Source organism: Micromonospora sp. MP36 (assembly GCF_008119785.1).
Classification (GTDB): Bacteria; Actinomycetota; Actinomycetes; order Mycobacteriales; family Micromonosporaceae; genus Micromonospora.
Genome location: NZ_VSFA01000054.1, coordinates 1 through 47,488, shown reverse-complemented (window position 1 = coordinate 47,488; position 47,488 = coordinate 1). Strand labels below are relative to the sequence as shown.

Annotated in this window: 39 protein-coding genes, 3 tRNA genes and 1 pseudogene; 27 read left to right on the top strand and 16 right to left on the bottom strand. The window is 71.8% G+C overall.

The features are described 5' to 3' along the window. Window positions 1–592 precede the first annotated feature (592 nt). The 3 genes from FXF52_RS27100 to FXF52_RS27090 all read right to left on the bottom strand — a co-directional run bounded on the left by FXF52_RS27100 (window position 593) and on the right by FXF52_RS27090 (window position 2,132). Window positions 593–856 carry an SCO4848 family membrane protein gene (locus tag FXF52_RS27100; RefSeq protein WP_148801161.1) on the bottom strand — a complete coding sequence of 88 codons (264 nt, stop codon included), beginning with the start codon at window positions 854–856 and terminating at the stop codon, window positions 593–595. Between the two features lie 161 nt (window positions 857–1,017). Continuing rightward, window positions 1,018–1,578: an alpha-ketoglutarate-dependent dioxygenase AlkB gene (locus FXF52_RS27095; RefSeq protein WP_148801163.1), complete on the bottom strand. Its 561-nt coding sequence runs from the start codon at window positions 1,576–1,578 to the stop codon at window positions 1,018–1,020. 83 nt (window positions 1,579–1,661) lie between these two features. Continuing rightward, entirely contained in the window at window positions 1,662–2,132 is a 471-nt protein-coding gene (locus tag FXF52_RS27090) for a hypothetical protein (protein WP_148801160.1), read from the bottom strand. A gap of 280 nt (window positions 2,133–2,412) precedes the next feature. Here FXF52_RS27090 and FXF52_RS27085 point away from each other — a divergent pair, with 280 nt between their 5' ends. The 6 genes from FXF52_RS27085 (at window position 2,413) to FXF52_RS27065 (ending at window position 12,640) form a co-directional block, all read left to right on the top strand. Continuing rightward, window positions 2,413–2,853, top strand: coding sequence for a PRC-barrel domain-containing protein (locus FXF52_RS27085; RefSeq protein WP_148801159.1), 441 nt, complete (start codon window positions 2,413–2,415; stop codon window positions 2,851–2,853). A gap of 14 nt (window positions 2,854–2,867) precedes the next feature. Then, the gene (locus tag FXF52_RS41850; RefSeq protein WP_187413721.1) at window positions 2,868–3,035 is read left to right on the top strand and encodes a hypothetical protein; all 168 of its coding nucleotides are present in this window, start codon (window positions 2,868–2,870) and stop codon (window positions 3,033–3,035) included. A gap of 90 nt (window positions 3,036–3,125) precedes the next feature. Further along, a complete protein-coding gene (gene trpS / locus FXF52_RS27080; protein ID WP_148801158.1) occupies window positions 3,126–4,184 on the top strand; it encodes a tryptophan--tRNA ligase in 1,059 nt (352 codons plus the stop codon). 284 nt (window positions 4,185–4,468) lie between these two features. Continuing rightward, window positions 4,469–6,187, top strand: coding sequence for an arginine--tRNA ligase (argS, locus tag FXF52_RS27075; protein ID WP_148801157.1), 1,719 nt, complete (start codon window positions 4,469–4,471; stop codon window positions 6,185–6,187). Between the two features lie 116 nt (window positions 6,188–6,303). Continuing rightward, the gene (locus FXF52_RS27070) at window positions 6,304–9,393 is read left to right on the top strand and encodes an FG-GAP-like repeat-containing protein (RefSeq protein WP_148801156.1); all 3,090 of its coding nucleotides are present in this window, start codon (window positions 6,304–6,306) and stop codon (window positions 9,391–9,393) included. Window positions 9,394–9,538: 145 nt separating this feature from the next. Continuing rightward, window positions 9,539–12,640 carry a VCBS repeat-containing protein gene (locus tag FXF52_RS27065; protein WP_148801155.1) on the top strand — a complete coding sequence of 1,034 codons (3,102 nt, stop codon included), beginning with the start codon at window positions 9,539–9,541 and terminating at the stop codon, window positions 12,638–12,640. A gap of 66 nt (window positions 12,641–12,706) precedes the next feature. On the opposite strand, the gene FXF52_RS27060 is transcribed toward FXF52_RS27065, so the two are convergent. Further along, the gene (locus FXF52_RS27060; RefSeq protein ID WP_148801154.1) at window positions 12,707–13,603 is read right to left on the bottom strand and encodes a phosphotransferase enzyme family protein; all 897 of its coding nucleotides are present in this window, start codon (window positions 13,601–13,603) and stop codon (window positions 12,707–12,709) included. A gap of 140 nt (window positions 13,604–13,743) precedes the next feature. Beyond that, window positions 13,744–14,223, bottom strand: a complete 480-nt coding sequence (locus tag FXF52_RS27055) for a hypothetical protein (RefSeq protein ID WP_148801153.1) — start codon at window positions 14,221–14,223, stop codon at window positions 13,744–13,746. A gap of 288 nt (window positions 14,224–14,511) precedes the next feature. Here FXF52_RS27055 and FXF52_RS27050 point away from each other — a divergent pair, with 288 nt between their 5' ends. After that, window positions 14,512–16,062, top strand: a complete 1,551-nt coding sequence (locus FXF52_RS27050; RefSeq protein WP_148801152.1) for an XRE family transcriptional regulator — start codon at window positions 14,512–14,514, stop codon at window positions 16,060–16,062. Between the two features lie 121 nt (window positions 16,063–16,183). On the opposite strand, the gene FXF52_RS27045 is transcribed toward FXF52_RS27050, so the two are convergent. Further along, window positions 16,184–16,870, bottom strand: a complete 687-nt coding sequence (locus tag FXF52_RS27045) for a C39 family peptidase (RefSeq protein ID WP_148801151.1) — start codon at window positions 16,868–16,870, stop codon at window positions 16,184–16,186. Between the two features lie 366 nt (window positions 16,871–17,236). Here FXF52_RS27045 and FXF52_RS27040 point away from each other — a divergent pair, with 366 nt between their 5' ends. Continuing rightward, the gene (locus FXF52_RS27040) at window positions 17,237–17,950 is read left to right on the top strand and encodes a C40 family peptidase (protein WP_187413719.1); all 714 of its coding nucleotides are present in this window, start codon (window positions 17,237–17,239) and stop codon (window positions 17,948–17,950) included. Next, the gene (locus FXF52_RS41845; RefSeq protein WP_187413718.1) at window positions 17,947–18,825 is read left to right on the top strand and encodes a hypothetical protein; all 879 of its coding nucleotides are present in this window, start codon (window positions 17,947–17,949) and stop codon (window positions 18,823–18,825) included. The genes FXF52_RS27040 and FXF52_RS41845 overlap by 4 nt, the downstream gene beginning before the upstream one ends. Before the next feature lie 220 nt (window positions 18,826–19,045). On the opposite strand, the gene FXF52_RS27030 is transcribed toward FXF52_RS41845, so the two are convergent. After that, on the bottom strand, window positions 19,046–21,499 hold the full coding sequence (locus tag FXF52_RS27030) for a metallophosphoesterase (RefSeq protein ID WP_187413717.1): 2,454 nt from the start codon (window positions 21,497–21,499) through the stop codon (window positions 19,046–19,048). Between the two features lie 242 nt (window positions 21,500–21,741). Between FXF52_RS27030 and FXF52_RS27025 the strand changes: the two genes are divergently transcribed. The 10 genes from FXF52_RS27025 (at window position 21,742) to FXF52_RS26980 (ending at window position 32,688) form a co-directional block, all read left to right on the top strand. Further along, window positions 21,742–22,503 carry an ABC transporter ATP-binding protein gene (locus FXF52_RS27025; RefSeq protein ID WP_148801148.1) on the top strand — a complete coding sequence of 254 codons (762 nt, stop codon included), beginning with the start codon at window positions 21,742–21,744 and terminating at the stop codon, window positions 22,501–22,503. Further along, a complete protein-coding gene (locus FXF52_RS27020; protein WP_148801147.1) occupies window positions 22,500–25,010 on the top strand; it encodes an ABC transporter permease in 2,511 nt (836 codons plus the stop codon). Before FXF52_RS27025 ends, FXF52_RS27020 begins: the two co-directional genes overlap by 4 nt. Window positions 25,011–25,107: 97 nt before the next feature. Then, entirely contained in the window at window positions 25,108–26,340 is a 1,233-nt protein-coding gene (locus FXF52_RS27015; protein WP_148801146.1) for a sensor histidine kinase, read from the top strand. After that, entirely contained in the window at window positions 26,328–26,972 is a 645-nt protein-coding gene (locus tag FXF52_RS27010; RefSeq protein ID WP_148801145.1) for a response regulator transcription factor, read from the top strand. Before FXF52_RS27015 ends, FXF52_RS27010 begins: the two co-directional genes overlap by 13 nt. Before the next feature lie 162 nt (window positions 26,973–27,134). Then, on the top strand, window positions 27,135–27,779 hold the full coding sequence (locus FXF52_RS27005; protein WP_148801144.1) for a class I SAM-dependent methyltransferase: 645 nt from the start codon (window positions 27,135–27,137) through the stop codon (window positions 27,777–27,779). 462 nt (window positions 27,780–28,241) lie between these two features. Continuing rightward, window positions 28,242–28,502: a hypothetical protein gene (locus tag FXF52_RS27000; protein WP_148801143.1), complete on the top strand. Its 261-nt coding sequence runs from the start codon at window positions 28,242–28,244 to the stop codon at window positions 28,500–28,502. 417 nt (window positions 28,503–28,919) lie between these two features. Then, window positions 28,920–29,243 (top strand): hypothetical protein, encoded by a 324-nt coding sequence (locus FXF52_RS26995; RefSeq protein WP_148801142.1) that lies wholly within the window; start codon window positions 28,920–28,922, stop codon window positions 29,241–29,243. A 633-nt stretch (window positions 29,244–29,876) separates the two neighbouring features. Next, on the top strand, window positions 29,877–31,265 hold the full coding sequence (locus tag FXF52_RS26990) for a replication initiator (RefSeq protein WP_370518027.1): 1,389 nt from the start codon (window positions 29,877–29,879) through the stop codon (window positions 31,263–31,265). After that, a complete protein-coding gene (locus FXF52_RS26985) occupies window positions 31,262–31,504 on the top strand; it encodes a helix-turn-helix domain-containing protein (protein WP_222870699.1) in 243 nt (80 codons plus the stop codon). The genes FXF52_RS26990 and FXF52_RS26985 overlap by 4 nt, the downstream gene beginning before the upstream one ends. Then, a complete protein-coding gene (locus FXF52_RS26980) occupies window positions 31,504–32,688 on the top strand; it encodes a site-specific integrase (protein WP_148801140.1) in 1,185 nt (394 codons plus the stop codon). The genes FXF52_RS26985 and FXF52_RS26980 overlap by 1 nt, the downstream gene beginning before the upstream one ends. 70 nt (window positions 32,689–32,758) lie before the next feature. Here FXF52_RS26980 and FXF52_RS26975 read toward each other — a convergent pair. Next, window positions 32,759–32,834: transfer RNA gene (locus FXF52_RS26975), tRNA-Arg, on the bottom strand. Between the two features lie 36 nt (window positions 32,835–32,870). After that, a tRNA-Ser gene (locus tag FXF52_RS26970) sits at window positions 32,871–32,961 on the bottom strand. A gap of 133 nt (window positions 32,962–33,094) precedes the next feature. Here FXF52_RS26970 and FXF52_RS43300 point away from each other — a divergent pair. Continuing rightward, complete coding sequence (locus FXF52_RS43300; protein ID WP_255472393.1) at window positions 33,095–34,957, top strand: hypothetical protein; 1,863 nt, start codon at window positions 33,095–33,097, stop codon at window positions 34,955–34,957. Window positions 34,958–35,087: 130 nt separating this feature from the next. On the opposite strand, the gene FXF52_RS26960 is transcribed toward FXF52_RS43300, so the two are convergent. Further along, window positions 35,088–35,861: a CPBP family intramembrane glutamic endopeptidase gene (locus FXF52_RS26960; RefSeq protein WP_148801139.1), complete on the bottom strand. Its 774-nt coding sequence runs from the start codon at window positions 35,859–35,861 to the stop codon at window positions 35,088–35,090. A gap of 204 nt (window positions 35,862–36,065) precedes the next feature. Between FXF52_RS26960 and FXF52_RS26955 the strand changes: the two genes are divergently transcribed. Beyond that, window positions 36,066–37,187: a globin domain-containing protein gene (locus tag FXF52_RS26955; protein ID WP_148801138.1), complete on the top strand. Its 1,122-nt coding sequence runs from the start codon at window positions 36,066–36,068 to the stop codon at window positions 37,185–37,187. Window positions 37,188–37,308: 121 nt separating this feature from the next. Here FXF52_RS26955 and FXF52_RS26950 read toward each other — a convergent pair whose 3' ends face one another. Next, on the bottom strand, window positions 37,309–38,832 hold the full coding sequence (locus FXF52_RS26950) for a peptide deformylase (protein ID WP_148801137.1): 1,524 nt from the start codon (window positions 38,830–38,832) through the stop codon (window positions 37,309–37,311). 329 nt (window positions 38,833–39,161) lie between these two features. Between FXF52_RS26950 and FXF52_RS26945 the strand changes: the two genes are divergently transcribed. Beyond that, window positions 39,162–39,944: a ferric iron reductase gene (locus FXF52_RS26945; protein ID WP_148801162.1), complete on the top strand. Its 783-nt coding sequence runs from the start codon at window positions 39,162–39,164 to the stop codon at window positions 39,942–39,944. A gap of 36 nt (window positions 39,945–39,980) precedes the next feature. Here FXF52_RS26945 and FXF52_RS26940 read toward each other — a convergent pair whose 3' ends face one another. After that, window positions 39,981–41,792, bottom strand: coding sequence for a hypothetical protein (locus tag FXF52_RS26940; RefSeq protein ID WP_148801136.1), 1,812 nt, complete (start codon window positions 41,790–41,792; stop codon window positions 39,981–39,983). Window positions 41,793–42,001: 209 nt separating this feature from the next. On the opposite strand from FXF52_RS26940, the gene FXF52_RS26935 reads away from it, so the two are divergent. Beyond that, a complete protein-coding gene (locus tag FXF52_RS26935) occupies window positions 42,002–42,712 on the top strand; it encodes a class I SAM-dependent methyltransferase (RefSeq protein WP_148801135.1) in 711 nt (236 codons plus the stop codon). A gap of 67 nt (window positions 42,713–42,779) precedes the next feature. On the opposite strand, the gene FXF52_RS26930 is transcribed toward FXF52_RS26935, so the two are convergent. After that, complete coding sequence (locus FXF52_RS26930) at window positions 42,780–43,313, bottom strand: YbhB/YbcL family Raf kinase inhibitor-like protein (protein ID WP_148801134.1); 534 nt, start codon at window positions 43,311–43,313, stop codon at window positions 42,780–42,782. Between the two features lie 93 nt (window positions 43,314–43,406). Next, window positions 43,407–43,493: transfer RNA gene (locus FXF52_RS26925), tRNA-Ser, on the bottom strand. A 97-nt stretch (window positions 43,494–43,590) separates the two neighbouring features. Between FXF52_RS26925 and FXF52_RS26920 the strand changes: the two genes are divergently transcribed. After that, a complete protein-coding gene (locus FXF52_RS26920) occupies window positions 43,591–44,130 on the top strand; it encodes an AAA family ATPase (protein WP_255472389.1) in 540 nt (179 codons plus the stop codon). Window positions 44,131–44,140: 10 nt separating this feature from the next. After that, window positions 44,141–45,115, top strand: coding sequence for an NAD(P)H-quinone oxidoreductase (locus tag FXF52_RS26915; RefSeq protein ID WP_148801132.1), 975 nt, complete (start codon window positions 44,141–44,143; stop codon window positions 45,113–45,115). A 4-nt stretch (window positions 45,116–45,119) separates the two neighbouring features. On the opposite strand, the gene soxR is transcribed toward FXF52_RS26915, so the two are convergent. Further along, window positions 45,120–45,581, bottom strand: coding sequence for a redox-sensitive transcriptional activator SoxR (gene soxR, locus FXF52_RS26910; RefSeq protein WP_148801131.1), 462 nt, complete (start codon window positions 45,579–45,581; stop codon window positions 45,120–45,122). Between the two features lie 46 nt (window positions 45,582–45,627). On the opposite strand from soxR, the gene FXF52_RS26905 reads away from it, so the two are divergent. Next, a complete protein-coding gene (locus tag FXF52_RS26905) occupies window positions 45,628–46,320 on the top strand; it encodes a transketolase (RefSeq protein WP_148801130.1) in 693 nt (230 codons plus the stop codon). Window positions 46,321–46,322: 2 nt separating this feature from the next. After that, window positions 46,323–47,210, top strand: coding sequence for a transketolase family protein (locus FXF52_RS26900; RefSeq protein ID WP_148801129.1), 888 nt, complete (start codon window positions 46,323–46,325; stop codon window positions 47,208–47,210). 100 nt (window positions 47,211–47,310) lie between these two features. On the opposite strand, the pseudogene FXF52_RS26895 reads toward FXF52_RS26900, so the two are convergent. Then, window positions 47,311–47,488: pseudogene (locus tag FXF52_RS26895) on the bottom strand (glycosyltransferase family 2 protein); the annotation flags it as partial.

The following is a 47,488-nucleotide window of genomic DNA, read 5'->3' as shown; positions in this document are numbered from 1 at the left end:
GCGCCGGGCACTTTTACTACGTTACCTCACCGTCTCTGCCGTGTCAAACCGTGTGTCCCGGTCTGTCGTGCTTCATACGGTTGGCGCCGCTGAGCTCGCGCAGCAGCGTACCGCTGCGCTTGATCATCGGATTTGGCAGGCCGGCCGCCGCGGTGCCCGCGAGCTCGTCCGTTTCCCTGCCGGTCGACAACCTTACCCGGTCGGTTCCGCTCCGCCAAATCCGCCCTGCGGCGTTCTCGGCGAGCCCCGCCCGGCCAGGTCCCGAAGGAGTCAACCGTCGCAACCTGATCGTCAGTGCCGCGCTCCGGCCTCCAGGACTTTCGCCCTGTTTCGTCCGTTCCGCGCTGGCAGAGAGAAAGTTACGCGTCTGCGGGTTTGATCGTCAAATCCGGGGACGGCGTCCCGCGTCACATCATCATCGAGCGGCTATCTTCCCTGTTCACTGACCATCTGGACGACGCCGCAGGCTGATCCCGGGCAGAAACAGGTCGCCGGCAGCGACATTCCGCGGTGCGTCGGCCCGCAGCATCGACCTGCCGCCGACGCCTGCGCCCGCATCTCGCCAGGGCCGTGGCCCCGCGATCGGGACCGTTCAGACGGCGGGACCGCTGCTGCGGCGGCGAGCCGCGAGCCAGCCCCGGATGCCGAGCACCCCCACGGTGGTGCCGATCGCCAACGAGGCCGCGATCAGCAGCGCATGCACCCAGAGGAAGCTCGTGGGGGCGCCCTCGCCGACCGCGCCGGCGGACCAGGCGCGTGGGTCGTTCCAGATGGCGACCGCGAACCTCGGCCAGATCACCCAGGTCCACACCCCGACCCCGAGCAGGAACAGCGACCAGCCACGCGACAGCACCATGGCAGGCCAGTATGCCAGCGGCGCCAGGCCGGCGATCCGATCCGCCGCCCCCTGACCGAGGGAAAAGGGGACACGGCGGCAAGGGCAAGAACACGGGGAGCAGATGGCAGTGCGACCGCGACAAGCGGGCCGGCGCCGACGACGAGGGTGGTGACGCCAGATCAGCGACGGGCGGCCCGGAGCGTACGGAAGGTCAGGGAGTAGCGCAGGGCTGGTACCGGCGGGATGCTGTGCTGCCAGGCGGACCGGGCCGCCCCGGTCAGGACGTACCCGGACCGGGGCGCCAGCTCCAGCTCGTACACCCGGCGGGTCTCCCCGCTGCCGCGTTGGAACCGCAACAGACACGCGGAGCCCAGCGACAGGCCGACCACGGTCGGCCCGAACGCCGGCGCGTCGCGGTGCCAGCCGATGACGGAGTCCGGCGGGTAACGGGTGATCAGCGTCTGGGCCAGGTCATCGGGAGCGAGCCCGGCGAGGCCGGCGCAGCGCTCGCGGACCCAGTGCAGCGCCACCGGCAGGGCCTCGGTGGCGGTGAGCTGGAACGAGTCGTAGTCGTAGTCGAAGCCGAAGTGCCGCACGGTGCGCCGGGCGATCTGCCCGTGCATCCGGACCTCGCCGAAGTCGAGCGCGTCGAGGGCGGTGAGCAGGGACCGTTCCTCGTCCTCGTCGACCAGCTCCGGCTGGTAGCTCAGCCCCGCCGGCCGCTCGTGGATCCCGCGCATCCTGCCCACCAGCCGACCGTAGCGGCGGGCCGGCCCCGCCTTGGGTGGAAGCGGGGCAGCAGGCCCGCCCCACCCCGACGGCGTCAGAAGCAGGTGACGGCGCCGCCGATGGCCGGGTTCGCCCGGTCGTGCCGGTGCAGGGTGCCCGACGGATCCGCCATGGCGCCGCCCCAGATGGCGCAACCCGTGCCGACGTACCCGTAGACGGGGCCGGCGGCGTAGAGCCGGTTGCCGTCGTCGACCGAGAAGGAGGGCATCAGCTCCGGGTCGAGGTACACCTGGGTCCGGGTGAGGCTCCCGAGGTACGCCGGCTTGAGGGTGACCGTGCACCCGTACCCGGTGAAGGGGTTGTGCAGCAGGTGGACGGTGCCGAGCCGCTCGCCGGTGACCGCGTTCCGGATGGGGTCCTGGTCGACGCTGACGAAGCCGGGTCCGCAGAGCCCCTGCGGCGGGTACGGGTTGACCGCTGCCGCCTGGGCCCCGGGCCCACCCAGCCCGACCAGCCCGACCAGCCCGGCCGCCACGATCCCGATTCGTCGAATTGCCCGCTGCATCTGCGCTTCCTTTCCTCGGCAGGTGGGGTGCGGGACCAGAATCGTGGGAACCGTCGACCGGCCGAATGTGTCCGGCGAACACTTTCGAACCCGTTCTTGATGTGCCGCCCGGCAGGTCCACCCATCCCGACCTGCGGAAGAGCTCCTCGTCCGGCAGCGGCCCCGATTATGAGGAATCTCGCAGAAACGGGAAATGATGAACCGAAAATTGCGCTGATGTTTCAGCGATTCGACGCGTGGGCAGTGTTTCCGTCGGCGACGACGACATCGGAGGTGGGTCATGCAGCCGTTCAATCCGTGGCTCTGGCGGGACCCGTCCGCACTGGCCGGCGGCTACGACCAGACCGGCCCGGACGATGTGCCGCGGCAGCGCTCGGCGGGCGACGACGGCCCGGATGCACCCGGCCCCGGCACCCCGATCGACCTCACCGGCTACCGGGTGGAAGCGACGGACGGCCGGATCGGGTCGGTCGACCAGGCGAGCGAGGAAGCCGGCGCCCAGTACCTCGTGGTGGACACGGGGCCGTGGATCTTCGGCCGGAGGGTGCTGCTGCCGGCGGGCACGGTGGCCCGGGTCGACCACCTCGAGCGCACGGTGCACGTGGACCGGACCCGGGAACAGGTGAAGGACTCGCCGGCCTTCGACCCGGACGACTTCGGCAGCCCGGAGCACCGGGAGCAGGTCGGCAACTACTACGCGGAGAGCTACCGCTGGGGTTGAGCTAACCTGTCGGCATGGTCCGGCCGAGCACCCTGGCCCCGGAGACCGAGGACGGTCTCCGGACGGCTGCCGCTCCGGTTCTTCCGGCCCGTGTCGACGACGGTCGGGAGCAGATCCTCGACGTACTCCGTGCCGGTGGGTTGCGGTTCCGCGCCGGCGGGCGATGGCGGTTCGCGCTCTGACGAGCCGATTCCACTGATCCGGGCATCGTCCCGGCTCTTCCCGCGCCCGCGCGTCCTCCACCGTTTCCTCGGCACGAAAGGCGTACCACCATGTCCGTAGCACGGATGCTCACCGGCGACCGCCCGACCGGGCGGCTGCACCTAGGCCACTACGTCGGCAGCATCGCCAACCGGGTGCGGTTGCACCAGCGGTACGAGAGCTTCTTCATCATCGCCGACCTGCACATGCTCACCACGAAGAACACCCGTGGGGACATCGAGCAGGTCGCCGGCAACGCCCGGGAGATGGTCACCGACATCCTCGCCGCCGGCGTCGACCCGGCCCGCGCCACCTTCTACCTCCAGTCGGCGATCCCCGAGGTCGGCGACCTGAACACCCTCTTCCAGAACCTGATCACCGTGCCCCGGTTGGAGCGCGTCCCGTCGCTCAAGGAGATGGCCCGGGACGCCGGCAAGGAGGAGATGCCGTACGGGCTGCTCGGCTATCCGGTCCTCCAGGCCGCCGACATCCTCTGCGTGAAGGGGCAGGTCGTGCCGGTGGGCCGGGACAACGCCGCGCACGTCGAGGTGACCCGGGAGGTCGCCCGGCGCTTCAACCACCTCTACGGCGAGGTCTTCCCGGTGCCGGAGCTGATCATGTCGGACACGCCCGCCCTGGTCGGCACCGACGGCCAGGGAAAGATGAGCAAGAGCAAGGGGAACGCGATCGGCCTCTCCGACGACCCGGCGACCGTCCGCCGCAAGGTGATGGGGATGTACACCGACCCGAACCGGGTGCGCGCCGACGTACCCGGGACGGTGGAGGGGAACCCGGTGTTCGCGTACCACGACGTGTTCAACCCGGACCGGGCGAAGGTCGAGGAGCTGAAGGCGCGCTACCGGGCCGGCCGGGTCGGTGACGTCGAGGTCAAGGAGGAACTGGCCACCGCGTTGAACCGGTTCCTCGACCCGATCCGGGAGCGGCGGGCCCGCCTCGAGGCCGACCGCGGCCGGGTCGACGAACTGATCTTCGAGGGCACCGAACGGACCCGGGCCGAGGTGCACCGCACCCTGGTCGAGGTCCGCCGGGCGATGGGGTTGACCAGCGTGTACACCCAGGTGCGGCGGCGGGCTGAGCGCTACCGCAAGGCCGTCGCCACGCCGGCCTGAGTTCCCGCGTACGACCTGACGGCCGGCCCGGACGAGCGCTTGCGCCGCCCCCGGGTCGGCCGGTTAGGCTGCTGACATGGCCAGCGCGCACGCCCACCAGCCGACGTCCTCCGACGTCCAGGTCGGCGTGCTGCGACGCCGGCGGTCCTGCGACCGCCTGCGCTGAGCACCTTTCTCTTGCGACCGGCGGATCGAGCCGCCGGTCATCGCCGAACGTCCTCGGTCCGCCCGCATCCCCGTCAGGAGATCCGCGTGAGGCGGATCCGAGCGAGATCGGCGTACCCATGGATCTGGAGAAACTGCTGACCGACCGGCTGGCGCCGGCGTTCGAGACGGTGGCCGGCGTACCGGTGGATCCGGTCGTGCGGCGCTCGCAGCGCGCGGACTTCCAGTCCGACGCGGCGCTGGCGCTGGCCCGGCGGCTCGGCCGGCCGCCGCGGTCGATCGCGGCGGAGGTGCTGGACCGCGCGGAGCTCGGCGACCTGTGCGCCGCGGCGGAGGTGTCCGGGCCCGGCTTCCTCAACCTGACCGTCGCGGACCGTGCCCTGGGCGGCCTGATCGCCGCGCTGGCCACCGACGCCCGGCTCGGCGTGCCGACGGCGGCCGAGCCGGAGACCGTGGTGGTCGACTACTCGGGGCCGAACGTGGCGAAGGAGATGCACGTCGGGCACCTGCGGTCGACGGTGATCGGCGACGCGGCGGCCCGGCTGCTGGAGTGGCTGGGGCACCGGGTGGTCCGGGCCAACCACCTGGGCGACTGGGGTACGCCGTTCGGCATGCTGATCGAGCACCTGGCCGACCTGGGCGAGGCCGAGGCGGCGCAGGAGCTGTCCATGGGGGACCTGGACGCGTTCTACAAGGCGGCCCGGGCCAAGTTCGACGCGGACGAGGCGTTCCAGGAGCGGTCCCGGCAGCGGGTGGTGGCGTTGCAGGGCGGCGACGAGGCAACGCTGCGGCTGTGGCGGCTGCTGGTCGAGCAGTCCGAACGCTACTTCCTGACCGTGTACGACCTGCTCGACGTGACCCTGACCGAGCGGGACTTCCAGGGCGAGAGCAGCTACAACCACCTGCTCGCCCCGGTGGTGGCGGACCTGGATCGGCTCGGGCTGCTGCGGGAGAGCGAGGGCGCGGCCTGCGTCTTCCCGCCGGGCTTCGCCGGGCGGGACGGTGAGCCGCTGCCGCTGATCGTGCGCAAGTCCGACGGCGGCTACGGCTACCCGGCGACCGACCTGGCCGCGATCCGGCACCGGACCGGGGGGCTGGGCGCGACCCGGCTGCTCTACGTGGTGGGCCTGCCGCAGCGCCAGCACTTCGAGCTGGTGTACGCGGCCGCGGCGCAGGCCGGCTGGCTGACGTCGCCGGCCCGCGCGGAGCACGTCGGGTTCGGCTCGATCCTCGGGCCGAACGGGCGGATGCTGCGCAGCCGGTCCGGTGAGTCGGTGAAGTTGGTGGCCCTGCTGGAGGAGGCGGTGGCCCGGGCCACCGCGCTGGCCCGGGAGCGGAACCCCGAGCTGGGCGAGGCGGAGGCGGCCGAGGTGGGCCGGGCGGTCGGCATCGGCGCGGTCAAGTACGCCGACCTGTCCAGCGACCGGCACAAGGACTACGTGCTGGACTGGGAGCGGATGCTGTCGCTGGACGGGAACACCGCGCCCTACCTGCAGTACGCGTACTCCCGGATCCGGTCCATCTTCCGGCGCGCCGGGGCGGCGGCCCGGCCGGACGCGGCGGTCTCCCTGGTCGAGCCGGCCGAGCGGGCCCTCGCCATCGAGCTGCTCGGCTTCTCCGGGGTGGTCGCCGAGGTGGCGCGGAGCCTGGAGTTCCACCAGCTGGCCGGGTACCTGTACCGGCTGGCCGCCGCGTTCAGCGCCTTCTACGAGCGCTGCCCCGTGCTGCGGGCCGACGGCGAGCTGCGGGAGAGCCGGCTGCTGCTCTGCGACCTGACCGGCCGGGTGCTGCGGCAGGGGCTGTATCTGCTCGGCATCCGGACGCCGGAGCGGCTGTGACGAAATCAGCCGTTCGGCGGCACTTCCGCCTGGAAACGGCCACGTACCCTCCAGGTGTCTTGCGCAGCCCGATCCCAGGAGGAAGTTCTGTGGGCCGCCGTCTCACCGCCGTTGCCATGGGGACGACTCTGTCCCTGGCGCTCGGCGTCCTGTCCGCGCCGGCCACCCCGGCGCTCGCCGACCCGTCGGCGGCACCCCGCGAGGTGACCGTCATCCCGCAGGACGCGCCCCTGCTCAGGCCGCAGGAGTCCGTCCACTTCGCCGGGAAGACGGGCTTCCTGCACTCGCACAACCAGCCCGGCGACTACCTCTGGACCCGCTACGACACCGGCGAGACCGTGGTGGTGAAGGAACTCGCCGGGTTGCAGTGGACCAACATCAAGCGGGCCGGGGATGACAGCGTCCTCATCCTGAACGAGGTGCCCGCGCTGCCGGCGCCCGGCAAGGTGACCGTCTTCAACCTCGCCGAGCAGACCTGGCAGCAGTGGGCCACCCCCACCGGCTATCTGGTGATGGGTGTGCACGGGCAGTCGATGGTGGTGGCCCGTTCGGGCACCTCAGGGACCAAGCTGCAACTGGAACGGCTGACCTTCGACGCCGACGGCAACTCCACCACCACGGAGATCACCGGACTTCCCGACGGCGCCGTTCTCTCCGGTCTGGCGGTGGCGAGCGGCGAGGGTGCCTTGGTGGTGCCGTACCGGACGGACATCCCACGTGCCCTGCTGCTCGACGTGGCCTCCGGATCAGTGGTCGACATTCCGGAGGCCACCGGCGGCACCACGTCCTGGCGGGTCTCCGGCGACGTGGTGGCCTGGACGAACCTGTCAGGGATCTACCGCGTCCAGTCCCGCGAGGCCCTGCTCGCCGGCACCGCCGGTGCGGCCCGGACCGTGCAGGCGCAGGGCACCCTCCGGACCGCCGTCGTGGGCGACAACCTGATCAGCGCCAAGAACCAGTCGAACAACACCGGCGACTGGTACCCGACTGTGTCGCTCCCCATTGCGGGCGGCGACGCCACCACTCTGCTGCCGCAGACGGACTACCAGCTCGGTGCCGTCGTGCAGGGGCCGGACGGCTCCGCCCTGGTGGTCGGTGGCACCGGCCCGGCCGACTGGGCGGTGCACCGCTACACGGCCGAGCCAGGGAAGGCGCCGACCGGCAAGGTCCTCCTGGCGGTGAAGGATCCGCAGCACAACGCCGGCCTGACGTACAACCGCGGGCTGATCCGGCACGTGCAGACGCAGGTCAACCCGACCGATGGCACGACCCGGTTCGCGATCTTCAACCACCTCCAGGTGCCCGGCGACAGCATCAGCCCGGCCGGTGCCATGCAGCCGGCCAACGCGGCATCCTGCGCCGCCGGCGTCGAGTGCCTGCGCCTGGTCGACGGCCACAGCTACGGAGCCGCCTACCTGCTCTCGGGGACGAGCGACAGCATCCACATGTATCAGGCGGCGAACAGCAGCACCAAAACCATGACGCTGCCCAGCAAGGGCGGGCGGGTCGTCGACGTGGGCGACAACTACGCGATCGTCGCGGACGCCGCCGCCGGCAAGCAGTACGTGGTGAACCTCAGCGTCTCCCAGATCGCCCGCACCGGGCCGGTCACCGGCGCGGCGCTCTGGTTCGACACGCTCTGGACGGCCGGGGTGCCCGGCCGGATCCAGTCGGAGCGGCTGACCAACCCGGGGACCGCGGTGAACATGCCCACCGGCGCCGACTGTCAGGTCACGGAACTCCAGGCCAGCGCCCGCTGGATCTACTGGGCCTGCGGGGCGGACGGCCCGGCCGGCGTCTACGACCGCACGCTCAACCGCAACCTCCGGGTGCCGAGCGGGCCGGCGCTGCTGGGCGACGGTTTCCTCGTCCAGCACGACGCGGGCACCGCCAGCCTGCGGCTGTCCGACTTCCACGACGGCACCCTCCACGACCCGGTGAAGCTGGCCGACCTGCCGGTCGGCAACCCGGCGGACGGCCGCGGGATCACCTGGGCCGTGGACAAGCACGGCAGCGGGATTGCGTACGTCGACGCCGACAACGCGGTTCACGTGCTGGACAGCGGAGTGCCGTCCACGCCGCCCGGCGTGGGGACGGAAGGGGGCTACGACTGGACGTACCCGCGGGCTGCCGAGACCGAATACCAGCGCTTCTGGCGGCGGAGCGTCATCCTGACCCGTCCGGTCTCGTCGTGGGAGATGACGATCACCCGGAAGACCTCTGGTGAGGTGGTGGCCCGCAGCTCGGGCGGGCCCGAGCGGCTGGCGGTGAACACGAACTGGGACGGCCGGTTGGCCTCGGGGCAGCCCGCGGTGAACGGGACGTACCTCTGGAAGCTGACCGGCACGGGCACCGAGGGCGAGGCCGCCGCCACGATCGGCACGGGCAAGCTGAGCGTCGTCTGCGGCACCTTCCCCTTCCGGAGCGTGAGCTGCTACGGCGACTCCAACCTCCTCGCCGTCAAGTCCAACAACGAGGGGCACTGGTACGGCGATCCGTACGGTGAGCCCGCTGGGCGGCTGGTCGACAACGGGAGCACCGAGCAGTGGTGCCTGAGCTGCGCGGGCACCGCCGGCGCCTCGGCGATCGTGCCGTTCGGCGACTTCGACGGTGACGGGATGCCGGACCTGCTGGTCCGGGACGGGGCGGGCTACTTGCGCGCGTACCTGGGCACCGGCCAGCCCAGCTACGCCAAGGAGACCCACAAGTCGATCACGATCGGCAAGGGGTGGGAGACGTACCGGCTGCTGGTCGCCCCCGGCGACCTGAACCGCGACGGGCGTGACGACCTGCTCGGCATCGACACCACCGGCAAGCTGTGGCTCTACACCTCGACCGGCACCGGCCTCTTCAAGGCCCGCGTCCAGATCGGCTCGAGCTGGGGCATCTACCCGAAGGTCATCGGGATGGGCGACCTCAACGGCGACGGCAACGGCGACCTGGTCGGCGTGGACGCCAGCGGCGTCCTCTGGCGCTACAACGGAGACGGCAAGGGATATCTCAGCTCACGGGTGCAGATCGGTACGGGTTGGAACATCTACAACACCCTGATCCCGATCGGCGACCTCGACCTGGACAACCGCAACGACCTCCTGGCGCGGGACGCCGACGGCGTGCTCTGGCTCTACCCGGGTCGCGGCGACGGTTTCCTCGGCAAGCGGGTCCAGAAGGGCACCGGCTTCAACGCCTACAAGGCCCTCTTCTGAGCTGACCGGCACGGGAAGCCCGGGGCGCCGACCGGCACCCCGGGCTTCCGGCTTCCCAATCAGCCGTTCGGCGGCACACGCCACCACCGGCTCCTGCCTACGCTGACATGATCTTCACGCAGCCCTGATCCCAGGAGGACCTCTGTTGGGCCGCACGCTCACCGCCGGCGCTCTGGCGAGCACCACGACGCTGGCGCTGTCCCTGCTCGTGGCACCCGGCACCCCGGCCGTCGCCGAACCGTCGGCCGCGCCCCGCGAGGTGGCGGTCATCCCGCAGAACGAGCCGACCGTCCTACCGCGAGAGAAGCTGCTGTTCGCGGGGAAGACCGGCTTCCTGCACCAGCACAACGCGTCGACCGCCTACCTCTGGACCCGGTACGACACCGGCGAGACCGTCGAGGTCAAGGATCTTGCGGGCGTACGCAGCTCCGGCCTGCGACCCGCTGGCGGGGACACCGTCTCGATCTGGGAGTCGGTGCCCGCCCACCCCACCAACGGCACCGTCAACGTGCTCGACCTCGGCGACCTGAGCTGGGAGCAGTGGAAGCGGCCGACCGACGCTGGCCTCTACGGCATCTACGGCCGGGACATGCTGGTTCGGCAGGGCGCGAAGCTCGAACTGCGGACGGTCGGCCCGGACGGCACGGTCACGGCCAGCCGGCCGGTCACCGGTTTCCCGGCCGGGATCGACCTCGGCAGCCAGCCGCTGGCCGGCGACGGCGCCTCGGTGGTCATCGAGGCCGCTACCGCGGACGAGTACTGGTGGGCGTTGCTGGACCTCGCCACCGCCCGGGTGGTGGAGATCCCGGACGTCGACGTCCAGACGCTGGCCGACTTCCGGCTCACCGGGGACACCGTCGCCTGGCTCGGCAACGACGCCACGGTGCACGCGTACTCCCGCACGGGCCTGCTCGACGGCACCGACACCACCGCGCGGACGGTGACCGCCGGCAACCAGTGGTTCCGGCTGGCGATGCTCGGTGACCAGGTGCTCACGGTCATCGACAAGCGCAACGGCAAGGACCAGGGGCCGGCGGTGACGGTCCCGCTGGGCGGCGGCGAGCAGCACAGCATGCTGCCGCTCGGCGCGCTGGACTCCACCGCGCTGCTCCAGGGCCCGGACGACACCGCGCTGCTCGTCGGCGGCACCGACTCCGGCGACTGGGCGGTGCACCGCTTCACGGCGACGGACAGCCAGCCGACCCACGTACCGGTGCTGCCGGTGCGTGACCCGGTCGGCAACGCCGCGCTCAGCTACCGGCACGGCATCGTCGGACACCTCCAGACGCAGGTGTCGCCCAGCACGTCGGCCATCCAGTACGCGCTGTTCAACCGCGCGCTCGCCGACGACGACGGGTCGGGCAACGGCCGGCAGCTCTTCCCCACCGCGGGTACCCTGCTCGCCGACGCCGCGCCGTGCGCCCCGCAGGTCTCCTGCGTCCGGATGCTCGACGGCGCGGACACCGGGATGGCGTACCTGACGTACGGGCCGAACGGCGAGACGGCGGTCGCCCGGCACACCATTGCCAGCACCAAGGTCAGCCTGCCGACGGCGAACGGCCGGCTCGTCGACGCGGACGACCGGTACGCCGTCGTCAACGGCGGCTCGCCCGCCGTGCAGTACGTCGTCGACATGAACAGGCGGACGGTCGAGCGCAGCGGCCCGGTCACCGGCGCGGGACTCTGGTACGACACGCTCTGGACGGCCACCACGACCCCCGGGCAGCTCCAGCAGATCGGCCTGGGTGGCAACGGCGCCCAGCGGACCATCGCCACCGGCGTCGCCTGCGTACCGACCGAGGTGCAGGTCAGCACCCGCTGGCTGTACTGGGCGTGCGGCGCGGGGCAGGCCGGGGCGTACGACCTGACGGCCAACCGGAACGTCGCCCTGCCCGGCGGACCGGCGCTGCTCGGTGACGGGTTCCTGGTGCGGCACGACGCCGGCACCGCGAGCCTGCTGATGACGGACTTCCACGACGGCACGGTGCGGGCGGCGGTGAAGCTGGCCGATCTGCCGGTCGGCACCCCGGCTGACGACCGCGGCATCACCTGGACCGTGGACCGGGCCGGCGCCGGGGTGGCGTACGTGGACGGCGCGAACGCGGTGCACGTGCTCGACAGCGGCGTGCCGGCAACCGCGCCGGCCCTCGGGAAGGTCTGGACCCAGGGGGAGGCGTCGGCGTACAACGAGCGCGCCTGGAGCGGATCCTTCCGCTTCACCCGGCCGGTCTCGTCCTGGCAGGTGACGGTCACGCACAAGGCCACCGGGCAGACGTACGAGGTGCGGTCCGGCGGCGCGGCGCGCGAGGGTGCCAGTGCGGGCTGGGACGGCCGCCTCCCCGACGGCACGATGGCGGTCAACGGCGGATACCGCTGGACCGTCTACGGCACGGTGGACGGGACCAGGACGAGCATGGGCTCGGGCACCCTGCTCGCCGCCTGCGGCACCTTCCGCTACCGGACCTGGGACTGCTATGGCGGGCAGGCGCTGCTCGGGGTGAAGTCCAACGGTGAGGGCCACTGGTACGGCGAGGCGCCGGGCAGTGAGCCGCTGGGCCGCCTCAACGACCTCGGTGCGACCGACAACTGGTGCCTGAGCTGCACCGGTTCCGCCGGCACCACGGCGCTGGTGCCGTTCGGTGACTTCACCGGCGATCACCGGCCGGACCTGCTGGTCCGGGACGCGGCGGGCTACCTGCGGGTGTACTACGGCACGGGGCGCAACGCGTTCCCGAAGAGCGGCACCATGTCGCACGTCATCGGCAAGGGGTGGGAGACGTACCGGCTGCTGCTGGCGCCGGGCGACCTGAACCGGGACGGCCACGACGACCTGGTGGGCGTCGACACCACCGGCAAGCTGTGGCTCTACACCTCCACCGGGACGGGATACTTCACCGCCCGGGTGCAGATCGGCTCGGGGTGGGGCATCTACCCGAAGGTCCTCGGGATGGGCGACCTCAACGGCGATGGCAACGGCGACCTGGTCGCCGTCGACGCCAGCGGTGTTCTCTGGCGCTACAACGGCGACGGCAAGGGGTACTTCACCTCGCGGGTGCAGATCGGCACCGGCTGGAACATCTACAACACCCTCGTCCCGATCGGCGACCTCGACCAGGACAACCGCAACGACCTCCTCGGCCGCGACGCCAACGGCGTGCTCTGGCTCTACCCGGGTCGCGGCGACGGTTTCCTCGGCAAGCGGGTCCAGCAGGGCACCGGCTTCAACGCCTACAAGGCCCTTTACTGAACTGAGCGCCTATCCGGCCGCCCCTGGACGCTCCGGCGTCCGGGGGCGGCCTGCTTTCGGCCCTGGCTAGTGCTGTCGGCTGAGCACGCCCAGCCACCGGCGCGCGTCCGCCAAGCCCTTCTCGTTCTCCTCGTTGCTCGCGATCCCGGTCAGGTCGCCGATGGTCAGCCGGCGGGCGAAGTAGTCGGCCTGCACCGCCCAGCGGAGCCGCAGCAGGGTCGGCAACCCGTGCTCGACCTCGGCCCGGCTGACGCTCCCACCCGCCAGGTACGCCTCGACCAGGCAGTCGGCCTGCTGCGGGCCGCCGACGTACATCACCGCGGAGGCGAGGTCGTAGAGCAGCGGACCGTTGATCGCCACGCTCCAGTCGATCAGGCCGCAGGCCCCGGTCCGAGGGTCCAGTCGGAAGGCCTCCGGCGCCGGATCGGTGTGCAACAGTCCCCAGGAGAGCGTCGACGGACCCAGTGCCTCGTACGCCGCCACGGCGGTCGCCACCGCGGACCGTACCCACGGCCGGACCCCCAGGTGCGCGGCCTGGACCTCCAGCCAGTGGAACCGGTCAGTGTCACCGACGGAAACGTGCCGCAGCACCTCGTGCACCCGGCCGAGGGTCCGACCGATCAGCCGCTGGTCGTCCGGGGTACGCCCGGACAGCGCCGCCCCGTCGACCCAGCGCAGCAGCGCGAGCGGCACCCCATCAAGATCCGTAACGGCATCTCCGTGCCTGGTCGGCACGGGGGCGCCCGCCGGGATTCCCGCCGCGTCGACGTGGCCGGCGACTGTGAGACCGCCCCGGAAGGACCGGCGTGCGGCGGGCACGACCGCCTTGGCCACCCACCGCTCGTCCCCGGCGGTGACGAACCACGTCGCCGAGTTCATGCCACCGTGGTGCGCGGCCACCGCCGCCTCGGTCAAGCCCCAGGCCTCCGCCAGACACGTACGCAACTGCTCGCCACCGATCATCCGGTGAAGTCAAACAGCGGCGGGCCACACCTGGCGAGCGACTTCGGGCAAGTTCGCGGGCCCGGCGCGGTCGACGGCGACCACGCCGGGCCTCTGCCACGAGTGGGCCCGGCCGGACCTCCCCGTAGACGTGGGGTCAGTTACCGCTTGCTCCGCCAGCCGGCCTTCCAGCCGGACGTGAAGCCGCAGCCGATCCGGAGCCAACCGCCTTCGTTGACGTGGTTGGTGCACACGTATTCACGGTGGACCTGGGTCTTTCCGTAGTAGCGGTACATGAACTTGCTGTTCTTGCAGTACAGGAACCGGTACGCGGAGGAGAAGCCACGGTAGTCGTAGAACTCCCGCTCCGTGACGCTGCCGTCGAACCGCTTGGTCAGCAGCTTGGTCTCATAGTGGCGGTTGGGCAGGCTCACCGTTCCGGCGGTCCGGACGAAGCCGTGCTTCCCACACGGGCCCATCAGTCCGGCGCCCTTCTCATACAGGAAGTACGGCATTCCCATCGAGGGACCGTCGCTCCTGGAGTTCGCCTGGCTGATGCCGGCGACCGCGGCGACCCCGCCACCGACGACCAGCAGCGCAATCAGTAGCGGAAGCATCCGACGCTTGATGATGTCGATCATGGTGCTCCTTGCGTTCAGAAGAGAGGACACGTCGCCACCGCCCGGGGCGCCTGCCGTTCGGCGACGTCACTCAGGCAACCGCGTACCAGTCGTCATCACTAGCCGTAACCGCGTACCGGCCAGTCCCGACCACCTGTCCACCGTTCCGGTGCGGTGGTCGGTGCGGTCCGGGACCGCTCCGGCCCGGCACGCGCCTCCCTGACCAGGGCAGAGAGCCACCTGCACCACGCGCAGTGTCATTCGGGTGTACTCTCGCGGACCGAGACCGCAGCCGTCCGTAGTGGACTGATGGAGGACCACGCTTTGGACGACGGACAGACGCCGAAAGAGAGCAACGGCGCCGAGGAGGTCCATCCCGGAGGCGGGTCGGCCCCGGATCCCTTTTCCGCGGCCTCCCCCGCCGAGTTCGTCGCCGCGATGCGGGCGTTGAAGGAGTGGTCCGGCCTTACCTTCCGCCAGTTGCAGCGCCAGGCGGAGGCGGTCGGGGAGGTTCTGCCACACAGCACGATCGCCTCGGTGCTGGGGCGGAACAATCTGCCTCGAGAGGCGCTGGTGACCGCCTTCGTCCGGGCCTGCGGTCTCGACCAGGCCACAGCCGCGTCGTGGCTGGCCACGCGGAAACGACTCGCCGCCGAAGCGGCGCGGGAGGCTGTTCCGGCGGCGCCAGTGGGCAACTCGGAGCCGGGACCGGCCGCCGGTCGGCAAGCCGATCTCCCGCCTGGGCCGGCACCCGATACGGCCGTTCCAGAGCAGCATGTTCCCGATGAGACGGCGGAACGCCCGGACCCTCGGCCGGAAGCAGAACGGCTGCCCGTCCTGGAAGCGGTGCTGGAGTCGGTGCTGCTGTCGGAGGCGTCGGGGTTGTCGGCGGCCGGCGGCACCCGACCGGAGCCGTCGGCCGCCCAACCGGCCAGCAGTGGGCGGACCGAGCCGCGTTCGGGGGGTCAGGAGCCCGCCCTCCCCGCGTCCGCCGGCCGGTTGGCGAACGTGGCCGCGGAGCGGACGGACGAGCGGTGGGTCGGGATGCACCGGCACGACCCTGCGGAGGATGTGCCCCGGCCCGCCGGGTTCCGCTGGCTGATCCCGCCGATCATGTACCGGACCGGTTGGGCGAGCCGGGTCCTGTCCGGCGTACTCGTCCTGGTCATGGCCACCATCGCGGTAGCGGTGATCGCCCGAGCCCTTCGCGACTCGCCCGAAACGGCGGCCGACTCGGGCAGCAAGGCGGAGCTGCCGGTCGACGAGCCCGAGACCCTGCCCGCGGCCGTACCCTCGGTCGCCGTGTCCCCCTCCGCGAGCCCGTCCCGGTCGGCCGCGCCACGACCCAGGCCGAGCACGGGCGGGCCGTCGCCGACGAAGGCAGCGACCGGCGGACCAGCCGCCGGGCCGGCGGTGGGGCCGGTACGGCTGCGCGTGGCGCACACCGGGCTGTGCGTGGGCGAAGGGCCGGAGCTCTACAAACCGTCCGGCCGGATCGTGCTGGGCCAGCACTCCTGCGCCTCGGCGGCACCGCCGATCATCCTCGAACGGGTGTCCGGCAACGTCTATCGGATCAAGCTCGACCATCCCCAGTACGGGATCGGGTGCGCGACGATCGACTACGGCGGGCGTGGCGACGGCGTTCTGCTGACCGGCGACGACTGCAGCTCAGGGCGGGCCGACCAGACCTTCACCTTCGAGCCGCTCACCGGTCCGGCCGGCGGCTACCGGGTGCGCTCGGTACCCGGCAAGGACTATTGCATCGGCGTCTACGGCGAGCACCGGGACGTGGGGGCTCAACTGATCCAGACCCCTTGTACCGGCAGTCTCGCGCAGACCTTCACCGTCCAACGACGCTGACCGGCGTACCGGCCACTCCTCGGCGGTGCCTCGGGTAGGCGGCCGGGACGCGGAGCCGGCGAGGGACACACGAAATGCGGGAGGGCGCTCAGCACCCTCCCGCATTTCTCTGGTCGCCGATTCACACGTTGCTCGGGACGATCACCTTTCCGCCTGGATAGCCGACGTTCTTTCCGTCGGTGCCCCAGTCCTTGGCCGCCAGAGTGTGGAAGCCCCCGTCCCACGGGTCGTAGACCTTGTAGACCTTCCCGTAGGACTTGCGCTGGCTCGTCCCGTCGGCCTTACGCACGTTGACGACGAGGTTGTCGTTGTAGCCGTAGATCACCAGATAGTGGCCCGTACCGAATGAGGCGCCCGGGTACCAGATGTTCTGCGACTTCACGAGGATGATCGAGGGTGCGTTCTGGTCCACCCCCTTCTTCGCCCACCGGTAGAGCTCCCACGTACCGGCCCCGGCACGGTAGCTGTACCGCGTCTGCTGCCCATTCTTCTTGAGCTGGGCGTTGATCGGGCCGTCCATGTCCCACGGCCAGGTGCCGAACGTGTCCCCCGCGTCCATCTCCTTGGCTAGCGCGCTCTGCCTGACGCTGACGCCGAACGCCGAGAGAAGCGTCTGGCCGGCCGCCGGGCCACACCAGGTCGACCGTTGCTGCTGGTATCCGGAGATGGACACCAGGTGCCATTTCCCTGCGGGGGCGGCGCTGGCCAACTGGACGCCGGCGATCAGCAGGCCGGCGATGACGACGAACGCGAGTGCGAGCGCGCCGAACCGGCTTCGATAGAGCGCGAGCGGCGATGAGCCTCTCATGTCGATCTCTCCTCACTGTAATCGGCTGTTTCGTCGCCGATGGCGCCCGAATCCATTGCGGACAGCACCGCGCGACAGCCCCTACAGCCCAGCCGATAGCGACGTGTCCGACCAGCCGATCGGGCGTACGGGAATGACCAGGACGGATATCTGGAAAGGCGATCCTCCGCACTTCGTCCCGGCCGGAGACCAGTTGTCCGGGGCGAACCAGGACAGGACGTTCGCCCTGGTCCGAGCTGCCGTACGAATTCCGCGGCGGCGGCATCTGCTGCCCGGGGCCGTCCCGGACAACCGGATCGGTGGCGGGACGATCAGTGATTCGGTGCACTGGATCGGGCCAGTTGGCAGTCTCTTGTGGAGGACAGCGTGGAAACAATTCTCACGGCCGATGCCGGTGCTGCGCGCCGCAGCCGTACCCCCGTGATCGATCTCCTGAATCGGGCCGGATTCTCGTCAGCCGTAAAACTGTTCGTCGCATTTCTGTTGATCGCCGGGACGATCGGCGGCGTTTCCAGTCTGGCGAGCGCCGCCAGCAGCTCTTGCGACGGCAGCCTCGGCGAACGAGCGGTTTGTTTCGCCGCCGAGCGCGTGGGAGACCGGTACGTGTGGGGTGGGCACAAGCCGTCCGGTTTCGACTGCTCCGGCCTCACGTACTGGGCCTATCGAAAGGCGGGCTTCTCATGGTCACGGACCACCGCCCAGGGGCAGTACGACTATGGCAAGGACCGACACCTGACCGTGTCGACGAAGGAACTGCGACCGGGTGACCTGATCTTCTTCAACTGGGACGGCGGGGAGATCGACCATGTCGGCATCTACGCCGGGAACAACAAGATGATTCATGCGTCGAGCGGCGCCGGCATGGTCAAGAAGGTGGCCCTCAACAACTACTACCGGGCGTACATGAAGAGCCGCGCTGTCCGTCCGTCTCTTGCCCGGGCCAATTCGCCGACCGGCCGGGACAAGAACGAGGACAACCGGCACCGACCAGAGCCGACCACCTCGCCTTCTGACTCGCAATCGACGGACCAGCCGGTCCTCGTCGTCATCGGCGACAGCACCGCTGTGGGGCTGCGATGAGAAGGTCCCCGCACAAGTGGCTCCCGTTGCTGTTCGCCATGGCACTGATCGCGGGTGGCATCAGCATCACCGCCGGACTCGCGGCGGCAAGTCCCGGATGCGACGGAAAGGCCCCCCGGCCGGCGTCCTGTCGTACCGATGAGGCGCAGCCGGACAAGAAGGGTCCCCACTGCGCCGACGAAGAGACCGAGGATGCGCCGGTCACCGGAGACGAATCCAACGGCGACCGGACGATCGACGACGAGAAACCAACCGACGACGAAACCACGACCACCGACGACGACTCGACCACCAACGACCCAACCACCGACGACCCCACCACGGACAGCACGACCGACGACCCGACCATGGACGACCCGACCACGGACGGCACGACCGACGACCCCACCACGGACGACCCGACCACGGACAGCACGGCCGACGGCCCCACCACCGACAGCACCACCGACGACCCGACCACCGAGGATGAGCCGAGCGACGGGTCCGCACCGGACAACGAGTCCAGCACGGACAACGAGTCCAGCACCGACGACGAGTCCAGCACCGACGACGAGTCCAGCACCGACGACGAGTCCAGCACCGACGACGACGGGAACGGGCGACCGGCCGGTGACGAATCGCCGGAGGCCTGCGCCGGCGACGACCAGCAGGAGAGCGCTCCGACCGACGAATGCCTGGATACCGATACGCCCGGCGGGCGGATCGTGTCCATCGACCCCAAGGCCGACGACGGCCGGCCCGGACAGGTGGAGCCGGCCGGCCCGGCCCGGGCTGGCGTGGCTACGGACGCCGGCCAAGCCGGCGGCTCAAGACCAAAGGGCTCGGCCCCTGACCACCGGCCGGATGGCGACGGGTCTGCCGGCACGGCCTGCTGATGGAAGAGAACGTCGACGCCGTCCATGCGGGGCGGTGGCGGGCAGCAGGTGCGATCCCCCGGAGCCGCCGGAACTGAGCGTCGCTGACCAACCGGCGCTACCCGCGCCACCGACCAGGGCGTGAAGCCGCCCCGGGCCCGCGAACCGCGGGCCCGGGGAGGCCGGTTTTCGGGTGGTTCGGGACGGCGACGACGCCCGAACCGATGCGGACCTCTGCCGCTTACCTGGCGGCGAGGAACTCGTTGATGGCGACCGTGACCTGCTGGCCGGTGGCGTGGCTCCGCACGATCGACATCACCCGGTCGTGCAGGTCGGTCGCACCGAACCGGTCGTACGTGTCGGAGATGACCAGGTCCAGCCAGGGCCGCTTGACCGGTCCCGGCTTGCCCTGGATGGGCGCCGCGAAGAACCGGGCGACAGCGTCGGCGATCCGGCGCTTCGCCGCACCCACCCGCTCCGGCAGGTCGCCCTGCCGGTCGGCCGGCACCTGATCCAGGATCGCCGCCGCCGCAGCGAGGTCGGTGACGGCGGCGTCGATCCGTTCGGCGTCGGTCAGCTCGGTTGCGGCGATCCCGTCGAGCAGGTCGCGGGCCTGGACGAGGAGCTTCACGACCGCCAGCCGCTGGTTCAACGCCGCGACCTGGGCAGCGTCGGTGACCTTCGCGATGGCCGTCTCGGCGGCGGTGATCGTCTCCGCCGACGGGTCGGCCTCGGCCGCGGCGACCGCGTCCTGCGCCGCCTTCAGCAGCTGCGCCTGGTTGTCGGCGAGTTGCACGCTCATCGAGCCGATGATGAGGGGCAGGTTGTTCGCGCCCACGATCCGCATGTCGGCGTTGCCGTTCTGCCGATTCCGGAACATCACCTGCGGCAGGTCGAGGGTCACCGTCTGCCAGGTGTTGACCATCGCGGCGGTGATGCTCACCCGGGGCGTGCTCTGGTAGGCCGACCCGGTGGCCGCGGAGTCGTACTGGAGGACAAACGAGCCGGCGACCGGCGAGCGGTACTCGATGGTGGCGGTGGCGTCGTACGGGCCGCCGGTGAGGTAGCGGTCGTCGACGGCGAGGTAGAGGTTGTTGCCGGAGTTGAACGTGTTCTTGTCGACCTGCAGGGCAGGCCGACCGTCGACGACGATCTCATGCGCGGGGCCGCTCTCGTACGGAATCCAGGTCAGTCCGTCGGGCTCACCGGAGAAGTCCATCGAGACCCGGGTCGTCGGAGGAGTCGGCGGGACCACGTCGATGCGTACACCCGAGATGACGAGCGGAAGGTTGGCATTCGCGTTCAGCCGCAGATCCGCGCCACCGTTCTGCCGATTGCTGAACCGGACGTCGGGAATGTCGATGGTGGCCGTCTGCCACTGGTTGACCTGGCCGGCGTCGATCGTCACGGCCGTCGAGCGCTGGTAGGCCGAGCCGCTCTGCTGCGAGTCGTACTGGAGTGCGAAGGAGCCGGTGACCGCGGAGCGGTAGCTGATCGTGGCCTTGACCTGGTACGGCCCGCCGGAGATCGCCGCGTCGTCGACGAACATGTACAACTGGTTGGCGCCGCCGAAGGGATTCTTCTGCAGCTCCAGCGCCCGGCGGCCGTCGACCTCGGTGGTCACGTACGGGCCGTCCTCATAGTTCTGGTAGGTCAGCCCGTCGGCCTTGTCCGCCGCGACGTCGAACGAGACCGTGTACCTGTTCGGGATCGGGTTCCCGCCCGGGTCCGGGTTGGGGTCGGTCCAGTCCGACCGCTCGGCCAGGTATGCCCGGCCCTGCGCGTCCTTCTTCAGCAGGAAGTAGTAGTCGACGGTGCCCGGCAGGGACAGATACTCCGCCTTCAGCGAGTCCGGGGTCACCGTCAGCCGCATCGCCCCGAAGTGCGCGGCATCGCGGAACTTGCTGCCCGGCGCGACGCTGAACAGCGGAGTCAGGCCGGCACCACCGTTGCCGGAGATGGCGATGTGGTAGCCGTCGGCTGTCTCGATGTGCTCCGCGTGGTGATCGTGGCCGGCGAGGATCAGATCCACGCCGGGCGTCATCAGCCACGCGCGGTCCAGGTTGTTGCCGGCCTTGCCGGAGGAGTAGATCGGCTGGTGGCCGCCGACGACCTTCCAGGCGGCCACGCTGTTCGTAAGCGTGTTGCGGTACGCGTCATAGATCGGCGGCTTCGTGCTGCCCGTGGCCGTCTGACAGTTGGCGTCGGGGTTGACGAAGTCGAGCAGCCCGTTGCCGAAGCCGGCGACGTAGGCGGCCGGAACCTTGAAGTAGTCCAGGCTCGGCTGGACGCTCTCCGGCGAGCAGCCGTTGCCGTAGTCGTGGTTCCCCATGATCGGAAACATCTTGCCGGCGTCGATGTCCGCCTTGTACGGCGCCTGGGCCTTGACGACCTCCTCGGGCAGGCCCTGCTGATAGGTATTGTCGCCGGTGGTGAGGATGGCCGCCGGGTTCCAGGAGTGGACCATGTCCGCGACCTGGTACTCCTCGGCGCAGGTCCGGTCGACGCCGCAGCCGCCGTAGTCCCCGATCACGGCGAGCACCAGGCGATCCTGGGGCGGGTGATTCGCATCGACCGGCGGGGTGATCCGCTCAAGTTCGCCACCGGCCGCGCCCGCCGCGCTGGCGAGCCCCGCCGACAAGATCAGCGCGGCGACCGAGGTCAGTGTGATGCCGAGTTTCCGTGTGACTTGCACGCCCAACTCCTTGGCAGTGTCGCGATCAACGACGCCGGACGCTAGGCGGTCGCGGTGAGCGCCCCATGAACCCGGCACTAACCGGAACGGGCTGGCCCCTGACCAGGCACGGCGCATAGCGGCAGGTCGGATGCCGGGCGCGGGGGCGCTCGGGATCGCGCCGGTGGTAGGGCCTGCCCTACCACCGAAGAGCATGGTCGACCGTGTGCCCTGCTCAGCCGCGATCCACGACGCTGATCGGCATGCGAAGCACGATGGCCGTCGAGCTGTTCGACGTAACGAAGACGTATTCGGGTGGCGCCGGGGTCCGCGCGCTCGACGGGGTGTCGGTGGGGTTCGCCGCCGGGACGTTCAACGCGGTGATGGGCCCGTCCGGCTCGGGCAAGTCCACCCTTCTGCAGTGCGCGGCCGGGCTGGACCGACCGGACTCGGGAAAGGTGCTCCTGGCCGGCCAGGAGATCGGTCAGCTACGCGAGCCGCAGCTGACCCAGGCCCGCCGGCGCCTGGTCGGGTTCGTCTTCCAGTCGTACAACCTGCTCGACTCGCTGTCGCTGTGGCACAACGTCCTGCTTCCCCAGCGGCTGGCCGGGGTGCGACCGGACCGGGCGTGGGCGCGGGAGGTCATGCGGCGCGTCGGTCTTGCCGGACGCGAACAGGACCGTCCGGCGCAGCTGTCCGGCGGACAGCGGCAGCGGGTCGCGTTGGCCCGGGCGCTCGCCGCCCGGCCGGAGGTCATCTTCGCCGACGAGCCGACCGGCGCCCTTGACCTGGCCACCGGCCGTGAGGTGCTCGACCTGCTGCGCGAGGCGGTGGCCGATCTTGGTACCACGATCGTGATGGTCACGCACGGCCCGGCGGCGGCCGCCCGGGCCGACCGGGTCGTGTTTCTCGCTGACGGCCGGATCACCACCGAGCTGGCCGCCCCGTCGGCGGAGCAGGTCGCCGCACAGATGACAGCGGTCACCAACGGCCGTGCCGTGGCGAGCGTGGGGAGCAACCGATGATCCGGCTCGCGATCGCCACCCTGCGCCGGCACCGCGGCGCGTACGTCGGCACGTTCCTCGCCACGGTCCTCGCCGTTGCGTTGCTCGCCGGCGGCGGCCTGCTGCTGTACTCCGTCCTCATCGCCGAGCCGCCGGCGGACCGGTTCGCCGCCACCACCCTCGCCGTGGCGGGTGACCGGGAGATCAGCCTCGAGACGGTGACGACCAAGCAGAAGAAGGAGGGCAAGAGCAAGGTCAAGCGGAAGGTGAAGAGCGAGCGGCTGACCGGTGCCGGCACGTTGCCGGCGGACCTCGCCGGCCGGATCGCCGCGGTCCCCGGGGTCGCCGGGGTGGTCGCCGACGCCGCGTTCCCCGTCCAGGTCACGGCCCGGGACGGCCGCGCACTGCGGGGGGCTGACGACGCGCCCGTCATCGGCCACGGCTGGGTGTCGGCGACGCTCACCCCGTACACGATGAGGACCGGCCGTCCGCCCGGCACCGGTGAGGTCGTGCTCGACGCCGACGTGGCCGCCCGCGGTGGCGTCCGCGTCGGTGACGAGCTGCGGGTCACCACCCGGACCGGGACGCGGACGCTGCGGGTGAGCGGCATCGCCGCGCCGGCCGGCCGGGACGGCCTGCCGGCGCAGGGCGCACTGTTTCTCGCCGACGGCGACGTCGCCGCGGTGTCCGGTCTCGCCGGGCCGACCGCCGTCGGCGTCTTCGGCGCGCCGGGCACCGACGTGGCGGCGCTGCGCGCCAGGGTCCACGCCGTCGCGGGGGACGCACAGGTCCTCGCCGGGGACGACCGGGTGCGGGCCGACCTGCCCGGCGCGCTGCCCGACTACATCGGCCCGATCTCGATCTTCGGGTTCGTCATCGGCATCACCGCGTTCGCGGCCGTGTTCGTGCTCACCGGCACCGTGACGCTGAGCGTGCGACAGCGGCTGCGCGAGCTGGCACTGCTGCGCGCGATCGGTGCCACGCCCGGACAGCTGCGGCGGCTGCTGGGCGTGGAGAGCGCGGTGCTCGCGGGGTTCGCCGCGCTGCCGGCGGCACCGCTCGGCGTGCTCTTCGCCGAGGTCGTCGCCGCGCGGTTCATGACCCTCGGCGCGGTTCCGGCGCAGTTCACGGTGCGGGTCAACGTGCCGGTGCTGTTGCTCGCGGCGGTGGCCGGCGTCCTGGTCACGTTCGTCGCGGCCCGCATCGCCGGGCGGCGGGCGGTACGCATCGCGCCGACGCAGGCGCTCGTGGAGACGGCCACCGCACCGGCCAGCGGAACCTTCGTGCGGGCGCTCGTCGCGCTGGTCACGGCGGCCGGCGCGGTCGGGGTGCTCTCGTTCGTGCCGCTGGACGGCCCGCTCGGCATGGGGATGAGCTTCGTGTCCTCCGCCCTGCTGCTGTGTGCGGTCGCCGCCGTCGGGCCGCTCCTCGTGCGGCTGCTGGCCGCCGTCGTCGCTCGACCGTTCGGCCTCGGCGGGCTCATCGCCCGCACCGAGCACCGTCGGGTCGCCGCGGTCGCCGTCCCGCTCGTGCTCATGTTCGCGATCAACACCGTGATGCTGCTCAACAGCGCCCTGCTCAGCCGGCTCACGGGGCAGGAGCAGGTGGCCCGCGAGGCGCCCGCGACCGCGCAGGTGACCGGCGACGGCGGCCTGCCGCTGGACACGGCGCGCCGCCTGGCCGACGTGCCGGGCGTGACCGGTGTGGCGGCGCAGCTACCGACCCGGGTGATCGTCGCGCAGGGCGGCAAGCCGGAGGACTACCCGGCTCAGGGCCTCCTCGTCGGCGGCCCGGACACCGCGCTCGACCTCGACGTCCGCGCGGGGGCGCTCACCGCCGACGGGTTCGCCGCCAGCGCGGCGCTCGTCCGGCAGTACGGCTGGCGGATCGGTGACCGGGTTCCGCTCTGGTTGCCCGACGGGAAACAGGTCCAGCTGCGGCTCTCCATGGTGTACGGACGGGCGCGCGGCTTCGGCGAGCTCGTGCTCCCGGCCGGGTTGGTGGCGGCGCACGACCCGCGGGGCCTGGTCCGCACGGTCGGCCTGCGGTACGCCCCGGGCACGGCCGAGCGGATCCACGCCGAGTTCCCGGCGCTGCGGCTCGTGCCGGCGCTCGACGCCGCACCGGCCGGTGACGCGTCGAACCAGCAGGGCGCATGGGAGCTGATGGTCGTGATCTCGCTCGGGTTCACCGCGATCGCCGTGGTCAACACGTTCGCGATCGCCGCGGCGGCGCGCCGCCGCGAGTACGCCGACCTGCGTCTCGTCGGCGCGACGGCCCGGCAGCTGCAGCGGCTCGCCGGCGGCGAGGCCCTCGTGACCGTCATCGTCGGGCTGTTGCTCGGCTCGGCGGTGACCGGGATCGTGGTGGGCGCGTTCAGCGCCGCCCAGGACGGGGTCCTGCGGTGGATCGTCGAGCCCGGCACGCACGCGGTGATGGTCGGCGGCGTTGCCGCCCTCGGGCTGCTCGCCGGTGTCCTGCCGACGCGGCTGATGGTGCGCCGACGCAGCCTCGCGACACAGGTCTGACCGTGCGGTACTGCGGTGGCACCCGGACGGGTGCCACCGCACCGCGGTCCGCTCACGACGGAGGGAGTGCCGGGTGCCACCGCTAACATCGGCGGCGATGGGCAAGACGATCATGAGAAGCGGTGCGGCACTGGCCTACCTGGCCACCGGCCCGCTCGCGGGCGCCGCCGGCTTCGCCTGGAGTCTCGCCGCCACCCTGGTCGTCGTCCTGCTGTCTGTCACCCACCTCGGCGGTCCCGCGTTCCTCGGCGCTGCCCGGGTCACCCGCACGTTCGCAGGGGTCGAACGGCGGCGGGCCAGCTGGGTGCTCGGCACGCCCATCCCCGCGCCGTACGTGCCGGTCACCGGCGACACCATCAAACGCCGGGTCGTCGCCGTCGCCGCCCAGCCGGCGACCTGGCGGGATGTCGCCTGGCTGGTCCTGCTGCTGCCGGTCGGGCTCGTCACCGGTATCGCCGGCGTCGTCGTCGCGGTCGTCGACCTGGCCGCGATCGTCGCGCCGGCATGGGCGTGGGCGGTACCGAACCCGCGCGCGCCGTTCCCGATGCGGCCGCTCATGACCACCACCCCGGGCCGCATCGGACTCGCCGTGCTCGGCCTGCTGCTCCTCCCGCTGGTGGCGTGGCTGATCGGCACGCTCGCCGCCGGCCCGGCCCGGCTGTCCCGCGCCCTGCTGGCTCCCGGCGAACATCGCCGGCTGGTGGAGCAGGCCGAGCACCTGGCGCAGACCCGCCGGCGGGTCGTCGATGCCCAGGCCGCCGAGCTGCGCCGCATCGAACGCGACCTGCACGACGGCGCGCAGGCCCGCATCGTCGCCGCCGGGATGACGCTCGCCCTGGCCGCGCGGAAGCTGCGTACGAACGGCGACGCCGAACCCGACGTCGCGCTCGCCCGCCGCCAGCTCGACGACGCCCTCGCCGAGCTGCGCCGCCTCGTCCGCGGCATCCACCCACCGATCCTCACCGACCGCGGCCTGCACGCCGCGCTCGCCGCCCTCGCCGGCGACAGTCCGTTCGCCGTCGAGCTGCGCGGCGACACCGACCAGCGGTATCCGGCCGCGGTGGAGTCGGCGGCGTACTTCGTCGTCGCCGAGGGCCTCACCAACGCCGCGAAGCACTCCGGTGCGACGTCCGGCGTCGTCGACGTCCGGCGTACCGGGGGCACCGTCAACGTCGCGGTGACCGACAACGGCCGCGGCGGCGCGGACCCGCACGGTGCCGGCATCGACGGCCTGCGTCGCCGCGTCGAGGCCCTCGACGGCGCCCTCACCCTGTCCAGCCCGCCCGGCGGGCCCACCGTCCTGCACGCGGAGCTGCCATGCGCATCGTGATCGCCGAAGACCTCCTCCTGCTCCGGGAAGGCATGATCCGCCTGCTCACCGATACCGGCCACACCGTCGTGGCGGCGGTCGACTCCGCTGACGCGCTTGTCGCCGCGGTCGAACAGCACCGGCCGGACCTGTCGATCGTCGACGTCCGGCTGCCACCCGGCTTCCGTGACGAGGGTCTCCGGGCGGCACTGCGGCTGCGCTCCGCCGACCGGGACGCCAAGGTCCTCATCGTGTCGCAGTACGTCGAGCGGGCCTACGCCACGGACCTGCTCGCCGACGGGCGGGGTGGCGTCGGTTACCTGCTCAAGGACCGTGTCACCGCCCTGGACGACTTCCTCGACGCCGTCGAGCGGGTCGCCGAGGGTGGGACGGTGCTGGACCCCGAGGTGGTCCGGCAGTTGTTCACCCGGAGCAGCCGCAAGCACGGCATTGAGGGGCTCACCCCGCGCGAGCGGGAGGTGCTGCACCTGATGGCACAGGGCCTGTCGAACTCCGCGATCTGCGCGGCGCTGGTCCTGGCGCCCGTGTCGGTGGAGAAGCACATCACGAACATCTTCGCCAAGCTCGACCTGCCGCCGGCCGACGACGCTCACCGCCGGGTCCGCGCGGTCCTGGCGTACCTCAACGCCTGAACGTCCGAGCCGGGCTGCGCGGGCTGGGCCGGGACGGCAGATGCTGTGGCCGTCGCGGCGCATTCCGGGCTGCGCCGTCACGTCCGGTTCAGTCCGCCCCGGTGGCTCCCACACTGTCAGCTGTGGATGGCCCGTCTGTTCGCTGATTTAGCGTGTTTGGTCATGACAGTCGGAACCTGGTTGGCTGACACCCGCATCTCCTACGACACAGTCGCTGCCAGTTACGCAGAGCGCGTGCCCGGCCTGCTAGCTGACCTGCCCTACGAACGGGCGATTCTGGCTCTGTTCGCCGACCTCGTTCAGGTCGCCGGCGGCGGGCCAGTCGCCGACGTGGGCTGCGGACCGGGGCACATCACCGCTCTCTTGTGTGGGCTCGGCGTTGATGCCTTTGGGATTGATCTTTCGCCAGGCATGATCGATGTGGCTCGTCGTGATTACCCCAGGCTGAGGTTCGAGGTGGGCTCCATGACAGACCTCGATCTCGCCGACGCCTCAGTCGCCGGCCTCATCGCCTGGTACTCGCTGATTCATGTCCCCGACGACGAGGTCGGCTCGGTCTTCGCGCAGTTTCGGCGGGTGTTGCGTCCCGGTGGCCCGCTGCTGCTTGGCTTCCACGTCGGGGACGAGTCGCGGCTCAAGACGCAGGGCTACGGCGGCCACCCGATGAAGTTGTACGTCCACCGTCGCCAGCCTGCCCAAGTGGCGGCCTGGCTCCGCGATGCCGGATTCACAGTTACGGCACAGATGACTCTCACCTCGGTTGAAGGTGCCCCAGCGGGGATCGTCTTTGGGCACCGCCAGCCCTAGCTCCTGCGCCTCCAGCCCCGGGGCCGGAGATCCCCGCCGGAGGCACGCTCTCGGATCTGTCCCGCAGCGTGGCCGGCCGGCCCGGCCGATGCCGGCCCCGGAGGTCGACAGCAGGCCGGGGCCGGGCCGGCGCCCCAGCGTGGCTCCCACAGCCGCCCGAACCCGCTCCGGACGGATACGAGAAAGCCCCCGACCTTGCCATTTCGGCTGGTCGGGGGCTTCTCCATGTGTTGCGCGCCCGAAGGGACTCGAACCCCTAACCTTCTGATCCGTAGCCTCGGCGAGGCCGTCCAGCGCAGTTCATTCTCGGCTTGCACCCCTGTCCCTACGCCCATTGGTGTCCTCAGCCGTCTTCACCCGTGCAGCGCCGTTGCTGTCACCCGCTGCTGTCACCACGCCTTTGACCGCGACCGAACGGCGGTCATCGGCGGTGGGTCGATCCGGCTGCGCTACGTTGCCAGGATGAGCGCAGAGGTGGTCCTCAAACTGAGCCACGACCAGGCGCTGGTGCTCTCGGATTGGCTTGAGCGCATGGAGTCGTCGCGGGCCTTCGCTCAGGTGGTCGACGACCGCGCCGTCTGGTCTGCGCTGCACACCATCAGCGGCACCCTCGACAAGTCGCTGGTCGACATATTCAGCCCTGACTACGTGCAGCGCCTTGAGGCTGCTCGCCGCCGGTTGCTGGAGACGCTGGGTGACTTCGACCCGATGACCGACGAGTAGGCGGGGTCCCACTCCCCCGACCGGCGCGATCGTCAGTTTGGAAGAGCGTGCTCACCTGGTCGTGATGCCCCAAACGCCTGCTCGTGGCGACCACTCCCGTGGCATCTCGTGCCCGCTCGTGACCGCTGGGCCTCGCGGCTACTGGCCCGTGGACGGCCCAGCATGGTCCGTCCGTCCAGCGCTATTGACCTTGCGCCCCACCCATACGCGGGTCGGTTGGCCTACTGTGTCGTCGTGCCTGGGTCCGCCGATGCCGCCGACGGACGCGTCCCCGCGCGTTCACGACGCCGACGTGCCTGGCTGCTGTCGTTAGTCGCGGTCGCCGCCTGCTGCTTCGGCGTGCTCAAGTTGAGAGACCCCGTTGGGACCCCGGCTCAACGCTATGTGTCCCAGGTCAGCGTGCGCGGTTACGAGCGAGTGCACGACTACATCGATCCTGGTACGGCGCCTGCCGAGGTTCGCGCCGCAGTCGCGATCTTCGTCGGACCTCCGGACGACAATGTCCTTGCCCGTGTGTCGGGACCTGGGCTCGTCATCAGCGCTCCAACGAGTGATCCGGGCTTCCCCGACGTCGAGATGATCGGTCGCGGTAGTTGGCACGGATGTTTCGTGCACGTCAACCGCTGGAAGACGAGTGATCCGCTCCTGTCGTACTACGAGCTGACAGCCGAGCAAGTGGCGGCGTTCCGGGCGGGACGACTGTCGGTGCTGGATATAGCTGTTGGATGCGGTGGTGGGTAGTTGCCCGCGCCGCGCGGCCTCGCGGTTCCTTGGGTCTCCTGGCCGTTGAAGCGGATCTCCTCGTCGGGCAGTCGTAGACCGTCCAGCCTTCCCGGACGGGGACAAGGTGGAGCGCCCTACCGGACGAACGACCTTGGCCCCGTCCGGGAAGGCTGGTAGCCCTTGTGGTGCCCGGCGAGGTGATCTGCGGCGGCATCTCTGAGGAGGGTCGGGGTTCGGGGCGGAGCCCCGAGGTCTTCGAGCTCTTGCAACTCGTAAGTGTGGCCGGCCGGCCCGGCCGATGCCGGCCGGAGGTCGCCAGCAGGCCGGGGCCGGGCCGGCGCGGCCCGCTTGCGGGCCGCCTTGATCCTTAAGAGGTCAATTCGGCAACGGACGCGTGTCGAGCAGCCGGGCGCAGTAGGCGACGGTTGCGTCATCGTGGGTCTTGCCGCGCGGCCAGCGGTTGCCTTGGAGGTCGGAGTCTTCTGCGGCACGGACGCGGCGGATCAGGTCGGCTGGGCCGTGATCGTGCAGGATCGCCAGTAGCCCGGGCCAGTCGGTCAGACCGAAACGGTCAGCGAGGCGGCTGGCACCGTCGCTGAGCAGGGCTGCGGCTGTCACCTCCTTGATAGGCCGGCTTCCAAGAACCGCCTCATCGGCGGCTCGTGGGTCGGCGGCGGCGACCCAGAACCCGCCGGGCCTGTTGCCGCCCGCGCGTCGCAGTGGGATCAAGTCGCCGACCTGGACGAAGCGATCGGAGAGCTGGAAGCCCAGATCACCACCGAAGGACTCCGAGGCCGCCCCGCACCACCGCACGCCACCGAGGACCCGGAGGACAGCGACAGCAAGCGCCGGGTCCGCTCGACCAAGCGGCGGCAGGACGCCCCGGACCTGCCCCGCCTGCCCGTCGAGAACCGCACGATCGGGCGGACCTTCGAGGGGCACGGCGGGCAGGTGTTCCGGCCGTCGATGTTCCTCACCTTCACCCTCGACTCCTACGGCCGCGTCCACTCCGACGGGACCCCGGTCGACCCCGACACGTACGACTACCGGCGGGCCGCCTGGGACGCCGTGCACTTCCCCCGCCTGCTCGATCGGTTCTGGCAGAACCTGCGCCGGGCGGTCGGCTGGAACGTCCAATACGCCGGGGCGGTAGAGCCGCAACGCCGGCTGGCCCCGCACGCGCACTTCGCAATGCGCGGCACCATCCCCCGCGCCCTCGTCCGCCAAGTCGCCGCCGCCACCTACCACCAGGTGTGGTGGCCACCCGCCACCAAGCTGATCTACAAACCGGGAAGGGCGCCGCAATGGGACCCGACCGCCGGCGGCTACACCGACCCCACCACGGGCCGGCTCCTCCCGTCCTGGGATGACGCCCTGGACCTGGTCGACGCCGACCCCGACGCCCAACCCGCGCACGTCGTCCGCTTCGGCAGCCAGGTCGACGCCAAGGGCGTCCTCGCCGGCACCAAGGACGCAGACAGGTGCGTCGGCTACATCACCAAGTACCTCACCAAGCAAGCCGCCGACTGCCACCAGGTCACCACCGGCCGCCAGCGGGCGCACCTCGAACGGCTCTGGGCCGAGCTGCGGCACACGCCGTGTTCCGAGCGGTGCGCCAACTGGCTCCTCTACGGCATCCAACCCAAGAAGGCCCGGCCCGGGTTGAAGCCGGGCAACTGCAAGAACAAGGTCCACAAGCGGGAAACCCTCGGCATCGGCGGCAGACGCGTCCTCATCTCCCGGCAGTGGTCCGGCAAAACCCTGGCCGACCACCGGGCCGACCGCCGCGAGTGGGTCAAGGCCCTGCTCGGCGTCACCACCGACGCCACCACCGCCCCGGCCGGCTCCGACACGGTCCGGCACGCCTGGGAACTCGCCAAACCCACCGACCCCGACGTCCCACCCCTCGGCCACCGGGTCCTCCGCGCCATCTCCGAACGCATCCAATGGCGGGCGCAACTCGACGCCGCGAGACGTGCCGCCGACCCGCCCGATGTTTCGGCAACTTCTCTCGACGCTCACGACAAGGAGGAACGGTGACTATCTCGGACGTGCGTCCGGTGCCCGCGCAGCTGTGGGAGCTGCCGGCCGATGACCTGCCGCCGCTGTTGCTCCGCCCGGAGCAGGTGGCTCGGGTCCTGAACGTCGGTCGGTCCAAGGTCTTCGACCTGATCCGCTCGGGCCAGCTGCGGTCGGTCAAGGCTGGCGGGTCGCGCCGGATTTCGGCAACTGCCCTGCGGGAGTACGTGGCTCGTCTGGAAGCCGAGGAGGACGACTGATGCCAGGGGACGAACAGCCGCCGGCCGAACGGAAGCCGCGGCGGTCCAAGCGGGGCAACGGTGAGGGCTCGATCTACCTGCGCAAGGACGGTCGGTGGACGGCGGCGTACTTCGTGCCGAAGCCGGGCGGTGGGGAGTCGCGTCGCTACGTGTACGGCCGGTCGCCGGAGGAGGTGGAGACGAAGCTTGTAGAGATCCGCAAGCAGGTCCGAGCGGGCGCGCCTCTCGCTCCCGCCGGCCTGACGGTCGCCCGGTACCTGGAAGAGCGGATGGAGCAGGTCGCGGCCCCTCGGGTCCGGCCGAATACTGCCCGGTCGTATCGGGATCTGATCGCGAAGTACCTCGTGCCGAAGCTCGGGCGGAAGCGCCTGGGCCAGCTGGGTGCCCGAGACGTGCGGCAATTCCTCGCCGCGCTCGCCGCTGATGGTGTGGGTGAGCGGACGGCGCAGCTGGCGCACGCGGTGCTTCGGGCGGCCCTGGAAGATGCCATGCGGGAAGAGATCATCCCGCGCAATGTGGCGAAGCTGGTGCGGGCACCTCGGCCGGCGAAGCAGGAGCGGGAGCCGTTGACGGTCCAGCAGGTCCGGACGCTGCTGAACGCGACTCGGGATCACCGGCTGCATGCGCTGTTCGTGGTGTTCGCGGTGCTGGGTCTTCGGCGGAGTGAAGCGCTGGGGCTGCGGTGGGATGACGTGGACCTGGAGGCGGGCGTCCTGCGGGTTCGGCGCAGCCTGCATCGGGTGGAGGGTCAGTTGGCGACCTTCCCGACGAAGACGCAGCGCTCGACGCGGGCGGTGCCGCTGCCGGCGTTGGTCGTCCGGGTGCTCAGGGATCACCAACGGGGCCAGGAGGCGGAACGGCTGGCGCTCGGGGCGAAGTGGCCGAGTCTCGGCTACGTCTTCACGACGCCGATCGGGACTCCGCTGGATCCGCGCAACTGCACCCGTCTGGTTCAGGCTGAATGCGCCGCAGCCGGGCTGCCCGCCATCCGGCTACATGATCTCCGGCACGGGTGCGTCTCCGTGCTGCTCGCCCTGGGCGTGCCGCCCCGGACGGTTATGGACATCGTGGGGCACAGCACGTTGGAGATGACCATGACGGTCTACGGGCATGTGAGCTTGGACGACAAGCGGGCGGCGCTGGATCAGCTGGGCGACCTGCTCGATGACGAGGCCCCGGAATGACGTTGCTGTCACCGGTTGCTGTCAGGGCCGGTCGCAAGCGACCGGCCCTGTGCGTTTTGCCTGTTCAGTTTGGCGCGCCCGAAGGGACTCGAACCCCTAACCTTCTGATCCGTAGTCAGATGCTCTATCCGTTGAGCTACGGGCGCTCGGTGCTCAGCCAGTCTACACACCCGGCTTTCGCGCGGAGACTCCGGGATTCGAACCCGGGAGGGGCTTTAAAACCCCAACCGCATTAGCAGTGCGGCGCCATAGACCAGACTAGGCGAAGTCTCCCCGGTGGCCCGGAGACCACCGCGCCCGAGGATACAGGCCCACACCCGCCCGGAGCAAAGCGACTACCCGGAAGGGCCCATCCGCTGCTTTCCCCCCGTGTGCGACGTCACGCCCCGGACTAGGCTCCATCGATATGCAGGAGCAGCAGCCCAGCGATCCGCCCCGTCGCGAGCCCGCCGCCGACGCCCGGCGAAGCCGCTCTGCGAAACCGACCTTCACCCCGCCGCCGACCCCCGAACCGCCAGCCGATGGGACCGAGGCCGGTGCGCCGTCCCGGGCGCGGCGGACCAAGGTCACCCCCGCCGTGCTCTTCCAGCCGCCGGACCCGGCCGCCGCCGCGCCGCGCGCCGGCGGCCCCGACCGGAGCCCGGGCCCATCGCCCTCAGCGCCCCGCCCCCGCCCGTCCGCAGAGGCCAGCCCGACGACTGGCGAGGCCGGCCCGAGCCCGGCCTCAGGTACACGGGACGGCGCGGCCAGACGGCGCGGGACGACCCCGGCCGACCGCGGGGCAGCAGACCCGGCCGACCGCGGGACGGCGGCAACGCCCCAGGGCGACGGCGGGACGGCAGATCCGGCCGACGGCGGGACGGCGGCAACGAACCGGGGCGACGTCGCCTCGGCGGACGAGGAGATCCCGGAGCAGATCCGCCGCACCCCGGCCAGAAGGGCAACCACGGCAGCGAAGAAGGCGGCGGCGGAGACGACGACCACGCCGGCGAGGAAAGCCAGCACGACCAGGAAGGCGGCCACGGCGAAGAAGGCGACCCCGGCCGGCCGGAAGCGCGCCGCTGACACCGGGGCGGAGCCGACAGTCCAGGCCGGCCGGACCGAACCGACCGGGCCGGTCAGCGTGGCCAACGCCACAGCCGCTCAGCCGGACGTGCCGGGGGCGACCAACGTGGCGAGCGGCGCCCACGGCGCGGCCCCCGAAGCGGACAGGGCGACTGCCGCTGGCCCGCCGACCACCGCCCCGACCCAGCGGGTCGCTCCGGCCACCGCAGCCGATGTGGCCGGCGTCACCGACCCTGGAGCAGCCGGCAGAGCCCCGGCCGCACCGGCTGACCCACGAAACGGCCCGGGGCGGTGGGGACCAACCGAAGAGCACCCGGCGGCAGCGACCGGACGGCCAACGAAGGCCGCGCAGACCGCCCCGGCCAATGCCACCCGGGCAGAGGGGGCCACGGCGAAGACCACCCCAGCGAAGAAGGCCACCCCAGCAAAGAAGGCCACCCCGACGAAGAAGACCGGCCCGGCGAGGAAGGCGGCCGGGGCCGCCCCAGTGACGACCGCACTGCCGGAGACGCCGAAGACCACCCCGGTGCCGCTCGGCGGGCCGGCCGAGGGCGTACCGAGGCGTACCCCTGGGGAGAGCTGGCGGGCGGTCGGCGGGCAACTGCTCGACCATCCCGGCTTCGCGCCGGAGCTGCTGGCCCGCACCGCGGTGGAGGCCCTCGGGCCCCGGGCCGGCGACTGGGTCGAGCGGACCCGGGGGAGGTATCCGGACGCGGACGCCGACGGGCTGGCCCGGTTGGTGACCCGGCGGTTCGTCCGGCTGGCCGGTACGGGTGGGGCGCTCGCGGCGGGTGCCGGCCTGCTCGCGCCGGTGGCGGAGTTGGCGGCGGTGCTCTGGACCCAGGCCAATCTGGTGCTGCACCTGGCGGCGGTATACGGCCGGGACCCCGGGCACTCGGACCGGGTGGCCGAACTGCTGGTGCTGACCCAGGTGCACCCGGACGCCGGCACCGCCCGTGCGGCGCTGGACGCGATGGGGTCGGCGGGGGCGCCGGCGGAGGGCCCGTGGCCGCGCGCCGCCGAGGCGGCCTGGCGGCTGGCCACTCCGCTGGCCGCGCAGGCAGGCGGGTGGCTGGCCCTGCGGCTGGCGTCGCGGCTGCTGCCGGGGGCGGCGCTGCTCGCCGCAGCGGGGGGTGACTCGGCCGCCACCGAGCGGCTGGCCGCCCGGGCCGTCACCCTCTACCGGCCGGCACGAGCACGCTGACGGCCGCGCCCGTAGGAGCCCCCGCGACGTGCGGCATGTCGGGCCGTCCTCAGCCGCGCGAACACCGCAACATGCCGCAACTCGCGGCCAAGACGGGCCGGGGCCGGGGCGCGGCCCGGGACGGGGGCGGTCAGAGCCAGCCGAACCAGGACTTCGGCAGCAGCGCGTAGCCGACGAAGGCGACCACGTCAAGCAGGGTGTGCGCGACGATCAGCGGGGCCACCCGCCGGGTGCGCAGGAAGAAGAGGCTGAACACCACGCCCATCACGGCGTTGCCGAGAAACGCGCCGAAGCCCTGGTAGAGGTGGTAGGAGCCGCGCAGCAGGGCGCTGGCCGCGATGACCGCGCCGAGCTGCCAGCCGAGCTGCCGTAGCCGGGTGACCAGGTAGCCGACTACGATCACCTCCTCCAGCACGGCGTTCTGCACCGCGGCGAGGATCAGCACCGGCACCGCCCACCAGAGGTGCGGCAGGGCGGCCGGGACCAGGGTGGCGTTGATGCCGAGCTGCGCCGCCGCCCAGAACAGCGCCAGCCCGGGCAGGCCGATGAGCGCGGCCAGGCCCACGCCCCGGGCCAGGTCCGTCCCGGGCCGGGTCAGGTCCACCCCGAGCGTCCGGGCGGGGTCGCCGGGGTCACGGGCCAGCAGGTGTACGGCGAGCAGCACCGGTAGCAGCGCGAAGAGGATGCCGAGGAGCTGGTACGTCAGGTCGAGGTAGGGCCGGGCCGACGCGGACGTGTTCAGCGCGGCGGTCTGCTTCGCGAGCCCGCCCGTGGCGGTCAGCTTGGCGACGAGCGAGACCAGCGCGTACACCGCGGACTGCCCGAGGGAGAGGCCGAGGACCAGCAGCGTCTCGGTGCCCAGGGTCCGGCGGGACACCGGCCGGGTCAGCTCGTCAACGGTCACCGGACCACTGTGCCGCACACCAGGGACCGTTGGCACCTGTCATGACCGATCGCACCGAGCGCAGCGAGGGCCGTGCGGGCACGACAAAGACGTCAGCCCCTCGCAACCCAGGCGAGCCGATCGCACATTCTGTGCGACCGCTGAGCACGCTCCGTGGAGATTCTATGCGGGCCCCATCCGCCGTCAGAAGAAGGAGCGTCCCCCGTGGAGAACTTCGCGCGGCTGCTGAAGGAGAGCTGGACCCTGGTCGAGGCGGACCGGGAACGGCTGAGCGGTCACTTCTACGCCCGGCTGTTCCTGCTCGACCCGGAGCTGCGCAAGCTGTTCCCGGTGCAGATGAACGGGCAGGGCGACCGGATCCTGGAGGCGATCGTCACCGCCACCCAGACGATGGGGGACCCGGAGAGCTTCGACGAGTACCTGCGGGCGCTGGGCCGGGACCACCGGAAGTACCACGTCGAGTCCGCGCACTACGAGACCATGGGGGTCGCCCTGCTGGACGCGCTGCGCAGCACCGCCGGGGACGGCTGGAACCTGGAGTACGACCAGGCGTGGCGGGAGGCGTACGCCAGCATCTGCGAGAAGATGCTGGCCGGGGCGGCGGCGGACGAGAACCCGCCGTTCTGGCACGCGGAGGTGCTCACCCACGAGCGGTACGGTCCGGACACCGCCGTGCTGACCGTCCGTGCCCTCCAGCACCCACTGCGCTGGCAGGCCGGCCAGTACGTCAGCGTCGAGGCGCCCCGGTACCACCCGCGGGTATGGCGGACGTACTCGGTGGCGAACGCCCCGAACGAGGACAACGTGCTGGAGTTCCACGTGCGGACGCCGGCCGGCGCGGCGGGCTGGGTGTCCGGGGCGCTGGTCCGCCGGACCAGACCGGGGGACCTGCTGCGGGTGGCCGCCCCGATGGGGTCGATGACCCTGGACCGGTCGTCCACCCGGGACGTCCTCTGCGTGGCCGGCGGGGTGGGACTGGCCCCGATCAAGGCGCTGGTGGAGGAGCTGACCGAGGTCAACCGGACCCGCTGGGTGCACATCTTCTACGGGGCCCGCCGGCCGGAGGAGCTGTACGGCCTGCCGGGCCTCGAGGAGCTGGTCGCCGCGCACCCGTGGCTGTCGGTGACCCCGGCATGCAGCGCCGACCTGGACTTCGGCGGCGAGCTGGGCGACATCTCCGACGTGGTCACCCGGTACGGCCCGTGGACGGCCCACGACTGCTACGTCTCCGGCTCGGCGCCGATGGTCCGGGCCACCCTGCGCGCGCTCGCCGCGGACGACGTCCCGCCGGACCACATCCGGTACGACACCTTCGGCAACCTGTAGGCGTTTCTCCCCCCGATCCGGGTCGCGTGCCCCTGCCCCCTGGGGCACGCGACCCGGTCCCCCGGTCACCGGTACGCGGGCCGGGCCGGCAACCGGCCCGCGTACCGGAATCTCGCGGCGGTCAGTAGCGCCAGGGGTTGCCGGTTTCCCGATATTCCTCGACCGGCACCAGCGGCACGCCGGGGGCCATCCGGTCGACGTAGAGGTGCCCCTCCAGGTGGTCGATCTCGTGGGCGACCAGCCGGGCCATGGCGTACTCGAAGGACGTGATGACCCGGCTGCCGTCCCACTGGGCGTGTTCCACGTCGATCCGCAGCGGCCGGGGCACCAGCCCGCGGTGGTCGAAGAAGGAGAGGCAGCCCTCATACTGCTCGTCGGTCTCGGACGCGGCGTCCACCACTCGCGGGTTGAGCAGGACGACCGGGTCGGCCGCCCGGTCGGCGGGGCGGACCAGCGCGGCGGCCAGGCCGAGCCCGAGCTGCGGGGCGGCGATGCCGACGCCCTTGCTGAACGGGTGCAGCTCGTCGAGGCGGACCAGGACGGCGGAGAGCCGGTCGACGACCTCCCGGGCGTCCCGTTCCTCGCGGGGCAGGTCGAACTGGCGGGCCGGCTGCCGGAGCAGGTCGTCGCCGCGCTGCACGATGCCGGTGGCGCGCATCCGGTCGCTGGCGCGTACCCGGCCGGGGGGACCGTCGGGCTCGGTGTCCGGGGGTTCGCTGCGAAACCGCCACTGCAGGCGGTAGCGGGCGTTCAGCGGCGGGTCGTCGGTGGCCCAGTCGAAGAGGGCGCGGCCACCGTCGTGGGACCGCTGGATCGGGGTACGCAGCGGCCCCTCCTCGGCGGAGAGGGAGGTCTCCACCCCCCACACCTTCGGGTCGAGGTCGGCGGGGAGGTCGAGCCGGACGGCGAGGTGCCGGGTGGGCAGGCGGACGGCGCGCTGGAACCAGGGGCCCCACTTGTCCCGGCCGACCCGGTACGCGTACTCGATGGTGACCCGGTCGCCGGGGTAGAGCGGGAGGCGACCCTCGTCGTTCTCGAAGAGCAGCCAGATCTCCTTGAACGCGTCCCGGTCGTGCTTCGCCCGCCAGTGCATCGGCTCCCGCGCGCTGCCGTCGTCCCGGTAGGCCTGGAGTTGCAGCTCGGCGAACGTGAGCGGGTGCTCCCGGTGGTGCCGGTTGGAGCGGCCCGGGTCGTTGGGGTAGCGGTCGACGGCAACCCGGATCAGGTAGCGGGTGACCGGTTCGGTGCCCGCGTTGTAGAGCTCACGCCGGATCGCGCAGTGGTAGCCCTCGCCGGTGTGGGTGAGGGTGGCGGTCTCCCGCTCGACCACCAGGCCGGTGCCGGGCGGCAGCCATTGGCCGGGGACGGGCGGGTCCCGGTGCGACCCGCCGGAGCGGCCGTGCCGCAGCTCGTCGTACTCCCGGAAACGCTGCCAGATCGCACCGCTGGCCTCCAGGACGGCCTCGGCCCGGCGGGCGAAGTCCTCGGTGGGCCGGTGCCGGCGCCCCTCGACGTGGCTGACGTAGGACGGGTCGAAGCCCATCAGGGTGGCCAACTGCTTCTTGGACAGCCCTCGGCCGGTGCGGTGCCGGGCGAGTTCGGCCGCGAACGAGTCGGCGGCACGCTCGATCGGGGAGGTCGTCATCGGCTTCCTCGTACGCGGGAAGTCCATTTTCACGTTGGGTGGCCGAACGTGTACGGAAACTGCCTCGTATTCGACACTCGCCTTGACAATCCAGCGGCATCCGTCGATGCTTGCGCCGCCCCACCGCCACCCGGCGGCGTTTTCCACCGACCCTGACGGGTACAACGCGGCACGCGCCGCGGGCCGGTGGAGTGACCGGGACCTCTCCTTCTCTCCCTCGACGCGACTTTCCCCGGACCGGCAGCTGTGGTTAGGCTAGCCTTAGTTCGGGCCGACGAGACGCGCCGGCCGGTGCGCGACCAGACGGGGGCGGATCAGTGACAGCGGTGATGCCGAGGCGGGACGTCGCCACGCCGCTCGCCCCGGTGACCGCGACCCTGCACGCCATGTTCGGCACCGATCAACTGCCCGGGCTCGCGCCCGGCCTGCTGGTCACCGGCGACGAGGCCCGCTGGACCCCGGCCACCCGGCTGGTCGACGGCACCCTGCTGCCGGCGTTCCTGCGGGCGGCGGCCCGGCGTTGGGGCGGCACCCCGCACGCCTGCGCCGCGCTGGCGTGGAAGTCGTACAGCTACTGGACCGCGTTGCCGGTGGTGCTCGGCTGGGCCTCGGCCCGGCGGGTGCCGCTGGCGCACCCGGCCGACGTGCTGATCCACTTCGAGGACCAGCACCAACTGTTCACCCTGGGCCTGCGCGGCTCGACCACGGTCGCCGTGCTGCCCGGCGACCCGCTGGCGCTGGCCGGGGCTCCCGGCGTGCAGGTGGTCGCCGACGAGGCCGCGCTGCTCGACGCGCTCCGCGCCACGCTGCTCGACGCCCATTTCGCCCCACTGGTCGCGGCCATCCAGGCCGAGGTCCGGATCGGCACCCGTACGCTGCTCGGCTCGGTCGCCTCCGGCATCGCGCACGGCGTCCTGCGTGCCTCGGACGCGCTGCCCGGCTCCTCGACCGAGACCATCGGGGCGCTGCTCGACGCGCTCGACCTGAGCGACCTGGTCGAGTTGGTGCCCGGCCCGGGCGGCGAGCCGACCGTGCAGCGGCGTACCTGCTGCCTGGCCTTCACCCTGCCCCGGCCGAAGATCTGCCAGGGCTGCTGCGTCCGCCCCTCCTGACGGCACCGCGCCCGGTGCTGCCCGAGCGCGGGAGGGTCAGCCGACCAGCGGGCGGACGTCCCAGAGCCACACCCCGCCGGTGAACACCGGCTCGATTCCGGTCAGCGCGGTCATCCCCCGGCCCAGGGCGTCGGCCTGCCGCAGCCGGGGGTCGAGGATCACCGCTCCGGCCCGCCAGTAGCGCAGGTCGTCGAGCGCCGCCAGCCGGTCCTGCGGGCTGATCGGCGGCACCCCGTCGGTACGCCGGATCGTGGTGAAGAAGGTGCTGGTGGGGCGGGGCGGGGCGGTGAACAGGGCGACCCGGCCGGCGCCGGGGCGGGTGTCCGGATAGAGGAAGTAGCCCCGAGCCAGCGGCATGCCCAGCCGGGTCTCGGCGGACCAGCGCAGCGGGTCAGCGTAGTCGGTGTCCGGCAGCGGCAGCGTGACGATGCTGTGCCCGCCGGCCACGTAGGGCCGCCAGGCGCCGGAGGTGACGAAGTCGGGTGTCGGGTCGAGGCGTACCGAGGGAAGCGGGGTGGGCAGGATCGGCAGCAGCGCCATGGTCAGCACCGTGGCCGTGGCGAACCGGGTCTGCCGGCGGGCGGCCGGGTGGCGCCGGGCCAGCCGCCGGGTGTGGTCGGCGCCGAGCGCGAGCAGGATCCCGACGATCGGGGTGAGCGCCACCGACCAGCGGGTGGGCACCACCGAGTGCAGCACGGGCAGCCTCTCCAGCACGGCCCACGGCCCGGGGATGCCGGTGTCCCGCCCGTCGAAGCGGATCTGCCGGCCGAGGGAGAAGAGGGCGAAGATCAGTCCCGCCGCGGCCAGGCCGAGCACCACGGCGTTGCGCCGCAGCCACCAGACCAGCGCGACCACCAGCACGGCGAGCGGCCAGCCGAAGAAGGCGTTCTCCTCGGTGGCGTTCTTCACCAGCCGGGCGCTGGTGCGGGCGTCCCCGGCCACCGACTCCCGCGACCAGGCGACGAACGAGGCGAGGTCGGTGCGGTAACCCCGGATCAGCCGGGACAGCCCCTGGTACGCCCCGGGCCCGAAGAGCTGCACGTAGAGCGGGTACGCCAGCAGCACCCCGGCGACGACGGCGGCCACCCCGAGGCCGGCGCCGAAGGTCCGGGCCGACCGCCGCAGGGGTGGCCGGCCGACGGCGAGCGCGACCACCACCACGCCGAGCCCGATCGCGGTCATCAGCAGGATCTCCAGGTTGAGGAAGGCCTGCCAGACGATCACCAGGCCGAGCAGCACGCCGTTGCGCAGCCAGCGGCCCGGGTCGGCCAGGCGCAGTGTCCGCCAGATGATCAGCGGCACCACGAACTGGCTGACGATGTTGGGATGGGCGTTGGCGTGCGAGACCATCGCCGGCGCGAAGGCGCAGAAGCCGGCCCCGAGCCAAGCCGGTCCCCAGGCCCCGACGAGCACCCGGGACAGGAGGAAATACCAGGCCACACCGGTGGCGAACATTCCGACGGTGAGGAAGACCAGAAATGCCGTGCGCGGCCCGAACAGCAAGGTGATCGGCGTCATTGGTAATGAAACGGATAATACCGACGTATTTGCCATCAAATTGACGCCGTCCGGCACATTCATCCGGTCGGAGGCGAACGGGTAGACAAAATCGGTCAGCACCCGCGCCCCGTGCGCCATCATCCACTCGAACTGCGCCTGATCGGTGCGGTTGTCCCGCACCCCGTGGGCCGGATTCACCCAGAACCGGGCGGTCACCCAGAAGGCGAGCAGCGCGAAACTGAGCACGGCGGCGGCATCGACCCACCTTCCCCGCGCCGGCCCGCCACCCTCGTCGGGCCCGTCCTCGCCGGCACCCTCGCGGGCGGCGTCCGATTCAGGAGTAGTCATGACAATTCAGAGCGTAGTCAGGGAATGGCGCTGCCGTGCATGTTTCTGGGTACTGGCGTACTATGTGCCGAGTTCGCCGACCGCCGATCACGTGCCCACCCCCGACCGCAATTCGGCCACCCCCGGTACCCCGATTCCCGCACCATCCATCGGGATGGTTGACTCTGTCGGTCCAGGCGCGGGTCAGTCATATCGTGAGGAATCGACGCATGGCAGATATCACTGGGGATCAACGCGTCCAGTCCGAGGTGCTCGAAGGCCTGGCGACAGCGGTCAACCACCGGAGGTGGTTCGTCGAGCTGGCCGTGCCCTACCTCGGTGACAATCCCATCGAGATCGGCAGCGGGCTGGGCGACTACGCGCTGGAGTGGTCCGAGCACCTGCCCCGGCTCACCGCCACCGAGGCGGACCCGGACCGGCTGGTCCGGCTCAAGGAGCGGCTGGCCGAGCACCCCACCATCGAGGTCCGGCAGATGCTGCTGCCGCACTCCGACCGCGGCGACTACAGCGCGGCCGTGTCGTACAACGTGCTGGAGCACATCGAGGACCACGTGGGCGCGCTGCGCAGCATGCGGGACCTGGTCCGGCCCGGCGGCGCGGTGATCATCATCGTGCCGGCGTTCCAGTTCGCGATGAGCCCGGCGGACATCGCGACCGGCCACGTCCGGCGCTACACCAGGAAGACGCTCGCAGCGGCGATGACCGAGGCCGGCCTCACCGTGGAGAAGATCCACTACGCCAACGCGCTCGGCCTGATCGGCTACTTCATGGCCACCAAGGTCTTCCGGCTGATGCCCAAGGAAGGCCCGATGGTGAAGATCTACGACAGCCTGGTCCTCCCCGCCACCAAGGCGGCGGAGCAGCGGCTGCGCCCGCCGTTCGGCCAGTCCGTCTTCGCGGTCGCCCGCGTCCCGGGCTGAGCTCGCACCGGAAACGGGGCCTCCGCCGACGCGGAGGCCCCCTTTGTCCGTCACGGCTCGCGGCCGGTCACTCCGCGATCTGGTACGTCGGGCGGATCACCGCCCGGGCCAGCGTGTGGAACGCGAGGTTGAAGCCGACGTAGGCCGGGCTGGCGGCCGGGCCCACGTCGAGGCGCTCCACGTCCACCGCGTGCACCGCGAAGACGTAGCGGTGCGGGCGGTCGCCGGGCGGCGGGGCGGCGCCGCCGTAGCCGGTGTCGCCGTAGTCGTTGCGGATGCTGAAGGCACCGCCGAGGTCGCTCTCCTTCACCCCACTGGGCAGCGCGGTCACCGAGGTGGGCACGTCCACCAGCACCCAGTGCCAGAAACCGCTGCCGGTCGGGGCGTCCGGATCGAAGCAGGTCACCACGAAGCTCCTGGTCTCGTCCGGGAAACCCGACCAGGACAGTTGCGGGGAGACGTTCTCGCCGCCGGTGCTGCCGTGCGCGTACCGTGCGTCCATCGGCTCGCCGTTGCGCACGTCGTCACTGGTCAGCGTGAACGACGGCACCGTCGGCAGCAGCTCGTACGGGTCGGGGGCGATCGGTCGTTCCAGGGTCATCGGGAGGATCCTTCCGAGTGCGCGAATTCCTCCGCCCCTTCATACCCCGCGAGCGCCCGCCGTGCGCGGGGACGCGGCGGGGGACCCGGGTTGCGGAGGGTGTGGGATTCGAACCCACGAGGACATCGCTGCCCTACCGGTTTTCAAGACCAGCGCCATCGGCCACTAGGCGAACCCTCCCGGGCACGTCCCCCGCGGGGGCACGTGACCGTGCCTAGTCTGCCACGGGCCGGAAATGGGCGAGCCTCCATCCCACCCCGCTGAAATGATGTCCGCCGTGTGGGAGACACCGGCGGTGGTCCTGATCACCGGAATCATGGCGGCGGGCAAGTCCACTGTGGCCGAGCTGCTGGCCCGGCGGCTGGCACGCTCCGTGCACCTGCGCGGTGACGTGTTCCGGCGGATGGTGGTGAACGGGCGCGCCGAGATGACCGCGCAGCTCTCGGACGAGGCGTGGCGGCAGCTCCGGCTCCGCTACGACCTGGCCGCCACGGTGGCGGACCGGTACGCCGCCGGGGGCTTCACCGTCGTCCTCCAGGACATCGTGATCGGCACCGAGCTGCCGGCCATGGTCGAGCGGATCCGGCACCGGCCGCTCGCGGTCGTGGTGCTCGCGCCCCGCGCCGAGGTGGTCGCCGCCCGCGAGCGGGACCGGCCCAAGCAGGGGTACGGGGACTGGCCGGTGGCCGACTTCGATGCCGCGTTCCGCGCCGAGACGCCCCGGATCGGGCTCTGGCTGGACAGCTCGGCGCAGACGCCGGAGCAGACGGTGGACGAGATCCTGGCTCGGGCGTGGACCGACGGGCGGATCGGGTAAGACTGGGGCCATGCACGCGATCACGATCCCGAAACCCGGCGGACCCGAGGCACTCGTCTGGTCGGTGGTGCCCGACCCGGAGCCCGGCCCGGGCGAGGTGGTCGTCGAGGTGTCGGCGAGCGCGGTGAACCGGGCCGACCTGCTGCAACGGCAGGGGCACTACCCGCCGCCGCCGGGCGCGCCGGCGTACCCGGGATTGGAGTGCTCCGGGGTGGTCGCCGCGCTCGGTCCCGGCGTGTCCGGCTGGCAGGTGGGCGACCAGGTCTGCGCGCTGCTGGCCGGCGGCGGGTACGCCGAACGGGTGGCCGTGCCGGCCGGGCAGTTGCTGCCTGTGCCGCGCGGCGTCGACGTGGTCGACGCGGCCGCGCTGCCCGAGGTGGCGTGCACGGTCTGGTCGAACGTGGTCCAGCTCGCCCGGCTGGCCGCGGGCGAGACCCTGCTGGTGCACGGCGGGGGCAGCGGGATCGGCACGTTCGCCATCCAGCTCGGCGGGGCGCTCGGCGCGACGGTGGTGGTGACCGCCCGGGCGGGGAAGCACGAGCGGCTGCGCGAGCTGGGGGCCGCGCACACGATCGACTACCGCGAGCAGGACTTCGTCGAGGAGGTCCGCCGGGTCACCGACGGCCGGGGCGCGGACGTGATCCTGGACATCATGGGTGCCGCGTATCTGCCGCGGAACGTGGCGGCGCTGGCCACCGGCGGCCGGCTGCTGGTGATCGGCATGCAGGGCGGCCGCAAGGGCGAACTGGACCTGGGGATGCTGCTGGCCAAGCGCGGCTCGGTCCACGCGACGGCGCTGCGTTCCCGCCCGCTGCCCGAGAAGGCGGAGATTGTCCGGGGGGTACGCGAGCAGGTGTGGCCGCTGGTCGAGTCCGGGAAGATCCGGCCGGTGGTGCACGCCCGAGCGAAGCTGGCCGACGCCGCCGACGCGCACCGGCTGATGGAGACGAGCGACCACCTGGGCAAGGTGCTGCTGGTCCGGTGACCGGTCAGGCCGGCGCCGGGTCCGGGTCGGGGCGGGGCAGCATGAGCCGGGCCCCCGGGCCCTCGGCGGCCAGCGAGTCGTCGGGGTTGTAGAGGGTGCACCGTTGCAGCGACAGGCAGCCGCAGCCGATGCAGCCGTCCAGGTCGTCGCGGAGCTTGCCGAGCAGCCGGATCTTCTCGTCCAGCCGGTCCCGCCAACTGCGGGAGAGGGCGGCCCAGTCGTCCGGGGTGGGCGTGCGCGACGACGGCAGCGAGTCGAGCGCCTCGCGGATCTCCTCCAGCGAGACGCCCACCTGCTGCGAGATCCGGATGAACGCCACCCGGCGCAGCTCGGTGCGGGCGTACCGGCGCTGGTTGCCGCCCGTCCGCTCGGACCGGATCAGCCCGAGCCGCTCGTAGTAGCGCAGCGCGGAGGGGGCCACCCCGCTGCGGGCGGAGAGCTGTCCGATGGTGAGTGCTTCGTGCATCACAGAGCCTTGAGTTGAAGTGCGCTTCAACTCCGAGGCTAGCCGCATGACGACGACCACCGCCACCGACCCCGCCGTGCTGCGGGCGCTGCTCGACCGGGTACGTGCCGGGCGCGAGTTCGGCGCGAACGTGTACTCGACGCTGGACGTGCTCCAGGTGCTCTACGACCGGGTGCTCCGGATCACCCCGGAGACCGTCGATGACCCGGACCGGGACCGCTTCCTCCTCTCCAAGGGGCACGCGGTCGCCGGCTACTACGCGCTGCTCGCCGCGAAGGGCTTCGTCCCGGTGACGTGGCTGGACGACCAGGGCGGGCCGGACAGCCGCCTCGGCGACCACCCGGACCGGCTGCTGGTCCCCGGCGTGGAGATCGGCTCGGGGTCGCTCGGGCACGGGCTCGGCCTGGGCGTGGGCACGGCGCTCGGGCTGCGGGCCCAGGGCCGGTTCGACCCCCGGGTGTACGTGCTGCTCGGCGACGCCGAGCTGGACGAGGGCTCCAACCACGAGGCGATCGCGTACGCCGGGGCGACCGGGCTGGCCAACCTGACCGCGATCGTGCTCGACAACCGGTCGGCGAGCCACGGCTGGCCGGGCGGCGCGGCGAGCCGGTTCACCGTGAACGGGTGGACCGCCGCGACCGTGGCCGGCCGGGACCACGAGGCCCTGCACACCGCCCTCACCGGGCACGACAACCACCGGCCGCACGTCGTCGTCGCGGTCGTCACCGACGGGGAGTGATCATGCGCGACACCTTCGTGGCCACGGCCACCGCCTTCCTGGACGACCCGCGGACCGCCATTGTCCTGGCCGACATCTCCGCCGCGGCGTTCGCGCCGGCCGCCGCGCGTCACCCGGACCGGGTCATCAACGTCGGCATCCGGGAGCAGCTCATGGTCGGCGTGGCGGGCGGGCTCGCCCTGACCGGGCAGCGGCCGATCGTGCACAGTTACGCGCCGTTCCTGGTGGAGCGGGCGTACGAGCAGATCAAGCTGGACCTCGACCACCAGGGGGTCGGGGCGGTGCTGGTCAGCGTCGGCGCGTCGTACGACCGGGCGGCGGCGGGCCGCACCCACCTCAGCCCGGCGGACGTCGCGCTGATCGACACCCTGCACGACTGGACGGTGCACGTGCCCGGCCACCGGGACGAGGTGCCGGGGCTGCTGCGCGACGTGGTGTGCGGGCAGGACTCGGCGTACGTGCGGCTGTCCACCCAGAGCAACGCGCGGGCGTACCCCGACGCGGGCGACCTGCGGGTGGTCCGCGACGCCGGGCCGGGCGCGCCGCTGCTGGTGGCGGTCGGGCCGGTGCTGGACCAGGCCCTCGCGGCGGTCGCCGACCTGCCGGTCACCGTGGCGTACACCCATCGGCCGCGCCCCTTCGACACGGCGGGGCTGCGGGCCCTCGCCGGCGCCGAGGTGATCCTGGTCGAGCCGTACCTGGCGGGCACCTCGGCCCGGGTGGTCGGCGCGGCGCTGGCCGACCGGCCGCACCGGCTGCTCACCCTCGGGGTGGGCCGGTCGGAGCTGCGCCGCTACGGCACCCCCGCGGACCACGACCGCTGGCACGGCCTGGACGCGGCCGGTCTGCGCCGGTCGGTCGACGCGTTCCTGTCGCCGGTCCTCGCCTGAGCGAGCACGCGGGCGCGGCTCCGGCGACGAGAACGACGGGACCCCGCAACTCCGGCCGGTGCCGGAGCGGCGGGGTCCCGTGTCGTCGGTGTGGCGAGGGTCAGGACGCGGCGGGGCCGACCGGGCGGCGCCGGGCGCGCTCGCGGGCCAGGATCCAGATCGCCTCGACGCCGTCCTTCCAGGTGATCTTCTTGCCCTCCTCGCGGCCCCGGGCGCGGTAGCTGATCGGCACCTCGTACGGGCGGATGCGCTGGCGGAGCAGCTTGCCGGTGACCTCG

Bases quoted from the DNA above. Each gene is read 5' to 3' on its own strand.
- FXF52_RS27100 (WP_148801161.1), bottom strand. From the start codon at position 856: ATGGTGCTGTCGCGTGGCTGGTCGCTGTTCCTGCTCGGGGTCGGGGTG.
- FXF52_RS27095 (WP_148801163.1), bottom strand. From the start codon at position 1,578: ATGCGCGGGATCCACGAGCGGCCGGCGGGGCTGAGCTACCAGCCGGAG.
- FXF52_RS27090 (WP_148801160.1), bottom strand. From the start codon at position 2,132: ATGCAGCGGGCAATTCGACGAATCGGGATCGTGGCGGCCGGGCTGGTC.
- FXF52_RS27085 (WP_148801159.1), top strand. From the start codon at position 2,413: ATGCAGCCGTTCAATCCGTGGCTCTGGCGGGACCCGTCCGCACTGGCC.
- FXF52_RS41850 (WP_187413721.1), top strand. From the start codon at position 2,868: ATGGTCCGGCCGAGCACCCTGGCCCCGGAGACCGAGGACGGTCTCCGG.
- trpS (WP_148801158.1), top strand. From the start codon at position 3,126: ATGTCCGTAGCACGGATGCTCACCGGCGACCGCCCGACCGGGCGGCTG.
- argS (WP_148801157.1), top strand. From the start codon at position 4,469: ATGGATCTGGAGAAACTGCTGACCGACCGGCTGGCGCCGGCGTTCGAG.
- FXF52_RS27070 (WP_148801156.1), top strand. From the start codon at position 6,304: ATGGGGACGACTCTGTCCCTGGCGCTCGGCGTCCTGTCCGCGCCGGCC.
- FXF52_RS27060 (WP_148801154.1), bottom strand. From the start codon at position 13,603: ATGATCGGTGGCGAGCAGTTGCGTACGTGTCTGGCGGAGGCCTGGGGC.
- FXF52_RS27055 (WP_148801153.1), bottom strand. From the start codon at position 14,223: ATGATCGACATCATCAAGCGTCGGATGCTTCCGCTACTGATTGCGCTG.
- FXF52_RS27050 (WP_148801152.1), top strand. From the start codon at position 14,512: ATGGAGGACCACGCTTTGGACGACGGACAGACGCCGAAAGAGAGCAAC.
- FXF52_RS27045 (WP_148801151.1), bottom strand. From the start codon at position 16,870: ATGAGAGGCTCATCGCCGCTCGCGCTCTATCGAAGCCGGTTCGGCGCG.
- FXF52_RS41845 (WP_187413718.1), top strand. From the start codon at position 17,947: ATGAGAAGGTCCCCGCACAAGTGGCTCCCGTTGCTGTTCGCCATGGCA.
- FXF52_RS27025 (WP_148801148.1), top strand. From the start codon at position 21,742: ATGCGAAGCACGATGGCCGTCGAGCTGTTCGACGTAACGAAGACGTAT.
- FXF52_RS27020 (WP_148801147.1), top strand. From the start codon at position 22,500: ATGATCCGGCTCGCGATCGCCACCCTGCGCCGGCACCGCGGCGCGTAC.
- FXF52_RS27015 (WP_148801146.1), top strand. From the start codon at position 25,108: ATGGGCAAGACGATCATGAGAAGCGGTGCGGCACTGGCCTACCTGGCC.
- FXF52_RS27010 (WP_148801145.1), top strand. From the start codon at position 26,328: ATGCGCATCGTGATCGCCGAAGACCTCCTCCTGCTCCGGGAAGGCATG.
- FXF52_RS27005 (WP_148801144.1), top strand. From the start codon at position 27,135: ATGACAGTCGGAACCTGGTTGGCTGACACCCGCATCTCCTACGACACA.
- FXF52_RS27000 (WP_148801143.1), top strand. From the start codon at position 28,242: ATGAGCGCAGAGGTGGTCCTCAAACTGAGCCACGACCAGGCGCTGGTG.
- FXF52_RS26980 (WP_148801140.1), top strand. From the start codon at position 31,504: ATGCCAGGGGACGAACAGCCGCCGGCCGAACGGAAGCCGCGGCGGTCC.
- FXF52_RS43300 (WP_255472393.1), top strand. From the start codon at position 33,095: ATGCAGGAGCAGCAGCCCAGCGATCCGCCCCGTCGCGAGCCCGCCGCC.
- FXF52_RS26950 (WP_148801137.1), bottom strand. From the start codon at position 38,832: ATGACGACCTCCCCGATCGAGCGTGCCGCCGACTCGTTCGCGGCCGAA.
- FXF52_RS26945 (WP_148801162.1), top strand. From the start codon at position 39,162: ATGCCGAGGCGGGACGTCGCCACGCCGCTCGCCCCGGTGACCGCGACC.
- FXF52_RS26940 (WP_148801136.1), bottom strand. From the start codon at position 41,792: ATGACTACTCCTGAATCGGACGCCGCCCGCGAGGGTGCCGGCGAGGAC.
- FXF52_RS26935 (WP_148801135.1), top strand. From the start codon at position 42,002: ATGGCAGATATCACTGGGGATCAACGCGTCCAGTCCGAGGTGCTCGAA.
- FXF52_RS26930 (WP_148801134.1), bottom strand. From the start codon at position 43,313: ATGACCCTGGAACGACCGATCGCCCCCGACCCGTACGAGCTGCTGCCG.
- FXF52_RS26915 (WP_148801132.1), top strand. From the start codon at position 44,141: ATGCACGCGATCACGATCCCGAAACCCGGCGGACCCGAGGCACTCGTC.
- soxR (WP_148801131.1), bottom strand. From the start codon at position 45,581: ATGCACGAAGCACTCACCATCGGACAGCTCTCCGCCCGCAGCGGGGTG.
- FXF52_RS26905 (WP_148801130.1), top strand. From the start codon at position 45,628: ATGACGACGACCACCGCCACCGACCCCGCCGTGCTGCGGGCGCTGCTC.
- FXF52_RS26900 (WP_148801129.1), top strand. From the start codon at position 46,323: ATGCGCGACACCTTCGTGGCCACGGCCACCGCCTTCCTGGACGACCCG.